At 37.0% G+C, this 57,671-nt stretch carries 52 protein-coding genes, 1 tRNA gene and 1 pseudogene (2 of these 54 running past the window's edge); 43 read left to right on the top strand and 11 right to left on the bottom strand.

Annotation, left to right across the window (positions count from 1 at the left end; translation table 11 throughout):
• From ribA to CRS_RS03075, 3 genes are all read left to right on the top strand, one after another.
• On the top strand, positions 1–244 hold the end of the coding sequence (ribA, locus tag CRS_RS03065) for a GTP cyclohydrolase II (RefSeq protein ID WP_142722607.1). 347 nt of this gene lie to the left of the window's left edge; 244 of the gene's 591 nt are visible here — the last part of the coding sequence; its start codon lies beyond the left edge, outside the window; the stop codon is at positions 242–244.
• 51 nt (positions 245–295) lie between these two features.
• Positions 296–1,729 carry an SDR family oxidoreductase gene (locus CRS_RS03070; protein WP_142722608.1) on the top strand — a complete coding sequence of 478 codons (1,434 nt, stop codon included), beginning with the start codon at positions 296–298 and terminating at the stop codon, positions 1,727–1,729.
• Between the two features lie 91 nt (positions 1,730–1,820).
• Positions 1,821–2,120 carry a hypothetical protein gene (locus tag CRS_RS03075; RefSeq protein WP_142722609.1) on the top strand — a complete coding sequence of 100 codons (300 nt, stop codon included), beginning with the start codon at positions 1,821–1,823 and terminating at the stop codon, positions 2,118–2,120.
• A gap of 128 nt (positions 2,121–2,248) precedes the next feature.
• On the opposite strand, the gene CRS_RS03080 is transcribed toward CRS_RS03075, so the two are convergent.
• Entirely contained in the window at positions 2,249–2,866 is a 618-nt protein-coding gene (locus CRS_RS03080; protein ID WP_228451159.1) for a Crp/Fnr family transcriptional regulator, read from the bottom strand.
• Between the two features lie 198 nt (positions 2,867–3,064).
• On the opposite strand from CRS_RS03080, the gene CRS_RS03085 reads away from it, so the two are divergent.
• The 6 genes from CRS_RS03085 to CRS_RS03110 are packed head-to-tail and all read left to right on the top strand — an operon-like array spanning position 3,065 to position 10,347.
• A complete protein-coding gene (locus tag CRS_RS03085; RefSeq protein ID WP_142722610.1) occupies positions 3,065–4,540 on the top strand; it encodes a response regulator in 1,476 nt (491 codons plus the stop codon).
• A gap of 5 nt (positions 4,541–4,545) precedes the next feature.
• Positions 4,546–8,154 (top strand): response regulator, encoded by a 3,609-nt coding sequence (locus CRS_RS03090; protein ID WP_142722611.1) that lies wholly within the window; start codon positions 4,546–4,548, stop codon positions 8,152–8,154.
• A gap of 15 nt (positions 8,155–8,169) precedes the next feature.
• Positions 8,170–8,535 (top strand): response regulator, encoded by a 366-nt coding sequence (locus tag CRS_RS03095; protein WP_172616985.1) that lies wholly within the window; start codon positions 8,170–8,172, stop codon positions 8,533–8,535.
• Positions 8,536–9,366 carry a protein-glutamate O-methyltransferase CheR gene (locus tag CRS_RS03100; protein WP_142722613.1) on the top strand — a complete coding sequence of 277 codons (831 nt, stop codon included), beginning with the start codon at positions 8,536–8,538 and terminating at the stop codon, positions 9,364–9,366.
• An 11-nt stretch (positions 9,367–9,377) separates the two neighbouring features.
• Positions 9,378–9,956, top strand: coding sequence for a chemotaxis protein CheB (locus CRS_RS03105; protein ID WP_142722614.1), 579 nt, complete (start codon positions 9,378–9,380; stop codon positions 9,954–9,956).
• 19 nt (positions 9,957–9,975) lie between these two features.
• Positions 9,976–10,347 carry a PleD family two-component system response regulator gene (locus tag CRS_RS03110; RefSeq protein WP_142722615.1) on the top strand — a complete coding sequence of 124 codons (372 nt, stop codon included), beginning with the start codon at positions 9,976–9,978 and terminating at the stop codon, positions 10,345–10,347.
• A 41-nt stretch (positions 10,348–10,388) separates the two neighbouring features.
• Here CRS_RS03110 and CRS_RS03115 read toward each other — a convergent pair whose 3' ends face one another.
• Entirely contained in the window at positions 10,389–10,676 is a 288-nt protein-coding gene (locus CRS_RS03115; protein ID WP_142722616.1) for a hypothetical protein, read from the bottom strand.
• Positions 10,677–10,831: 155 nt separating this feature from the next.
• Here CRS_RS03115 and CRS_RS03120 point away from each other — a divergent pair, with 155 nt between their 5' ends.
• From CRS_RS03120 to CRS_RS03185, 14 genes and pseudogenes are all read left to right on the top strand, one after another.
• On the top strand, positions 10,832–11,512 hold the full coding sequence (locus CRS_RS03120) for a MarR family winged helix-turn-helix transcriptional regulator (protein ID WP_142722617.1): 681 nt from the start codon (positions 10,832–10,834) through the stop codon (positions 11,510–11,512).
• Between the two features lie 95 nt (positions 11,513–11,607).
• A complete protein-coding gene (locus CRS_RS03125) occupies positions 11,608–11,994 on the top strand; it encodes a hypothetical protein (protein ID WP_172616986.1) in 387 nt (128 codons plus the stop codon).
• A gap of 136 nt (positions 11,995–12,130) precedes the next feature.
• Positions 12,131–16,478, top strand: a pseudogene (locus tag CRS_RS03130) (CusA/CzcA family heavy metal efflux RND transporter).
• Between the two features lie 2 nt (positions 16,479–16,480).
• Positions 16,481–17,635, top strand: coding sequence for an efflux RND transporter periplasmic adaptor subunit (locus CRS_RS03135; RefSeq protein ID WP_142722619.1), 1,155 nt, complete (start codon positions 16,481–16,483; stop codon positions 17,633–17,635).
• Positions 17,636–17,677: 42 nt separating this feature from the next.
• A complete protein-coding gene (locus CRS_RS03140) occupies positions 17,678–18,142 on the top strand; it encodes a heme-binding domain-containing protein (protein ID WP_142722620.1) in 465 nt (154 codons plus the stop codon).
• Between the two features lie 68 nt (positions 18,143–18,210).
• Positions 18,211–20,718, top strand: coding sequence for a cation-translocating P-type ATPase (locus CRS_RS03145; RefSeq protein WP_142722621.1), 2,508 nt, complete (start codon positions 18,211–18,213; stop codon positions 20,716–20,718).
• A 50-nt stretch (positions 20,719–20,768) separates the two neighbouring features.
• The gene (locus tag CRS_RS03150; protein WP_142722622.1) at positions 20,769–21,158 is read left to right on the top strand and encodes a hypothetical protein; all 390 of its coding nucleotides are present in this window, start codon (positions 20,769–20,771) and stop codon (positions 21,156–21,158) included.
• 111 nt (positions 21,159–21,269) lie between these two features.
• On the top strand, positions 21,270–21,713 hold the full coding sequence (locus CRS_RS03155) for a thioredoxin family protein (RefSeq protein WP_142722623.1): 444 nt from the start codon (positions 21,270–21,272) through the stop codon (positions 21,711–21,713).
• Between the two features lie 6 nt (positions 21,714–21,719).
• On the top strand, positions 21,720–22,646 hold the full coding sequence (locus tag CRS_RS03160; RefSeq protein WP_142722624.1) for an FAD:protein FMN transferase: 927 nt from the start codon (positions 21,720–21,722) through the stop codon (positions 22,644–22,646).
• Positions 22,643–22,873, top strand: a complete 231-nt coding sequence (locus CRS_RS03165; protein WP_142722625.1) for a DUF4266 domain-containing protein — start codon at positions 22,643–22,645, stop codon at positions 22,871–22,873. Before CRS_RS03160 ends, CRS_RS03165 begins: the two co-directional genes overlap by 4 nt.
• 33 nt (positions 22,874–22,906) lie before the next feature.
• Complete coding sequence (locus CRS_RS03170; protein ID WP_142722626.1) at positions 22,907–24,097, top strand: DUF3570 domain-containing protein; 1,191 nt, start codon at positions 22,907–22,909, stop codon at positions 24,095–24,097.
• A 152-nt stretch (positions 24,098–24,249) separates the two neighbouring features.
• Positions 24,250–24,323: transfer RNA gene (locus tag CRS_RS03175), tRNA-Ala, on the top strand.
• A 73-nt stretch (positions 24,324–24,396) separates the two neighbouring features.
• Positions 24,397–25,053, top strand: a complete 657-nt coding sequence (locus CRS_RS03180) for a phage portal protein (RefSeq protein ID WP_142722627.1) — start codon at positions 24,397–24,399, stop codon at positions 25,051–25,053.
• 301 nt (positions 25,054–25,354) lie between these two features.
• Complete coding sequence (locus CRS_RS03185; protein ID WP_142722628.1) at positions 25,355–26,077, top strand: hypothetical protein; 723 nt, start codon at positions 25,355–25,357, stop codon at positions 26,075–26,077.
• 39 nt (positions 26,078–26,116) lie between these two features.
• Here CRS_RS03185 and CRS_RS03190 read toward each other — a convergent pair whose 3' ends face one another.
• Both CRS_RS03190 and CRS_RS03195 read right to left on the bottom strand, forming a co-directional pair.
• Positions 26,117–26,371 carry a hypothetical protein gene (locus CRS_RS03190; protein WP_142722629.1) on the bottom strand — a complete coding sequence of 85 codons (255 nt, stop codon included), beginning with the start codon at positions 26,369–26,371 and terminating at the stop codon, positions 26,117–26,119.
• Between the two features lie 98 nt (positions 26,372–26,469).
• The gene (locus CRS_RS03195) at positions 26,470–26,676 is read right to left on the bottom strand and encodes a hypothetical protein (protein WP_142722630.1); all 207 of its coding nucleotides are present in this window, start codon (positions 26,674–26,676) and stop codon (positions 26,470–26,472) included.
• Positions 26,677–26,784: 108 nt separating this feature from the next.
• On the opposite strand from CRS_RS03195, the gene CRS_RS03200 reads away from it, so the two are divergent.
• The 3 genes from CRS_RS03200 (at position 26,785) to CRS_RS03210 (ending at position 29,018) form a co-directional block, all read left to right on the top strand.
• Positions 26,785–27,309 carry a hypothetical protein gene (locus CRS_RS03200; protein ID WP_142722631.1) on the top strand — a complete coding sequence of 175 codons (525 nt, stop codon included), beginning with the start codon at positions 26,785–26,787 and terminating at the stop codon, positions 27,307–27,309.
• A gap of 7 nt (positions 27,310–27,316) precedes the next feature.
• A complete protein-coding gene (locus CRS_RS03205; protein ID WP_142722632.1) occupies positions 27,317–27,859 on the top strand; it encodes a DUF4468 domain-containing protein in 543 nt (180 codons plus the stop codon).
• 325 nt (positions 27,860–28,184) lie between these two features.
• A complete protein-coding gene (locus CRS_RS03210; protein ID WP_142722633.1) occupies positions 28,185–29,018 on the top strand; it encodes a hypothetical protein in 834 nt (277 codons plus the stop codon).
• 101 nt (positions 29,019–29,119) lie between these two features.
• On the opposite strand, the gene CRS_RS03215 is transcribed toward CRS_RS03210, so the two are convergent.
• Entirely contained in the window at positions 29,120–29,896 is a 777-nt protein-coding gene (locus CRS_RS03215) for a DUF1828 domain-containing protein (RefSeq protein ID WP_142722634.1), read from the bottom strand.
• Entirely contained in the window at positions 29,893–30,393 is a 501-nt protein-coding gene (locus CRS_RS03220; RefSeq protein ID WP_142722635.1) for a hypothetical protein, read from the bottom strand. Before CRS_RS03220 ends, CRS_RS03215 begins: the two co-directional genes overlap by 4 nt.
• A gap of 531 nt (positions 30,394–30,924) precedes the next feature.
• Between CRS_RS03220 and CRS_RS03225 the strand changes: the two genes are divergently transcribed.
• The 10 genes from CRS_RS03225 (at position 30,925) to CRS_RS03270 (ending at position 41,537) form a co-directional block, all read left to right on the top strand.
• A complete protein-coding gene (locus CRS_RS03225) occupies positions 30,925–31,467 on the top strand; it encodes a peptidoglycan-binding protein LysM (protein WP_142722636.1) in 543 nt (180 codons plus the stop codon).
• Positions 31,468–31,671: 204 nt separating this feature from the next.
• Entirely contained in the window at positions 31,672–32,217 is a 546-nt protein-coding gene (locus CRS_RS03230) for a peptidoglycan-binding protein LysM (protein WP_142722637.1), read from the top strand.
• Positions 32,218–32,547: 330 nt separating this feature from the next.
• Positions 32,548–33,093, top strand: a complete 546-nt coding sequence (locus CRS_RS03235; RefSeq protein WP_142722638.1) for a peptidoglycan-binding protein LysM — start codon at positions 32,548–32,550, stop codon at positions 33,091–33,093.
• A gap of 65 nt (positions 33,094–33,158) precedes the next feature.
• Positions 33,159–33,704: a peptidoglycan-binding protein LysM gene (locus CRS_RS03240; RefSeq protein WP_142722639.1), complete on the top strand. Its 546-nt coding sequence runs from the start codon at positions 33,159–33,161 to the stop codon at positions 33,702–33,704.
• 197 nt (positions 33,705–33,901) lie between these two features.
• Positions 33,902–34,447, top strand: coding sequence for a peptidoglycan-binding protein LysM (locus tag CRS_RS03245; RefSeq protein ID WP_142722637.1), 546 nt, complete (start codon positions 33,902–33,904; stop codon positions 34,445–34,447).
• 80 nt (positions 34,448–34,527) lie between these two features.
• On the top strand, positions 34,528–35,328 hold the full coding sequence (locus CRS_RS03250) for an Fn3-like domain-containing protein (protein ID WP_228451160.1): 801 nt from the start codon (positions 34,528–34,530) through the stop codon (positions 35,326–35,328).
• 9 nt (positions 35,329–35,337) lie between these two features.
• Positions 35,338–38,142 (top strand): hypothetical protein, encoded by a 2,805-nt coding sequence (locus tag CRS_RS03255; RefSeq protein WP_228451161.1) that lies wholly within the window; start codon positions 35,338–35,340, stop codon positions 38,140–38,142.
• 10 nt (positions 38,143–38,152) lie between these two features.
• A complete protein-coding gene (locus CRS_RS03260; protein ID WP_142722640.1) occupies positions 38,153–39,586 on the top strand; it encodes a hypothetical protein in 1,434 nt (477 codons plus the stop codon).
• A gap of 572 nt (positions 39,587–40,158) precedes the next feature.
• Positions 40,159–40,893, top strand: coding sequence for a sensor histidine kinase KdpD (locus tag CRS_RS03265; protein WP_142722641.1), 735 nt, complete (start codon positions 40,159–40,161; stop codon positions 40,891–40,893).
• The gene (locus tag CRS_RS03270) at positions 40,893–41,537 is read left to right on the top strand and encodes a response regulator transcription factor (protein ID WP_142722642.1); all 645 of its coding nucleotides are present in this window, start codon (positions 40,893–40,895) and stop codon (positions 41,535–41,537) included. The genes CRS_RS03265 and CRS_RS03270 overlap by 1 nt, the downstream gene beginning before the upstream one ends.
• Positions 41,538–41,800: 263 nt before the next feature.
• Here the strand turns inward: CRS_RS03270 and CRS_RS03275 are convergent, their stop codons facing one another.
• Positions 41,801–43,840 carry a M13 family metallopeptidase gene (locus CRS_RS03275; protein WP_142722643.1) on the bottom strand — a complete coding sequence of 680 codons (2,040 nt, stop codon included), beginning with the start codon at positions 43,838–43,840 and terminating at the stop codon, positions 41,801–41,803.
• A 923-nt stretch (positions 43,841–44,763) separates the two neighbouring features.
• Between CRS_RS03275 and arr the strand changes: the two genes are divergently transcribed.
• Positions 44,764–45,177 (top strand): NAD(+)--rifampin ADP-ribosyltransferase, encoded by a 414-nt coding sequence (arr, locus tag CRS_RS24785; RefSeq protein WP_373995755.1) that lies wholly within the window; start codon positions 44,764–44,766, stop codon positions 45,175–45,177.
• Between the two features lie 2 nt (positions 45,178–45,179).
• Here the strand turns inward: arr and CRS_RS03285 are convergent, their stop codons facing one another.
• Positions 45,180–46,550: a S41 family peptidase gene (locus CRS_RS03285; protein WP_142722645.1), complete on the bottom strand. Its 1,371-nt coding sequence runs from the start codon at positions 46,548–46,550 to the stop codon at positions 45,180–45,182.
• Between the two features lie 226 nt (positions 46,551–46,776).
• On the opposite strand from CRS_RS03285, the gene CRS_RS03290 reads away from it, so the two are divergent.
• The 3 genes from CRS_RS03290 (at position 46,777) to CRS_RS03300 (ending at position 52,153) form a co-directional block, all read left to right on the top strand.
• Entirely contained in the window at positions 46,777–49,803 is a 3,027-nt protein-coding gene (locus tag CRS_RS03290; RefSeq protein WP_142722646.1) for an ATP-binding protein, read from the top strand.
• Complete coding sequence (locus CRS_RS03295; protein ID WP_142722647.1) at positions 49,800–50,414, top strand: response regulator transcription factor; 615 nt, start codon at positions 49,800–49,802, stop codon at positions 50,412–50,414. Before CRS_RS03290 ends, CRS_RS03295 begins: the two co-directional genes overlap by 4 nt.
• A gap of 158 nt (positions 50,415–50,572) precedes the next feature.
• Positions 50,573–52,153: a hypothetical protein gene (locus tag CRS_RS03300; protein WP_142722648.1), complete on the top strand. Its 1,581-nt coding sequence runs from the start codon at positions 50,573–50,575 to the stop codon at positions 52,151–52,153.
• 113 nt (positions 52,154–52,266) lie between these two features.
• Here CRS_RS03300 and CRS_RS03305 read toward each other — a convergent pair whose 3' ends face one another.
• Positions 52,267–53,241 carry a helix-turn-helix transcriptional regulator gene (locus tag CRS_RS03305; protein ID WP_142722649.1) on the bottom strand — a complete coding sequence of 325 codons (975 nt, stop codon included), beginning with the start codon at positions 53,239–53,241 and terminating at the stop codon, positions 52,267–52,269.
• Positions 53,242–53,405: 164 nt separating this feature from the next.
• Between CRS_RS03305 and CRS_RS03310 the strand changes: the two genes are divergently transcribed.
• Positions 53,406–54,578, top strand: a complete 1,173-nt coding sequence (locus CRS_RS03310) for an NAD(P)/FAD-dependent oxidoreductase (protein WP_142722650.1) — start codon at positions 53,406–53,408, stop codon at positions 54,576–54,578.
• 412 nt (positions 54,579–54,990) lie between these two features.
• Here the strand turns inward: CRS_RS03310 and CRS_RS03315 are convergent, their stop codons facing one another.
• Positions 54,991–55,674 carry a hypothetical protein gene (locus CRS_RS03315; protein WP_142722651.1) on the bottom strand — a complete coding sequence of 228 codons (684 nt, stop codon included), beginning with the start codon at positions 55,672–55,674 and terminating at the stop codon, positions 54,991–54,993.
• Between the two features lie 383 nt (positions 55,675–56,057).
• Between CRS_RS03315 and CRS_RS03320 the strand changes: the two genes are divergently transcribed.
• Positions 56,058–56,426: a hypothetical protein gene (locus tag CRS_RS03320; RefSeq protein ID WP_142722652.1), complete on the top strand. Its 369-nt coding sequence runs from the start codon at positions 56,058–56,060 to the stop codon at positions 56,424–56,426.
• Between the two features lie 38 nt (positions 56,427–56,464).
• Here the strand turns inward: CRS_RS03320 and CRS_RS03325 are convergent, their stop codons facing one another.
• Positions 56,465–57,103, bottom strand: a complete 639-nt coding sequence (locus CRS_RS03325) for a hypothetical protein (RefSeq protein WP_142722653.1) — start codon at positions 57,101–57,103, stop codon at positions 56,465–56,467.
• Between the two features lie 153 nt (positions 57,104–57,256).
• Here CRS_RS03325 and CRS_RS03330 point away from each other — a divergent pair, with 153 nt between their 5' ends.
• Positions 57,257–57,671, top strand: partial view of a C40 family peptidase gene (locus CRS_RS03330; RefSeq protein ID WP_142722654.1) — the 5' portion only. It continues 158 nt past the right edge of the window; 415 of the gene's 573 nt are visible here — the first part of the coding sequence; the start codon lies at positions 57,257–57,259; the stop codon falls past the right edge of the window.

The following is a 57,671-nucleotide window of genomic DNA, read 5'->3' on the forward strand; positions in this document are numbered from 1 at the left end:
AAATCTGAAGCTGGGTTTACCTGCTGATGGAAGGAATTTTGATGCAGCAGTAGAAATGCTGAAAATTCTCAGGATCAAAGAAATTAACTTACTGACGAATAATCCGGATAAACTTAAATCTGTTGAAAAAAGCGGTATTGTCCTCAAAAGAAGAATCCCTTTGGAGATAGATTCCAATGAATTGAATGAAGGCTATCTTATCAAGAAAAAAGATTACTTTGGCCATCTTTTAGAGAAAATATAATGGGCTCTCAGCCTGCCGGAAAATTGTAATGATCTCTAAAATACAATAATTATGGAGAAAATACTGCTTACAGGAGCTACCGGATATATCGGTAAAAGGATGATCAGTGTAATTGCTGCTCAGGGATACAGAGTAGTCTGCTGCTGTCGGGATATCAGCCGTTTTACCAGGAGTACGGAAATTGATGATGAACAGATAGAGCTCATAGAGGTTGATTTTCTAAAACCGGAGACCTTAAAGAATATTCCGGAAGATATTGCAGGTGCATATTATCTGATGCATTCTATGAGCAATATGGATGATTATGAAGATTCTGAAAAGAAATGTGCTTCTAATTTTGCTCATTATATAGAAAAAACACAGTGTAAGCATATCGTTTATCTTTCCGGTCTTGTGAATGAAAAGGAATTATCAAAGCATTTGAACTCAAGGTATGAAGTTGAGAAAATTCTAATGGAATGTGCAGTGCCTGCAACAGTTCTTCGGGCCGGAATTATAATTGGCTCAGGAAGTGCTTCTTTTGAAATCATCAGAGATCTTGTTGAGAAATTACCCGTCATGGTAGCTCCCAAATGGCTCCATACCCAATGCCAGCCGATAGGTATCGCCAATGTGCTTGATTTTCTCATTTTTGTTTTGTTGAAGCCTCAGGCCTATCAGAAAAACTTTGATATTGGCTGTGATGATATATTAACCTATAAAGAAATGCTATTGCAGTTTGCAAAAGTAAGAGGCCTTAAAAGAACAATTTTTACACTGCCGGTTATGACTCCGAGGCTTTCTTCATACTGGCTCTATTTTATTACCTCTACTTCCTACAAACTGGCGAAAGCTCTCGTGGGAAGCATGAAGATAGAGGTTGTCTGCAGGCCTGAAAGTCTGGCTGAAATCAAATTGATTACCGGAGTACAGCCTTTTTCTTACGATACTGCATTGAAAAGAACACTCGCAAAGATACAGGCCAATGAAATTGTATCCAGCTGGAAAGACAGTTTTATCAGCAGCCGGAATGATTCGACATTAAAAGAATTTCAGGATGTTCCTAAATACGGATGTTTTACAGACCTCAGAAGTGAGGTGTATGACGACAGGGAAATGTGCCTGAACCGGATATTCCGGATAGGGGGTATTAATGGTTGGTACGGACAGTATCTTTGGAAAATAAGAGGTTTTCTCGATAAGCTTGTTGGCGGCCCTGGATTAAGGAGAGGCAGAAGGCATCCTATGGAGCTCAGAGAAGGAGATGCGCTGGATTTCTGGAGGGTCTTGTATGCTGACCGTAAAGAAGGAAAGCTTATTCTGCTGGCTGAAATGAAACTTCCGGGAGAAGCCTGGCTGATGTTTAAGCTTTATAAAAATAAAATCTGGCAAAAAGCGGTATTCCGGCCCAGAGGAATATGGGGCAGGCTTTATTGGTTCATGGTGCTGCCATTTCATGGATTTATATTTAAAGGAATGATTAAAAAACTTGGCGGAAGAAAATAACCTTTTGACTTTAAGAAATTTTTAACATTTTGAATAGCTTTTAGGCATGGGTATTGTTTATTTATATACCAAATTACTTAAATATTATATTATGAACAATTCAGATTACAACAAAGCGGAAAAGGCAGTTAACGAAACAGAAAACTCTTTGAAAAATGCAGCGAACGATGCAAAATGGAAAATCTCTGATCTGGCAGATAAAGCGAGGGATTATATCAATGAAAAAAGAGATAATGATCAGGAAGCGACTCAGGAAGATTGGCTTGATAGGGTAAAATCAAATTTTTCTGAGGCTTGGGAAGATATCAAAGATAAGGCAGATGAGGCTTGGGAGAAAACGAAAGATGCGGCTGAAGATGTAAAAGCTGAATGGAGAAAGAAAACAAATTAATGTTAGTTTAAAGGAATGACCGGAAATCTTAAGATTTCCGGTCATTTTATTATGTGGTATATTTATAGTCTATTTTTTTATTTGAGACATGTTCGGTTGAGTTATTTAGGTTTCCGCAATCCAGAAGATTAATATAGTATTCTCCGGCCATCAAGTTTTATCACCTCATTGGTTACCATCTTTTTCACTGTTCTGATTACCGTTTCAACCCTCAATCCAGTAAGATCAGCAATTTGCTGGCGGGTAAGCTCAATGGGAAAACAGTGCTGACAGTCCCCATCATGATAACTCTTAAGATAATCGAGTAAGCCTTTTAACCGTTGGGCAGGATCTGATGATGCCATATTACGGACCATTAAACTGTTATAATAAAGCCTTTGTGATAGACACATATTCATTTCCAGCGAAATATCGGGATTGCTTTTTAACATTTCCATGAAATTATTTTTAGGCATTCTTATGATTTCGGTGGGTTGTAAACTTACAGCATTGGTAGGATAAAGTTTCTCGATAAATAAAAGAGGATCACCAAAACTTTGATTTTTGCCTAAAATATTCAGAATAAATTCTTTTCCGTTTTCATTAAATGTATTCAGTTTCACTTTTCCACTGATAATCTGAAAGTAATACTGTGAATGCTCACCTTCCCTGAAAATAAACTCTTTAGCCCTATAAATGATATTTTCACCCCCGAATTCGTAAAGAGTTTTCTCATCGATATTCATACAACTTACTGTTTTTTTCATAGGTTTTATTTTTCTGAAAAATTAGAGAGAATTTTTTAAATCCAATAAACAATTTCAATCCTCATGCCATTGACATCTTTTCCGTAAAATGTGGTATGAAATCCCTATTGATAATCCCTTAAAAATTGCTGCTTTTTAAAATATTGTGAGTATTTTTGAGGCTAAAGTATCTGTAACTAATTATTGATTTTAACTTCTATGATTTTAATTGTTGATGACAACCAAAGTAATCTTTACTCCCTTCAAAAATTGCTTGAATCTAAGGATTTCCAGGTAGAAACAGCCAGCTCAGGTGAGGAAGCGCTTGGTAAAGCACTGAAAAATGACTACGCCTTAATCATTCTGGATGTTCAAATGCCCGATATGGATGGTTTTGAAGTGGCTGAAACACTCGCCGATTACAGTAAAACCAAAGAAGTTCCCATCATATTTTTATCCGCTGTCAATACCGATAAAAAGTTTATAACAAGAGGATATGCTTCTGGTGCCAAAGATTATGTTACCAAACCCGTAGATCCTGAAATTCTTCTTCTCAAGGTAAAAACATTCTATAATCTTCAGGAACAGAATATTGCCATGAAAAAAACACAGCAGAATCTTGAGCTGGAAGTGAAAGGAAGACGGGAATCTCAGGTAACCATGAAATCCCAGATTGATCATTTTCATTTAATGCTGGAATCACTTCCCCAGATTGCATTTACCCTGAATGAAAAAGGAACGGTTGATTTTGTGAATGGGAAATGGTACCAGTATTCTGATTCTGAACAGAGTTTTCCCGAAACCCATCCTGACGATCACGATATCAAAGAAGAATTTGAAAGATGCATGAGAAAAGGCAAAGCTCTTGAATTAGAGATCAGAATTAAGAATGTTATTTCCGGAGAGTACCGTTATCATCTGCTTCGGGTAACCCCTGTATATGATGAGAACCGTATCAAAAACTGGGTTGGAACTTTTACTGATATTGATGATCAGAAGAAAGTGGAAAAAGAAAAAGATGAGTTTTTGAGCATTGCAAGCCATGAATTAAAAACTCCTTTAACCAGTATTAAAGCTTATGTTCAGCTGCTGGAAAGAAAATTAAAGCTGGATAAAGAAAGTTCTGAAGCCGGATTTGTAACAAAAGTCCAGGGGCAGATTGAAAAGCTGAACACCCTTATTACTGATCTGCTGGATGTTTCCAAAATAGAAAACGGGAAACTGAAAATCAATAAGAAACCGGTTAATCTGGAAAGTGTAATCAGCAATGCCATTGAAACAATACTCCAGACTCATGATGAACGCAAAGTAAAAATTGAACGTCATGGCACCAAACCGGATATTCTGATTCCTTTAGATGAAATCCGTATAGAGCAGGTGTTGATTAATTTTCTTACCAATGCGATTAAATATTCACCCCATAACAATCAGGTTATTGTGACCACATTTGTAGATGAGGAAGCACAGGAGGTAAGAGTTAATGTAACAGATTTTGGAATTGGTATTCCTGATTTTAAGCAGGATGCTGTATTCAAAAAGTTTTACCGTGTAGAAGAGTCCTCACTGCAGTTCCAGGGAATGGGAATCGGATTGTTTATCTGTGCAGAAATTATCAAGCAACATCACGGGAACGTCGGTGTTTCCAGTATAGTAGATGAAGGCTCTACCTTTTATTTCACTTTACCATTAAATTAATTTTCATGCCGAAAAAAATTATAAGAAATCTCCAGTTTGGAGTCGGTTTCTCACTTTTGATTTTAATAGCCAGCTCACTGGCTTCCTATTGGAGTATTCAGAATCAGATGAATCATCGTGAGAGTCTTTCCCGAAGCAGACGGTCTGTAACAGCGGTAAAAGATGTTTTGGTAGCCTTACTGGATGCTGAAACAGGAAACCGGGGATATCAGCTGACCGGAAGAGAAGACTTTCTTGAACCGTATAAGCGCGGCTTAAGAGAATATCCCAAAGCTTTGGTACGTGCAGAATCACTAGGACTGCAGGATCAGAATCAGCTGGAAAGGCTTGCCGGCCTGAAAGCTGCGGTCAATCAGGTAATGGAAAACCTGAAACAGCTGGTTGAAAACAGACGTAAAGGTATTGTCATGACCCAGCAGCAAATTGTGACAGGTAAAGGCTATATGGATCAATGCCGGAAAATTGTCAATGATTTTGTGCAATATGAAGAAAGTCAGCTTGAGATTAAAAATAAGGACTTAAACAGGTCGTCCGATACTACTGTTCTTTTTATTATGTTCTCGGCCCTTGCAGCAGTCGTGGTAACAGTCTTCTTTTATATTAAAATGCGGGCAGATCTGATCAGGAGAGATAAGCTGGAGAGAATGCTTAAAGAAAAAGATCAGGAGATGACACGCCGTGTAAGTGCTATCCAGAAGATTGCCAACAGAGTGGCCAACGGTGATTACAGTGAAAAGGTCATTGATCATTCAGAGGATGATCTCGGAGATCTTGTAGGGTCTCTTAATCATATGACAGAATCCCTTAAAATCTCTTTCGATAAAATTAATAAAAGTGACTGGCGGCAGAAAGGTCTTGCTTTACTGAATGAATCTTTAGTGGGAAATAAATCGGTAAAAGAAGTTTCTGATAAGGCTTTAAAACAGCTTATTGAATATGGAAGCTGTATCAACGGTTCACTATACCTGTACGATGAAGGGATTTTAAAACTGAATAAAGCATTCGGACTGGAAGCCAATATGAAAAAGGTTTTTGAACCGGGAGAAGGGATGGTAGGACAGGCCTTTATCAATTCCAAAACCCGGGTTTACAACAACCTTCATGAAGATGATTTTGTAGTAACTTTTGCCAGCAGTACAATCAAGATTTATGGGATACTGCTGATCCCGATTTTTGCAGACGGACATGCTATAGGAGTTTTAGAGCTCGGTTCTACCTCCAATTTTGAAGAAGACAGGATCAGTTATTTTGAAGAATGCTGCATCAATATAGGAATTGCATTAAGTGCGGCAAAAGGCAGAGAAAAAGAGCAGCAGTTACTGGAAGAAACCCAGGCTCAGTCTGAAGAGCTGCAGGTGCAGCATTCAGAGCTGGAAAACCTCAATACAGAGCTGGAAGCACAGACCCAGAAGCTTCAGGCTTCAGAAGAAGAGCTGAAAGTGCAGCAGGAGGAGCTGATGCAGGCCAATGCAGAACTGGAGGAACGGTCAAGATTACTGGAAGAAAAAAATCATCTGATTGCTGAACGTAATAACGAAATTCAGAAAAAAGTGGAGGAACTGGCTCTGAGCACGAAATACAAATCAGAATTCCTTGCCAATATGTCCCATGAATTGCGGACTCCTCTGAATTCAATTCTTCTTTTATCACGCTTAATGGTTGAAAATCCTGATGAAAATCTTAATGAAGATCAGATAGAATCTGCAAAGGTGATCCAGAGTTCAGGAACAAGCTTATTAACACTGATTGATGAAATTCTGGACTTAGCCAAAATAGAGTCCGGTAAAATGACTCTTGAATATCAGGATGTGAGTATCGAAGAGATCATACAGGATTTAAAAAGCCTTTTTAATCCTGTATTCCAGGAAAAGAATCTTCCATTTAATATTCAGATTGATCCTGATGTACAGAAGGTTATTGAAAGTGACCGCCTCAGAATCGATCAGGTATTGAGAAACTTATTATCGAATGCTTTAAAATTTACAACAAAAGGAAGTATTGACCTGAATATCAGCAAGCCTATCGGAAAACCTGATTTTATTATGTTTTCAGTAAAAGATACCGGTGTAGGAATCGCAGAAGATAAACAGAAGATCATCTTTGAGGCATTTCAGCAGGCTGATGGATCCACGAAGAGAAAATTTGGAGGCACCGGACTGGGACTGTCAATCAGCCGTGAGATTGCCAAACTTCTTGGAGGCGAGCTTGTCCTGAAAAGTGAACTGAACAAAGGAAGTGAATTCAGTTTTATTATTCCTATATATGCCGTTACTGAAACCACTTCTTCTGAAACAGATCAGGATATTGTAGAAATCATACGTGAAGACGTGGAAGAAATCCAGAATATTCTTGATGAAGGTGAAAAAGAAACTATTCGGCCGAATACACTGGAAATTCCTGAAGATGTGGCAGATGACAGAGATGATATTAAGGATGGGGACAGGGTTATTCTTATTATAGAAGATGATATCCATTTTGCGAAAGCCCTTTTGAAATATGCCCATTTACAGAATTATAAAGGAATAGTTGCCGTAAGAGGAGATCATGGTCTGCCAGCAGCCAGGAAGTATAATCCACATGCGATCCTGCTGGACGTTCAGCTTCCGGTGAAAGATGGCTGGGAGGTAATGGATGAGTTAAAGTCGGATCCTGTCACCAGGCATATTCCTGTACATATGATGTCTGTTCTTCATCTTAAAAAAGAAAGCCTTATGAAAGGAGCTGTTGACTTCATTAATAAGCCGGTGGCGCTGGATAAAATGACAGATGTATTCAGGAAAATTGAAGACGCATTAAAAAAAGGGCCTCAGAAGGTGCTCATTGTCGAAGAAAATGCTAAACATGCCAGTGCTTTGTCCTACTTCCTGAGTAACTTTAATATTTCATTATCTGTGGTTCATAATGTAGAGGACAGTGTAAAAGCGCTGACCTCTGATGTTGTGGAATGTGTTATCCTGGATATCGGAAGTTCAAAAGGAAACGAATATCATGTTATCGAATCAATCAAAAGTTATGAGGGGCTGGAAAACCTTCCCATCATTATCTTTACAGAAAATAATCTGTCTAGGGAAGAAGAGCTGAAAATAAAACAGTATGCAGATTCTATTGTCGTAAAAACAGCACATTCATACCAAAGAATTTTAGATGAAGTAGGTTTATTCTTACATTTGGTGGAAGAAAAAAACAGTTCATCTGAAAGTACTACAGGGAGGGTATTAGGATCTTTAACGGAAGTTCTGAGCGGAAAAAAAGTTCTTATCACTGATGATGATGTCCGGAACATTTTTTCCTTAACAAAAGCGCTGGAAAAGTATAAAGTTGAAGTTATTGTTGCCATGGACGGTAAACATGCACTGCAGCAAATTCAGCAGAATCCTGATGTAGATGTTATTTTAATGGATATGATGATGCCGGAAATGGATGGCTATGAAACGATAAAGGAAATCAGGAAAATGCCGGCATTCAAAAGACTGCCTATTATAGCCGTTACCGCAAAATCCATGATTGGAGAACGTGAAAAATGTATTACGGCAGGAGCTTCAGATTATATATCGAAGCCGGTAGATATTGATCAGCTGCTGTCACTTCTTCGTGTTTGGTTGTATGAAAGTTAAACAGATATAATTCTGATGAATAAGAAAATTTTAATTGTGGATGATGATCCACGTAATATATTTGCATTGAAACTCACTCTTAAGGCCCGTGGATATGCTGTTGAAACCTGTACAATGGCCCAGGAGGCATTCGCTATCCTGAAGTCTGATCATCAGTTTTCTGTTGTGCTTATGGATATGATGATGCCGGGAATAGATGGATATGAAGCGGTAAAAATCATAAGAAGTACCCCGGAAATCAAAAATATTCCGGTCATTGCTGTGACTGCACAGGCGATGCCTGAAGACCGTCAGAAATGCATCGAAGCAGGAGCTGATGACTACGTTTCAAAACCAATTGATGTGGATCTTTTAATAACAGCTATAGAAAAATTTTCATAAATGCTGGAACCGAGTATTGTAAAAGATAAAGAAATCGAATTTCTGATCAATGATGTCTATGAGATGTATGGCTATGATTTTTCGGGCTATAGCAGGGCATCATTTAAAAGAAGAGTCAACAGGATCTGTTTGCTGGACAGGTTTACCAGTTTCGCAGAGCTCAGATATACCCTCATGAATGATCCTGAATATTTAAAACGATTTGTAGAGGAAGTTACGGTAAACGTTACTGAAATGTTCAGGGATCCTTCTTTTTTTAAAACCTTAAGAGATAAGATTCTGCCGCAGCTGGGTACTTATCCTCTGATCCGAGTATGGGTGGCAGGCTGCTCAACAGGTGAGGAGGCTTATTCCATAGCGATTCTGCTGAAGGAAGCAGGGCTTTATCATAAATCTCTGATTTATGGTACAGATCTGAATCCTTCTGTTCTGGAAACAGCAAGGGCCGGTGTTTTTCCCCTGCAGCAGATGAAACTTTATTCTGAAAATTATATGCTTTCAGGAGGGATCAGAGACTTTTCTGATTATTATACCGCCAATTATGACAGTGTGAAATTTGACGGGAGTTTACAGGAAAAACTTATTTTATCTACGCATAATCTGGTGTCAGACAGTTCTTTTAACAGCTTTCAGCTGATTATCTGCAGGAATGTTCTGATTTATTTTGATAGAGAACTGCAGGAAAGGGTATTCAAACTTTTTGACAGCAGTCTGGAAAATTTGGGTTTTCTGGCTTTAGGGGCTAAAGAAACACTTAGGTTTTCTACCATAGATAAGAATTATCATCAGGTTGAAGATCAGAAAATTTATAAAAAGATTGATCATCACTAATAGTTACTGCTATGAAATCACAGACAGACATAGAATTAATTGTTATTGGGGGGTCAGCAGGAAGCCTGCAGGTCATCATTGAAATGATCAAAAGCCTGAATGATTCCCTGGAGATTCCCATTTTACTGGTCCTTCACCGGAAGGCCCAGTCAGGTGATATTCTGCGGACTTTGCTGGAGCAGTTTACAAAAATACCGGTGATAGAAGTTGAAGATAAAACAGAAGTTAACCATCGGGCAGTATATGTTGTCCCCGCAGATTATCATTTGCTTTTTGAGAATAAGAGAAATATGTCATTGGACAGTTCCGAAAAGATGAATTATTCCCGGCCTTCAATAGATGTCACTTTCAGGTCAGCAGCAGAGGTCTACGGCGAAAATATGATCGGTGTGCTTTTGTCAGGAGCCAATGCAGATGGAGTGGAAGGCCTGAGTTATATAAAAAAATATAATGGAAAGGTCTGGATTCAGGACCCCGAAACAGCAGAAGTGGAATATATGCCCAAACATGCAATAGAAGAAATTGATTATGATTTAATTATCAGGCCGGATAATCTGGCAGATTATATCAATCAATTGCAATATTTGTAAATAGAATAAACTGAATAATATGAGTAAAAAGAAAATTTTAATTTTTGATGATGATACGGCTATTTTAGAAGTGATCACCATCATATTTGAAGAAAACGGCTATGATGTCAAAATATCAGAAACATCACATGATATTCTTGAAAAAGTGTCAGCGTATCAGCCGGATGTTATTTTAATGGATAACTGGATTCCGAAAATCGGTGGGGTGGAAGCAACAAGACTTCTTAAAAGCAGTGAAGAATTCAAGCACATTCCTGTTATTTATGTTACAGCAAATAATGATATCGTTGCTTTAGCATCAGAAGCCCAAGCGGATGATTATGTTTCAAAGCCTTTTAATCTGGATGATCTTGAAATGATGGTGGAAAAGCATATAAAAGAACAGGTATAAAAATTAAGCCAGTAAAAATCTCTCAGAATGTTGAGAGATTTTTATTTGTTTTCTAATGCCATCATGATCTGCCTTTTTGTCAGGCATAAAGTGTTCACATTATAAAGCAGAGAACGAAGTAAGAGATAAAGTTGGGGATTACCCATAATAGCATCTGAAAATGTATTGACCAGTATCAATTTTTTTGAAACTATATTCTGTGCAATAATATATTCATTGCTGACATCCACATCAATATTTAATTCTTTCTTTATGATTAAATTAAAATATTGATCAATAAGGTACTTATCATCAACAGGATCTGATAATTCAATTTTTGTTTCATCCATATCGTTTATTGTTAAACTTTAATATGCAAATTTTATACCGTCTGAACAAAAGATATCTTTTAAACAGCTGATTTATACAGTGCTTTCATTAGCAATGTTAATACTTGTTCCAGGTTACAATAAAAGAAGTATATTTGTATACTATTTTATTTGAAATGAATTTTACACTTATCAAAGACTTTATGACGCTCCTTGAGCAATTTGAGTCGGAAAATCAAACTTCTCCGGATACTTATCCTGTTACTGTTGAAGGTTTTAAGTCCTGGATCTCTGATAAGGAGAACGCAGGATCTGCGGATCCTCTTGAAGAGCCATACTGGGAAGGAAAGGAAAACGGAAGAACCCCGGAAAGTGCTATAAGTACATTGCTTGTTCACCTCAACCGGTATGCAAAAACATATTCCAAATCTGCCATCTCAGATTCGGAATTTTCCACCCAGGAAGATTTTATTTATCTGATCAATCTGAAAGCTTTTGGAGAGATGACGAAAATGGCTCTGATCAAAAAAAACATTCATGATAAACCGGTAGGTATGCTTATTATTGCAAGACTGCTGCGCCAGGGACTGGTGGAGCAGACAGAATCTGAGATAGACAAACGAAGCAAGCTCATCCGTATTTCAGAAAAGGGACTGGTTGTTCTTGAAAGACAAATGGAAAAAATTCGTCAGGCAACGAATATTGTTGCCGGAAACCTTACCCATAAGGAAAAGATGGATCTTATCCGTATTCTTAATAAGCTGGATCGTTTTCATTATCCTATTTTCTCACGGAATATTCATTCTGATGAGCTTATCAATACCGTGTATGACGAGTATTCATTCAAAATGTCATAATATATGATATAAATTTCCGCCGAATACAGCTTTATTTACTCTGGTATAGGTTATTTAAAATCATTCTTAATGGAAAAATTTATAATTTTGACAGAGTGAAAAAGCTGATTTCCATATTATTGTTATCATTGTATTTGGTTTCTACTACCGAACTGTATCAGCTTTTGAAAATGCCGCTTCTCATTGAGCACTATATTCAGCATAAAAGCCTGAATCCTGAAATGTCACTTGCCGCATTTCTGAAAACCCATTATGATCATCCTGTAAAAGACAGTGACCACGATCAGGACCAGAGACTGCCGTTTGTTTCACATGCAAGTCTGCTGTCTGTGGCTTTTACCATCAATCCTTCTTTAGATTTTCATTGTATAGAGAAGGTATTTAATCCTATTGAGACCAAGAAGACTTTTTATAAAAGTGCTCTTTACAACAAGGAAATTCTCAACTCTATCTGGCAGCCGCCAAGATCTCATCAGTCTTAATCTGTTTTCTCAGTCAGTTTTTTGGCTGGGAAGGTATTCTGTTTCTCAGAGTGTCTGTACGTAATGCAGATGCATTCCGTCTATGCTTCAGAATACCGGAATTTTATCACGAAAATTAAGATTAATCAATCATTATATGCTTACAAAAATCATTGAGTTTTCTGTAAAGAATAAACTCATAATTGCATTGTTGGTATTGGGACTCATTGGTGTGGGATCTTATCAGGTAACCCAGCTGCCAATAGATGCAGTACCGGATATTACCAACAATCAGGTACAGGTTATTACCACTGCGCCATCTTTTGGTGCGACAGATATAGAACGGCTTGTAACTTTTCCCATAGAACAGGCCAACAATAATATTTCAGGATTGAAGGAAATCAGGAGTTTCTCCAGATTTGGACTTTCTTTGGTTACGATTGTCTTTGAAGATGATGTTGATATTTACTGGGCAAGGCAGCAGGTTGCCGAAAGACTTCAGCAGATACAGTCTCTTATCCCACAGGGAATTGGAAATCCACAGCTTGGACCTATTTCCACAGGGCTTGGCGAAATTTTCCAGTATGTGGTAAGACCCGAAAAGGGATACGAAAAAAAGTACAATATCACAGAACTCCGTACTATTCAGGACTGGATTGTAAGAAGACAGCTTTTGGGTGTAAAGGGAGTGGCGGAAGTAAGCAGCTTTGGAGGGAAACTGAAACAGTATGAAATTGCTGTAAATCCGGACAGGCTTAATGCCTATGGAATAACAATCAATGACGTATTTGATGCATTGCAGGCCAACAATCAGAATACAGGAGGTGCCTATATCGAAAAAGGACCTACTGTTCTTTACATCAGGAGTGAAGGATTAGTAGGAAGTATTGAAGAAATAAACAATATTTCTATTGCAACCAAAACAAATGCTGTTCCTCTGTTTATACGGGATATTGCTGAAGTGAAAACCGGCTTTGCCACCCGTTATGGAGCCATGACTTTTAATGATCAGGGAGAAGTTTCAGGAGCTGTAGTAATGATGCTCAAAGGCGAGAACAGTAATCAGGTCATAAAAAATGTAAAGGAAAAAATTGCCCAGGTTCAGAAAACCCTTCCGAAAGGAGTGGTGATAGAGCCTTTTCTGGACAGAACCAAAATGGTGAACAATGCCATCGGAACAGTAGAAAAAAACCTTACAGAAGGAGCATTGATCGTAGTCTTCGTACTGGTTTTATTTCTTGGAAATATAAGAGCAGGGTTGCTGGTTGCCTCCGTTATTCCTTTGGCGATGCTTTTTGCAATATGTATGATGAACCTCTTTGGAGTCAGTGGAAATCTGATGAGCCTTGGAGCTCTGGATTTCGGACTGATTATCGATGGAGCAGTGATTATTGTGGAATCTGTTTTACACCAGTTCAGTCACAATTCAAAATTTAAAAAGATATTCTCTGTCGGAAAATCCGAAATGGACACTGTAGTTATAGAATCTGCAGGGAAAATGATGAACAGCGCTGTTTTCGGACAGATTATCATTCTGATTGTCTATCTCCCGATCCTTACCCTGCAGGGAATCGAAGGAAAAATGTTTAAACCGATGGCTCAGACCGTAGCTTTTGCACTCCTCGGCGCATTTTTGCTTTCACTGACCTATATTCCGATGATGAGTGCGGTACTGCTGAGAAAAAGAAGCGACAAACCAACATTATCAGACAAAATGATGAAAAAGGTAGAGAAGATCTATCTGACAGTTTTGCTCAAACTTCTCAGAATACCCAGAATAGTTTTTGGTGTGGTGGCAATCTTATTTATAACCGCTGTTTTCATTTTATCCAGAATGGGAGGCGAATTTATTCCTTCCCTTGAAGAAGGAGACTTTGCAGTAGATACAAGAGTTTTGCCCGGAAGCAGTCTGACAACAACTATTGAAAGTACCCAGAAAGCAGCACATATTCTCAAATCCAGGTTTCCGGAAGTGGAAAAGGTCGTTACAAAAATAGGAAGCGGGGAAGTTCCTACAGACCCGATGCCGATGGATGCGTCTGATATGATGGTTATTTTAAAAGATAAAAAAGAATGGACCTCAGCATCCACTTTTCCGGAATTAGCGGATAAGATGGGTAAACAGCTGCAGGAGGTACCTGGAATTACGGCCAGCTTTCAATATCCTGTACAGATGCGGTTTAATGAACTGATGACCGGAGCAAGGCAGGATGTGGTAATCAAAATTTTTGGAGAAGACCTTGATGTGCTTTCCCAAAATGCGCAGAAGCTTGGAAAAATTATAGAAACAGTAGAAGGGACCCAGAATCTTTACATCGAACCTGTTTCGGGAATGCCACAGGTAATCATAGAATACAACCGCCCCCTGATTGCCCAGTATCATTTATCTGTTTCGGACATCAACCGGGTGGTCAATACTGCATTTGCAGGACAAAGTACAGGATTGGTCTTTGAAGGAGAAAAACGCTTTGACATGGTGGTACGCCTGGATACCAAAGACCGGAAAAATGTTACCGATATTAAGAACCTTTTAGTTCCCACACCTTTTGGAAATCAGATTCCGCTGTCTCAGCTTGCTAAAGTGGAAGTGAAGAATGGTCCCAATCAGATTCAGAGGGAAAACGCTCAAAGAAGAATTGTAGTAGGCTTTAATATAAAAGGCAGAGATGTTCAGAGTATTGTAGAAGAACTTCAGCATAAGGTAGATCAGAAGATGAAACTTCCTACGGGGTATTATATGACGTATGGAGGCTCGTTCGAAAACCTTAATAACGCCAAACAGCGCCTTATGATAGCAGTTCCTATTGCTCTGGCTCTTATTTTCGTTATGCTTTTCCTGGCTTTTAATTCTGTGAAAGAAAGCTTGCTGATCTATACTGCGATTCCTCTTTCGATTATTGGCGGTGTATTTCTGATGGCGCTCAGGGGAATGCCTTTCAGCATCAGTGCGGGTGTAGGATTTATTGCGCTCTTCGGGGTAGCGGTGCTCAATGGAATCGTGTTGATCTCAGAGTTCAACCGTCTTCAGAAGAGAGAAATTAAAAATATCGTAAGAATCATTATCGATGGTGGAGAATCGAGGCTTCGTCCGGTGCTGATGACAGCATTTGTTGCTTCACTTGGATTTATTCCGATGGCAGTCAGCAACGGAGCTGGAGCTGAAGTACAGCGGCCTTTGGCAACGGTGGTTATAGGAGGTTTGATGGTTGCAACTTTTCTTACCCTGTTTGTTTTGCCATTATTGTATGTAACTATTGAAAAAGGATTTAAAAATGAAAGAAATAAAAAATAAAAAAGGAATATCCGTTCTGATCTTTATCTTATGCTTCGGTTTTGAAGGGCTGGTAAGCTCCCAGACTCCCGTTACGCTACAGGAAGCTGTTGATATTGCTCTGAAAAATAACAGAAATCTCAAAAATGAAAAACTAAAGTCAGAATATACAAAAGCTCTTATCAGGTCATCGTCTGATATTCCTCAAACGGGAGTAACAGTAGATTATGGGCAGATCAACAGCGCACTGACAGATATGAAATTCGGAATTTCACAGAATATAGCATTTCCGACAGTGTATAAAAAGCAGAAGAATGTATACACGGAAGAATGGAAAAAGTCCCTGCTGAATGTTTCTCTTAAAGAATATGAGCTGAAGAAAGCCGTTAGTCTTACCTTTTACAATATCCTGTACGCGAAACAAAAAGAAAAGCTACTTCAGGAAACATTAAAGCTGTACACTGATTTTCTCGATAAGGCCAATATCCGTCTGAAAGCAGGTGAGAGTAATATTCTGGAAAAAACAACAGCATCCAATCAAAAATCGGCTATTGAAATTCAGCTGAAGCAATTACGCCAGGAGCTTTCAGTACTGGGATATCAGCTTCAGTGGCTTTTAAATGCAGAAACAAATTTCATTCCGGAAGATCAGAGAATTTATCAGGGAAGTCTTAAAGAGGAGCTCAGCTTACATCCTGCTATTAAAGTATTGCAGCAGCAGAAAAACATTTCTGAACAGCAGATTGCCCTTGAAAAGGCAAAAATGCTTCCCGGACTTCAGCTGGCCTACAACCTCAACAGCTTCAAAGGGATGGGCGCAGATGATAAAGTGTACAAGGGTGCACCACAGTTTCACTCTGTACAGCTTGGAGTTTCAGTTTCTGTTTTTTCCGGAGGACAGAAAGCCAGAATTCAGGCCGCAAAAATTGCTGAATCTGTTGTGGAAAGTGATATTGCCAATATGGAATTCAACCTGCAGAACCAATACAGAAAGGCATCCGGAATTTATCAGGCTAACCTTGACATTGTTTCACAATATGAAAACTCAGAATTGAAAAATGCCGATATCATCACTGAAACAGCTAAAAAACAGTTTCTTGAAGGAGAAATCAACTATCTGGAATTTGTCATCCTGATCAATCAGGCGGTTACTTTAAAAAACAGCTACACCGATGCAGTATGGAAGCTGAATCAGAGTGCTATAGAGCTGGAATACCTTACTTTAAATCCATAACAATGAAACGTACATTTAAAATCATATCATATTCCCTGTCAATAATTGGATTGCTCATGTTTTATGAGTGTAAAGATCATGGAAAAACAGAGCCGGCGCCGGCAACAGTATCTTCAAAAGATGAAAATGTAGTAATGCTTACCGATGCGCAACTGAAAAATGCACCTATAGTAACAACGGTACTCTCCCTGCAGAAAATCTCCTCCGTTTTAAAGCTGAACGGAATGATAGATGTACCGCCACAAAATCTGGTTTCTGTCAGTATTCCTTTAGGCGGATACCTGAAATCAAGCAGCCTGCTTCCGGGAAAGCCGGTGTCAAAAGGGCAGGTGATTGCAGTGATAGAAAATCCGCAGTTTATTCAGCTTCAGCAGGATTATTTAATGGCAAAATCTAAAAATCATTTTGCTCAATTGGATTATAACCGTCAGAAAACGCTCAACCAAAGTCAGGCCACCAGCGATAAGGTAATGCAGCAGGCCCAGTCTGAAATGAACAGCCAGAAAATCCTGATGAACTCTCTGGCTCAGCAGCTCCGTCTTATCAATATCAATCCTGAATCTCTGAATTCCGGGAGTATTCAGAAAAGCGTACCGGTTTACAGCAGCATCAATGGCTTTGTTAGCAAGGTGAACGTGAATGTCGGTAAATATGTGAATCCTTCTGATGTCCTTTTTGAACTCATTAATCCGGATGATATACATCTTAACCTTAAAGTATATGAAAAAGATCTGGCAAATCTGAAGAAAGGGCAGAGGTTTGCCGCCTATACCAATACCGAACCTGATAAAAAATACTATGGTGAAATCCTGCTGATCAGCAAAGATGTGACCCCCGGCGGATGGGCTGAAGTACATTGTCATTTTGAAAAATATGACCAGAGCCTTGTACCCGGAATGTATATGAATGCCGAAATTGAGACCAGTACCTCTTTTTCCAATGCTGTTCCTGAAGAGAGTATTGTCAGTTTTGAAGGAAAAGACTTTGTCTTCGTAGAAGAAAAAAAACAAACCTACCGACTGACTCCTGTTACATTAGGCGAAACAGAAAACGGATTTGTTCAGATTATAAATGCAGACGATTTTAAAAATAAAAAAATAGTCATCAAAAATGCATATACACTTCTTATGAAACTTAAGAACACTGCAGATGAATAAAAATTATAGTAAAATAAAAGAACTTATAAATAAATACAAATTATGAAAACATCTTCTTTAATAAAAACAGGAGCAGGTTTTGTAGTCCTGTTACTGATTGTAATTCAGTTTTTTGATACTGATAAAAATATAGCGGTGGTTCCTTCGGAAAATGCTATTGAAAAACATTACCGGGTTCCGGATCATGTGCAGGGAATATTAAAAACAAGCTGTTATGACTGTCACTCCAACACTACTGCTTATCCGTGGTACAATAACATACAGCCTGTGAAATGGTGGCTGGCAGATCATGTGAACTCGGGAAAGCGGCATTTCAATTTTGATGAATTTTACAGTTATTCAAAAGAGAAAAAATTAAAGAAACTTGATGAAGTGGCAGAAACGGTCAGAGAGGGTGAAATGCCTCTTACATCTTATACGGTTGTTCACCAGAATGCAAAGCTGAATGATACTCAAAAGTCAGAAATTGAACAATGGGTAAAAGAGGTTAAAAAGCAGATTGAATAGAAAAAACAGAAAACATTACTCTGATATAATAAAACAATCAGTAAATTTAATATCCATATCCATTTCCTATGAATTACAATATACCGGAAGACTTAAAAGGACTTACAGACGCTGAAGTAGCCGATTCAAGAAAAAAGTACGGATATAACCGCCTCGAAGCAGTTAAGAAAGAATCATGGGCAGATCTTCTGCTCAACATCCTGAAAGAGCCGATGCTGATTCTTCTTATATGTGTTTCCTTCATTTATGTTCTTACAGGGGATTATGGAGAGGCTTTATTCATGTTTGCAGCTATTGTTGGAGTTACCGCAATTTCTTTTTATCAGGATAACCGGAGCAAAAAGGCGCTGGAAGAACTTGAAAAGCTCAATGAACCATTGAGTAAGGTGATCAGGGATTCAAAGATTATAGATATTCCCACTTTTGAAATAGCAGTCGGAGATCTGTGCATCACCGAAGAGGGAAACCTCATCAATGCTGATGGAAGAATTGTTCACAGCAACGATTTTTCTGTCAACGAATCTTCCCTTACGGGCGAGAGTTTTTCTGTTTTTAAGGACAGCAGATCTGAAGATAATAAAGTCTATAGCGGAACAATTACGGTTTCCGGACTTGCGGTTTTTGAGGTTGAAAATATTGGAAAAGAAACAAGAGTAGGGAAAATAGGACAGTCTATACTCAATATAAAAACAGAAATATCTCCTTTACAGCTTCAGATCAGGAACTTTGTAAAGGGAATGGCTGTTATCGGAGTCATCATTTTCCTGGGAGTATGCATTTTCAGTTTTGTTAAAACGGGAGATTTTGTGACCAGTTTATTGAGCGGACTTACATTGGCAATGTCTGTTCTTCCTGAAGAAATTCCCGTAGCCTTCACAACGTTTATGGCTTTGGGTGCCTGGAAGCTGATGCGGGAAGGAATCATTATTAAACGAAGCAGTATTGTAGAAACGCTGGGAAGCGTTTCTGTGATCTGTACAGATAAGACAGGAACGATTACGGAAAACTCCATGCAGCTGAAGCATCTTTATGACTTCCGTTCCGACAGGATTTATGAAGAGTCAGAGTTTGGAATGAAAGAACTGTATGAGCTCATTGATTATGCCATGTGGAGTAGTGAACCTGTACCTTTTGATCCCATGGAAATTACATTGCATAAGATCTATGAGCAGAACCGAAAGCCTGATCAGAGGAAAGACTATCAAATGTTTCATGAATACCCGCTGGAAGGTAAACCGCCGATGATGACCCATCTTTTTGAAAACGAACAGAAAGACCGGATTATTGCGGCTAAAGGAGCTCCGGAAGCCATTATCGGTGTATCCAATCTTTCAGAAGAAGAAAAAAGTAAAATAAGAACGTTAATAAAGAATTTCGGAGAACAGGGATACAGAGTTCTCGGTGTTGCCAGATCTCATTTTGAAGGAAATGATTTTCCAGACAAGCAGCAGGATTTTAAATTTGACTTTTTAGGATTGACTGTATTCTATGATCCTCCTAAAAAAGGAATAAAAGAAGTATTTAAACATATCTACGATGCCGGTATTCAGGTAAAAGTCATTACCGGAGATAATGCGGATACTACCAGGGCCATTGCATTGCAGGCAGGAATAAAAAACAGTACCCCACCTGTTAATGGAAATGAAATTGCAGCATGTTCAGAAGCAGATCTTATCAAGCTTTCTGAAGATACTACTTTATTTACAAGAATGTTTCCGGAAGCAAAGCTGGAAGTGGTTTCGGCCTTGAAAGCACAAGGTCACGTTGTAGCAATGCTGGGAGACGGTGTGAATGACGGGCCGGCCTTAAAGGCAGCTCATATTGGAGTGGCAATGGGAAATAAAGGAACTGAAATTGCCAAATCAGCTGCTGCACTGGTCATCACCAATGATGATCTGGATAAGCTCGTAATTGGTGTTGCTGCAGGACGACGGATTTATGCGAATATAAAAAAAGCGGTCCAGTATATTATTTCCATTCATATCCCTATTATACTCACCGTTTCTTTGCCTTTGTTTCTGGGCTGGGTATTTCCCCATATATTCACTCCAGTACATGTGATTTTTCTTGAACTGGTAATGGGGCCTACATGTTCCATTGTTTACGAGAATGAGCCAATGGAAAAAAATGCGATGCAAAGACCTCCAAGAGCATTGACAGATACTTTTCTGAACTGGAAAGAGCTTACCATAAGCATTATTCAGGGACTCGTCATTACAGCAGGAATATTATGGCTGTATAAGTACTCTGTTAACCACGGAAATGGTGAAGCTAAAACCAGAGCATTGGTGTTCACTACGCTTATATTTTCCAATATATTGCTGAGTCTGGTGAACCGCTCTTTCTATTACAGCATGCTGGAGAGTTTTAAGAACCGAAACGTTCTGCTTGCAGGCATTTCAGTATTGGTTGTACTTCTGATGCTGATCATTCTCTATACAGCACCTGTTTCGGGATTTTTCAGCGTAACGGCTCTTAGCATAAAAGAACTTGGATTGACGCTGCTCACGGCCTCGGTTTCTGTATTATGGTTTGAAATTTATAAACTTATAAAAAGGCTTTGCTTTAGGAAATAATTAACATGGAAAAATAATCATTCATCGTAAAAAAAATATAATTTTGGTTTGTGAAAAAGTTGATTTCCATATTGTTGCTGTCTCTTTACTTGGTTTCTACAACCGAAGTGTATCAGCTGTTGAAGATTCCGACTTTGGTAGAGCATTATTGGGAACATAAAAAACTCAATCCGGAAATGTCTCTCACTGCATTTCTGAAAACACACTATGATCATCCCGTTAAAGATGGTGATTACGGTAAAGATCAGAAATTACCCTTTATTATTCACACGGCACCCCTGGCATTGATTTTTATTATTGGAGATCCTTTTCATTTTGAAATGAGGAACGATCATTTTAAACAGATAAAATCCCGTAAGATGCCCTCAAAGAATGATAATTTCTGTTACAAAGGCTTTCTTAGAAATGCATGGGAGCCCCCAAAATATCTGTTCTCCTGATATTTTAAATAAAAACCGGCTGCCAGCCACTGGCAGTCAGTATATACTGGATACCATGAGTTGGTGTACAGCGTTCAACTTATTCTATTAATCATTATCCATTTTAAAATAATGAAAACACTGTTTTTAACCCTGATCACGGGTATATTTTCTATTGGTATTATGGCCCAGAACCGCCTTGAAAATGCCAAAAAAGAGGCTGCTGCCAAAAACGAACTTATATTACTTAATTTTTCCGGCTCTGACTGGTGTATTCCCTGCATAAAGCTTCATAAGAATATTATCGAAACAGAAGATTTTAAAAAACTGGAAACAGAAAATATTATGGTTTATATCAATGCTGATTTTCCAAGAAATAAAAAGAATCAGCTTTCTGCTGATTTGAAAATGGAAAATGGAGCGCTTGCTGATCTGTATAACCCAAAAGGGCTGTTTCCTTATACTCTTTTGCTTGATCAGAATGGGAAAGTCCTGAAAACCTGGGAAGGGCTGCCTTCCGAAAGCGCATTGGCTTTCAGTAAAGAAATAAGGGATATACAACAGCAAAGAAAATAAGAAAAGATGCTTAGAGAATTCAGAAAGCCTATGAGGCTGATGGGAAATGCTTTTGAGATCACGGTGGTAGATAATCATGAAAATATGGCTTATCAGCATATAGAAGCTGCAGTGGCCGAAATTCAGAGAATCGAAAAACTGCTCACTACTTTCAGTGAAAACAGCCAGACCAGCCTGATCAATCATCATGCAGGAATACAGCCGGTAAAAGTAGACCGGGAAGTATTTGATCTGATTGAAAGAAGCCTTCGCATCAGCCGGATTACTGACGGATATTTCGATATTTCCTACGGAGGAATAGATAAAGGTTTTTGGAATTTTGACCGCGATATGAAGCAGCTTCCTGATCCAAAGCTTATAAAAGATCATTTAAAACTGGTGAATTATGAGAATATCCTTCTCAATCCCGAAGATCAGACTGTTTTTCTTAAAGAGAAAGGAATGAGAATCGGTTTTGGAGGTATTGGAAAAGGCTATGCTGCTGAAATGGCAAAAAGGCTGCTTCAGAAAAGAGGTGTACCATCAGGAATTGTAAATGCTTCCGGTGATCTTACTACCTGGGGAATGCAGAGCAACGGAAAACCGTGGACGGTAGGAATTGCAGATCCTGACCACGCAAAACAGCCGTTTTCTTACATGAATATCACGGATATGGCTGTAGCAACCTCCGGAAATTATGAAAAATTTGTCATCATCGATGGCAAAAAGTATTCTCACACCATCAATCCCAAAACCGGAATGCCTGTCTCAGGAGTCAAAAGCGTTACTATTTTCTGTCCGAATGCAGAAATAGCTGATGCCATGGCGACTCCTGTCGGTATTATGGGAATAAAAGCAGCGTTGGATCTGGTCAATCAGATCCATCAGCTGGAATGTATCATTATAGATGATGACAATACCGTCTATTCATCTCAAAACATTAATCTACAATGAAAAATACGATAAAAAAAATAGGAATCGGCCTGGTGACGGCTATTATTATCATGCTTATCCACTCCTGTACCGCTCTGAAAGAATATGACAAAGCAAAACTCAATGATGCAGAAATGGCATTGGGCAACAGGACTATAGAAAAAACTGAACTTAGTTTCCAATCTTACAGAGAAGGGGCCTCGGGGGCTAATTCCGGAAAAGTAGGAGGGGGATGCGGATGCAATTAGAGTGCATTACAATATATAATTTAAAAATCAGAAATGAAAAAAATTGTAATAAGCATATGGGCCCTCTTTGGGTTCGTAAGCGCTAAGGCACAGCAAAATACCGATACAGCGCCGTCCAAAAAACTGAGTTTTGATGAAGCCAATCTTGTATCCAGCTATTACCGTCAGGATGGGAATAATTCTGCGGTGACCGGGGGAACAGGATCGGAGAAGCTTACTGATCTTTCCAATACGATAGATGTTACCATGGTAAAATATGACCGCAAGCAGCGGAAAAATAAATTCAATCTTAGCGTTGGTGTAGATCATTATACTTCAGCTTCATCAGATATGATCGACCTTAAAGCCAATTCTTCGGCCTCTCATGCAGATACAAGAATATATCCGTCACTTCAATGGAGCCGAGAGAATGAAAGTAAAGGAAGTACCATCTTCGGAGGGCTCTCATTTTCTACAGAATTTGACTATCAGTCTTACGGGATCAATATTGGATTTGCCCAGAAAACAGCCAACCGGATGGGGGAGTTTACCGCTAAGTTTCAGACCTATCTTGATCAGGTAAAACTGGTAACTCCAATAGAACTGCGCACAGGAACCCCAACAGGCAGAGAGCATGAAAACTATGGAACAAGCGGAAGAAATACCTTTGCATTGTCTTTAGCGTATTCCCAGATTATCAATCAGAATTTTCAGGTTGAATTTCTGACGGATGCTGTACAACAGACAGGCTTTCTAAGTCTGCCTTTTCACAGGGTCTATTTCACAGATGGTTCTGTACATCAGGAAGCCCTTCCGGATAAGAGATTCAAGCTTCCGTTGGGAGTGCGGGCCAATTATTTTCTGGGAGACCGGTTTATCTTCAGGACCTATTACCGCTATTATACAGACAGCTGGGGCGTCAGATCCAATACCTTCAATATCGAGACTCCGGTAAAAATATCTCCTTTTGTTTCGGTAAGTCCGTTTTATAGGTATTATTCGCAGAAAGGAACAAAATATTTTGCGCCTTATGAACAGCATACTGCTTTTGATGATTATTATACAAGCAATTATGACCTGTCTACCTTTAACAGTAATTTTTACGGGGCAGGGATCAGGCTGAGCCCTAAAAATGGGTTGTTTGGAATAGAACGTCTGAATATGCTGGAAATCAGATATGGACACTATACCAAATCTGTAGGAATGAGTTCAGATATCATATCTCTGAACCTGAGATTTAAATAAGACGTAATCTGTAATATAAACCGTTTTAATCATCAGATTAAAGCGGTTTATTATTCTGCAGAAGCAAATAACAACAATTTTTCTCTAATATAGCGACAAAAAATTTGCATATATGATTTAAATACTTACTTTTGTACCGCTTAATAAAAAAAGGGGGATTGGCGCAGTTGGCTAGCGCGTTTGACTGGCAGTCAAAAGGTCACGGGTTCGAATCCCGTATTCTCCACAACGGCAAACCACGCCCAATAAAAGGTTTGCCGTATTTTTTCACTCTTATAATTGTATTAATCGTGTACTAAATTGCCAGCGATACTGGTGAGGTAAATAAGAAGTTCTCTGCACCAATCTTGGCACTTACTGGTGAAGTGACCGGAAGCTTTTCCAAAGACAAAACAGGAAAAGTACTGCAGCTTAATGGAGATAAAGCAAGTGCCAACTTCGTTCAACCTCCCAATGCCAGTGAATCACTTTCTAATGAAAAGAAAGACCTAGAAAGCATCATCTACAAAATGACAAACTCTGTGAACATTTCTCCGGAAGCTTTAGAAGGATTAGGAAACATGCTGGCCACTGAAAATGCAGCTTTCCTATTCATGCTGCCGCATCTGAAGGTAATGGATAAAATGAGCGTATATGTGCCGGCCCTGAAGCGTAGAATGTCCATTGTTAAATCTTTCTTCCAGTTAATGAATACGGGTTTCCGCAATAGCGATCTGGACGCAGAACCGGTCATTACTCCTTACATCATAAACAACGAAGCTAAGTTCTATGAAATGCTAATGGCGGTCAACGGGAATCAGCCACTCTTCAGCCAGAAAGCAACAATGGAGAAAGCCGGAATCAAGGACGTGGATAAGATGCAAGAGGAAATTAAGAAAGAAACACCAGTTCCAGCAAAAGAAATTGTAAAAATACTGTATAACTATTTGGGGTTCAATAATAAATCATTATATTAGAGATAGTACCATATAAAAGTGGGAATAATATTTATGCTAATTAGCAGAACCGTAAAGAATGGAAGTAAGACTGAACATTATTTAGATGTTCTAGTGATGTATGGGGAAATCTATGGTTTTTTACAATTGGGATCAGAAGATGAATGGGATGATGACAATAAATTCCTTTATGAGTGTTGTGATCGTCTTAAGTTGATGTATGGAAGTAGGTTCAAAAAATTTACTCTAAAGCATTCAAGAATTTAAATTTACAGCCTTCTCTTTGAGAGGGCTTTTTGTTATATTTGTGGAAAACTAAGCAATGGAAACACTTAATGAAATTTCTGAAATCTATGCTAAATATCCATGGATTTGTAATGTAGTAATCATGGCATTAATTACTCTTACATCAGCTTTAATAATTGAGAAGATGAAACGTAGAAATGCGTTAAAAGACAATAAAAGACTTGTCGAAGAAACAGAAAATATAAAGGCGAACTTTGGAGTACGACTGGAAGAGCTAAAGAGAGAGCACGAGTTGGATATATCGAAAAGAAAGTACCAGTATGAAAGCAAAAAAGCTGCTTATGTAAATTTTTTTCAGAAACTTGATCAATTAAATTCAGAGATCGGTCTGAGGAGTGCAGTAAAGATGCAGGAAATGACACAAAAATTCACAGAAAGCTGTCTTAATGCGACAACAGAAGAAGAATATAATAAGGGAATCCTTGAATATCAATTATCTACTCAATCTATATTGTCTGAGTCACATAAAGATATAAACAAGCTTAAGCATGAGACATCAGAGATTAAATTACATGCTACTGATCAGATAATTGAAGAACTTAATAAGTATGAATTAGCATATGAGAGAATAATGAATGAAAGCAACTTATTAATTCAGCGAATGCCATCAATAATTAATTCTGGAGACTCAAATCTAATGACCTTAAATCAACAGAATTTAATAAGAGAAGCCGCCGCAGCCGAAAAGATAAAACAACAACTTATCAAAAATATGAGACAAGATTTGAAGGAAATATAATTATAGCCCCTATTACAGAGGCTATATTTGTTAAATGATTTAGGCATCGATGTGCTCTAAATGTAAATAAATAACAACTTCTCCTTTTTCAGTATGCCATGATCTCCTTTTAATGTGTACAAATTCGCTTTTTCCTTCTTTAGCACAGTAAGTTATGTAAATAGGTTTCTGCTCTTCATTCATAAAGTCTTTAATGTCAACAAAATCTCCAACTAAAGGAGCGGCGGGAAAATCAATTGCATCGATAGCAATATCTAGTTTATGAATTTCTGTTGATAATAATGCTACTTTCATATTATTAGTTTTAATTAATATTTTATTATTTCAAAATTAAATCTTTTTATGATAAATTACCTTTAAGTGCGAAGAAAAGGTTTTGAAGATCGGGATGGTTATTTTGCCATTCCTCTGATTGCATTGCCAAGCGAAACAATTGATTCTTTAGATTCTACTATAACTGTAGTTGACGTTCCTTGCCCGTAATCTGCAGCAACTGGGCTTATTCTAATGATTGAATGGTCTTTCTGTAAACCGAAATGCTTGCAGATAATTTCCATCAGTTCCTTTTCGTTTAGTTCTACAATATGCTTTAATCCCATAATTAATATATTTCATTGCAAAACATTTTAACCATGCAATCCGTATTTATAAGGGTTTCCGTAAAAAAGCGTATTTAGAATATTTCTATATTTGTTGAAAAATAATGCATGAAAAAAACGTTAATTGCAGCATTGATGGTCGCAATTGTTCCTTTTAATGCTCAATCCAAGAAAAGGGCAGTAAAATATACATTTGAAAAACATTTTATAGAAATCCTTAAATCACCCAATGTGGTTCCTTATGAGGTTTCAATGTTTGATAGCTATTTTTCACTAGGAAAGCAATATGAGAAACCGACTTTACTTAATGAGAAACCTGAGGTTAAGTATAATGAAAAAATAGGTGTCTATACTTATGTTTTCAAGCTTGATGATGTAAATTATAGCTTGTATTTAAAAGAAAATAGAATAGTCGAAAAAATGATTACTGTCTTTGATATTACTCATTTTGTTGCATTAATGAAGAAATACAATATAGAAAATAGTGAATTTGTTTCGGGGAAAGGGTTTAAGGTAAATGAGAATTACATTTTAGTATCTAAAGCAAGGTTTGATCAATATGATAGCTTTTCTTTTGACATTAGAGGCCCTGAGTTCTTCAATTTAAGAGATTTGTTAAATAGTGAAAAATAAGATAACCATGGGAAAATTAATTATACTGATAACAACTTTTGGGGGAATGCTGGTCTTTTCTCAGGAATTAAAGTATGAAGAGGTGGTTAAGTTAGATTCGACAATTACAAAGGACGAATTATTTAATAGAGCTAGAAGCTGGATTGGAAGAACATTTAATAAAAATACAAGCTCTATTGATATTGAAGACAAAAAAGAAGGAGAAATAACTGCAAGCGGAATAATAGATTATAGGAATAAAAAAAGGTACTATGGTTCCGGGTGTGTAGAAGGGCCTATAAGACTAAGTCTGAGTATTTTTCTTAAAGATGGAAAATACAAATATTCATTCCATTCATTTACTCATAAAGGATCAGGTGGCTATGGATGCAGAAGAACAGATTATGGACTAATTACAAATTCTGAAAAAGCACCTCAACCAAGTTGGGGCGAACCTAACGAAAAGGCTTGGAAAGATATCAAAGATTTTATTTATGAAAACGTAATGCTCAATGTAAATGATCTTAAGAATGCGATGAACAGACCTCACGCAACAAGTAACGACTGGTAATCAAAGTAAACAAGTAGAAAACAACCCAAGTGATATTAAGGTCTCTTTTGTGGAGGCTTTGCTAAAATCAATAAAAAATCAATAATTATGTTTGTACAAATTTTCAGAAGTAATAATGTGTATTTAATGGTAAACGTGAATCATATCGTATCAATAGAACCAGCAATAGGAGGAGGCAATGGATGTACTATTATATTAAGCACAGGAACATCTTTTTACTCAATAGAGAATTATAATGCAATTTTACATAATATAAGCCGTCTTAAATAATATTAGTAAGTTCTCTTCGGAGGTGTTTTATTATCTTTGTTGAAAACTAGAACTCATGGAAATTTCTATTGATAATTTAAAAGATGCCATAAAGTGGCTTGTTTTAATATGTGGAGGTTTAAGTGTCATAGTACCAGCAATCATTGTGTTTGCCTCGCAAAAGTGGTCAGACTGGAAGAACGAGCGATGGAGATTTAGTACTGAAACCAAGTTAAAACATTTGGAGAATAAACTATCCGAAAAATCTTCTTTATTAAACAATTTAATAGATGCCCAAAAGACAAATTACAATGTAAGCCAAGAAAAGCGGATCAATTCTATAGATGAAATATGGTGTGAACTTGGAAAGCTTAAGGAAAGTGTTCCCTCTATCGCTGAGATTATTTACAATGATGTAACTGATGATGAAATTGCATACTTAAATGGAAATGATATGCCAGAATATCTGCAACCGTTGTATACATCATTGAAGGAGGTGGAAGATTTGCAAGGTTTTTTTGAAGCATCAGTTCATTTTAATACAAAATTATTTTCAGTACGACCTTTTATTGGTGAAGATGTTTATTTGTCATTAAATGTGTATAACTCATTCCTAGGGCGAAAAATGGTACATTTAAAGGATTCTATAGACGAAAATTTTTTCAAACACTGGAAATATGATGCAGTACTAGTAAAAATGCTAAAAACATTTTTTCCACTTCAAGATATATCAGAAAGTTTAAAGTCTGAATTACATGTGGACCATGCTATATGTTTCTTGTTTGAGGACAAAGTGCTTCAAGAAATAAATGATTTGCTAACGGGCAGAATTGCATCAAACAATTCATTGGAACATATTAAAATGTTACAAATTGCAGTTGCCGACATTAATCAAAGAATAAATACCTAATCAAATGCTTTCCCTAATACTTCTAATACTTGGTAGGAGAGTAGAGAACAAGAAAGCCCCGGATATCGGGGCTTTAAAAGGTAATGCAATGATAGTTTTATTTATGCAGCAAGCTTTCTTTTATTTTCAGTACTATCTTTTTCTGACCATAATATATAATCTGCCTCCTTTGATCTTAAAGCTTCTAAGTGCTCAGGTTTTACAGGTTTATTAAGGTCATTAATTATGGCTATAGCTTTAACTGTTTTTTTTGCTATTCGTTCTCTTGTTGGTTTAATGTCATCCCATGAAAAAAGAAAACTTCCTAGATTAGAATTGTTTATTCTACTAAATGATTTAAGCACAATTTCTTCAGTTTTTTTTGCTATTTGAAAGTCAAAATTAAATTCTAATCCGGTTTGACCTTTGGAAATAAAATCGGGTGTATAAATTACATCGATTTCATTGAGATAATTTCTTACATCTTCCTTAAAGAAGGTACTAACATTGTTCTTTGATAGCAAATTAAAATCATTTATCTCCTGAATTGCCGATATTAAATTATGTTTTGCTTGAGCGAATTTGTCTAAATCTGTCTCAATTGTTAGTTCTCCATTACTACACTTAATCCCATAATTTGTCAAAATATTCTCAAAAAGTAATTTACGTGTTTTAACTACATTTACTCCTTGTAAGTCTAGATTACTTAAAGTTTCACCATCATCTGAAAACTTGACTTTGTTACCACTGTTTTTTACATAAATGTCAATACCATCGTTAAATACACCAACAAATGGTGTATTAATCACATGCCAGCCTGTTTGTTCATCTGCGTGAACAAAGGTCCTATCTTTCAACCATTGATAGTAGTCGTGTATTTGTTTGTCTATTTGGTTCAAAATAAGGAAGGTTTTATGTTAATTCTAGTCTGCAGATTAATTTTATCTCCAAATTTATACAATAATTCTATAAGGTCTTCATTTTGATTGATTGATTTTACCGCAAAATCATAATCAGACAATGGTACTGCCCATACAAGGGGTTTGTAACCTTCAACGTATATGTGGATATGACTTTCGTCAGGTCTGAAATATTTATTTCGATACTTCTTTAAAAATTCAGGTAATGACGGAATTTCGTGATCTGGATTGATGTGTGTCCCCTTAAAGTCTATTCTTAGTAGGCCAACATTAAAAGTCGTCTCTTGATGATGTATGGATGTTTTTAGTAGAATTTTACCGTTTGATGTTAATTCTATAAAAAATTCTTGCTCCGGTTCATCAGGAGAAATAAGTTCAATCCTGTTTTTTTTATGTCCTAAATCTACGACAAAATCTGAGTCTTTCAATAATTTAGGTAGGCCAATTAAATACCTGGCCTCTTCGTTGGTTAGCATTGCATTAGTTTTTCTCGAATATACAAATATTAAAAATTAAGTTAGTATGGTTTTCCGTAAAGGTAAAAAGGGAATATTTAAAGTCCCTTTTGCTATTTTTATGCGGTGAAATTCCGTAACAAAAAAGTAACAAAATCAGTAACAATCTCTTATCTTTACACCGGAATATTTATAAAAAACAGCGTTTAAACGCTAATTATACGCATAAATTAGTTGAATTTCTGACTGGCAGTCAAAAGGTCACGGGTTCGAATCCCGTATTCTCCACTTGGTGTGCTTGATAAAAAGTTCAAAATACACTAAATACTTATGAATCCTGCAAAATTTAATTTTTGTAGGATTTTTTTTGGTAGTGATAAGTTGCATGTTTTTCAAAAAAAATCGTAAAGTTTGTGGTAAAATCGTGGTAACTTTATGATGATAATACACGCAATGATGAAAAAAGTCTTGGTAATGTCAGATAATGTTATTAGCTTTATAATGAGTTCCTGAATGACAATATTTTATTACACCTCATTAAATTTATTAATCATGAAAAACCAAATCTTTATCGCTGCACTGTCTCTGGGAGCAATCGCCTTGGGAACCAAATGGGTTAAGGCACAACATTCAGAGCAGTTGAGTACAACAGTCAATATTATTTTATCGGATGTTATTGCAATGGATATTGGCTCTGTTGCTTCAGAAGGTGCTGTAGATTTTAACTATGGGAGCACAAAAGATTATAATTCTTCTAAAAATATAACCATTCCCAATAGTTTAGTCATTATTTCCTCCAAAAATTTTGATGTAAAAGTAAAATCTGAAGGTGCACACTTTGTAAGTGGCGCAAATGTAATTCCTGTAGATATATTACAGGTAAAAGCAATACCGGGTGGAAGTCTTATGGGGACCCTGAATGAGGTCACTTTATCTACTACGGACCAGGTGCTGGTGAGTAATGCAAGTTTAGGTTCCAAACAGTCTTTAAATATTGCCTATTCTATTTCAGCGGAAAAAGCATCCAGGGTACTTCTTGGAAAACCGCAGGGAACTTACACTCAAAAAATAACTTATACTGCAACTGCTTTATAATATAAAGAAAAGCAATTTTATATAAGCCCTCAATACTTAGAAAGTATTGAGGGCTTTTCTTTTTAAATCAGATGAACCGACCGTGTAGTGATTTTACTACATGAACTTCCTTTTTCCACTACAAAGCAACTTTTATCGCTACTATAAATTTGCAGTATACAAAAGAGAACAATTAAATAAAAATAACAATAAAATATTACCATCATGAAAAAACAAATCGTAATCACAGCCTTAACTTTTGGAGCAATCATATTTGGAACTAATAATGTTCAAGCTCAAAATACCACTGCAACCACAACGGTAAACATCACCCTGAACGATGTCATCTCTATTGATGCAGGAAGTACTGCAATTGGTAATACCGTTGACTTTAACTATGTTACTGCAGCAGATTATAATTCTGATCAAACAGTTACTAAAGCCAACTCTTTAAAAGTTACTTCTACAAAGAACTTTAATGTGAAAGTAAAAGCAGGGGGTGCTAATTTCATGAATGGAACCAACCTGATTCCTGTGAATGTTTTAACAATTAAACCTTCTACTGCTGCCGGAAGTATGGGAGGAACAAAGACCGCTGTAGTGTTATCTGCAACAGATCAGACTTTGGTGTCTAATGCTCCGCTTGGAAGTGCATTAACACTGAATTTAGATTACACTATTCCAGCAGCGAAATCATCATCATCTGATATTTTAGGTAAACCGGCCGGAACGTATACGCAGACAGTAACTTATACTGCAACAGCTTTATAAATAAATTTTCATATTAATATTTTGTGATTTGGTGTTTCGAAGGCTTCCTACGGGAGGCCTTTGATTTTGTATGTATTGATATGGTTATAGAGAAATTCAAAATCCGGGAATAAGTATCTGTCAGCTGTAAGGTAGAATCAGAAATTTATATCTGCCCTCAGTACCTAGAATTACTGAGGGCTTTTCTTTTTAAATCAAATGAACCGGCCGTGTAGTGATTTTACTACATGAACTTCCTTTTTCCACTACAAAGAAACTTTTATCACCGCTGTAGATTTGTAGTGTTCAAAAGGAACAATTAAATAAAAATAACAATTAAATATTACAGCCATGACAAAGCAAATCTTAATCTCAGCCTTAACTTTTGGAGCAATCATATTAGGAACTAATAATGTTCAAGCTCAAAATACCACTGCAACTACAACGGTAAACATTACCCTGAACGATGTCATCTCTATTGATGCAGGAAGTACTGCAATAGGTAATACAGTTGACTTTAACTATGTTACTGCAGCAGATTATAATTCTGATCAAACAGTTACTAAAGCCAACTCTTTAAAAGTTACTTCTACAAAGAACTTTAATGTAAAGGTAAAAGCAGGGGGTGCTAATTTCATGAATGGAACGAACCTGATTCCTGTGAATGTTTTAACAATCAAACCTTCTACCGCTGCCGGAAGTATGGGAGGAACAAAAACTGCTGTAGTATTATCTGCAACAGATCAGACTTTGGTGTCTAATGCTCCGCTTGGAAGTGCATTAACACTGAATTTAGATTACACTATTCCAGCCGCAAAATCCTCATCATCTGATATTTTGGGTAAGCCAGCCGGAACTTATACGCAGACAGTAACTTATACCGCGACGGCTTTGTAGTAGCTGTAGATTTGTAATGTTCAAAAGATAACATTAAACAAGAATAACAATTAAATATTACAGCCATGACAAAGCAAATCTTAATCTCAGCCTTAACTTTTGGAGCAATCATAGTAGGAACCAATAATGTTCAAGCTCAAAATACCACTGCAACCACAAACGTAAATATTACCCTGAATGATGTAATATCTATCGACGCAGGAAGTACTGCAATTGGTGGTACAGTTGCCTTTAACTATGTTACAGCCGCAGACTATAATTCTGATCAAACGGTTACTAAAGCCAACTCTTTAAAAGTTACTTCCACAAAGAATTTTAATGTGAAAGTAAAAGCAGGTGGTCCGAATTTCATTAATGGTTCAAACTCAATCCCTGTAGATGTTTTGACAATCAAAGCTGCAGAAGCTCCTGGAAGTATGGGAGGAACAAAGACGGCTGTAGTGTTATCTGCAACAGATCAAACTTTGGTATCCAATGCTCCACTTGGAAGCGCATTAACACTGAATTTAGACTACACTATTCCAGCAGCGAGATCATCATCATCTGATATTTTAGGAAAGCCGGCCGGAACTTATACACAAACAGTAACCTATACTGCCACTTCTTTATAATAAAAAAACACATCAATATATCTGCCCTCAGTACTTCCAGGTACTGAGGGTTTTTTATGTAAAGCCAATGAGCAATCCTGTAGTGATTTTACTACATGAACTTCCTTTTTCCATTACAAAGAAACTTTTATTGCTGCTGTAGATTTGTAGTGTTCAAAAGAAACAATTAAACAAGAATAACAAAAAATATTACCATCATGAAAAAACAAATCGTAATCACAGCCTTAACTTTTGGAGCAATCATATTTGGAACTAATAATGTTCAAGCTCAAAACACCACTGCAACCACAACGGTAAACATCACCCTGAACGATGTCATCTCTATTGATGCAGGAAGTACTGCAATAGGTAATACAGTTGACTTTAACTACGTTACTGCAGCAGACTATAATTCTGATCAAACGGTTACTAAAGCCAACTCTTTAAAAGTTACTTCTACAAAGAACTTTAATGTAAAGGTAAAAGCAGGGGGTGCTAATTTTATGAATGGAACGAACCTGATTCCTGTGAATGTTTTAACAATCAAACCTTCTACTGCTGCCGGAAGTATGGGTGGAACAAAGACCGCTGTAGTATTATCTGCAACAGATCAGACTTTGGTATCCAATGCTCCGCTAGGAAGCGCATTAACACTGAATCTGGATTACACTATTCCAGCCGCAAAATCCTCATCATCTGATATTTTGGGTAAACCAGCCGGAACTTATACGCAAACAGTAACTTATACCGCGACGGCTTTATAATAAAAATTTTAGTTTGTAAAGGTTCATTTTGCGATGTTTTCAGTAGTTTTGAGAATCTTTATTATTAAACTATTTACACCATGCACAAGTTTATTCACCTTTTCATTTTCTTTATTCTCACAGGATCTTCTTCACTTCTGGCACAAAGCATCTCTATGTCGCCTACACGCTTGTTTTTTACAGGTAATCCGGGAGAAAAAGTAACAAAGACAGTCACGCTTCAAAACAGCTCAGATAAGGATTATGTTTTTAATCTCAACTATAAAGACTGGTTTAGAGAAGAAGACGGAAATAAGGTTTATCTTGAGGCAGGCAGTTCAAAAACTTCCAATGCTTCCTGGGTATCCACCTTAGAAAATACTGTAACTGTTCCTGCAAAAAGTACAAAGGAGATTGCAGTAACCATGCAGATTCCTGCAAATGCATCACCATCTGCCGTTACAAACAGCATGCTGTTTTTCACTCAGCTTCCTCAGCAGGCAGATAAGGCACGTGTTCAGAATGGAATTGGTATTATCACCTTATTTGAAGTGGGACTTCATATCTTTTACACTCCACCGGGGAACCATGTGAAAAGTCTGGATATTACCAATATTGCAGAGGTGAGTAATCAGAATGCAGCGAACAGAAAAGTCGCAGTAAGCATCCATAATGATGGAAATACGATCAATGATGCCACTGTTGAGTTTGAACTTACCAACACAGACAGTGGTAAAGAAATAAAATTACCCGCAATTTCAATCTCTATGTTTCCGGATACCAATCAGGTTGTTCAATTTTCTTTACCAGAGAATATTTCAGGAAACTTCCTGGGTGTGGCTATTGTTAAAATGGCAGAATCCAATGATTTACGTGTAGGAGAAAAAAACTTTAAATTTTAAAATTAAGCCTTGAAACCACAGAATGGAATATCGATATCAGTGCCAAGAAGAACAATCTTATTTTTTGTATTTGTTCTTCTGCACTTTTCGTTGGCCTTTGCGCAGGAAAATAAGAATATCAACATCCATTTTGAAAATGACAGTGTAGCTGTTGAAAAAGGTTCTACATTTACTAATTTCCTGGTCGTTGAGAATAAAAGTTCTGAAGAGATTACCATTCAGAATATCATACCTCAGGAAAACTATCCGGGATTGCTTTTCTATCCCAAAAATGAATTATCCTTAGGCGCGGGTCAGTCTAAAACTCTTCCGGTAAAACTGATTGCCAATGTGGATTTTATGAAACTGAAATCCAATAAGATCCAATTCCGGGTTTCTTACGTTACCCCAACCGTAACCAGAACTGAAAGCACCTCGTTCTTCGTTGCTAAAGGAGACAACAAAAACATTGCAATTTATACAGCTACATACGAAAATTTCATTAACCCCGCTTTACCACAGTCCTCAATTCTGCTTACCGTAGAAAACCAGGGTTACAGTAAACGAACTGTTAAGATTGATTTGCAATCCATTCCGGATGGTTTGGAAGTAATGCCAAAACAACAGACTGTATCTCTGGAAGGTTTAGAAAAACAAACGTTGGAAATCAAAATTGCGGTCAGAAAACAGAATACAATTTATCCGGAATTTAATATTAATGCGATCGTCACAGACCTGCTGGATAATAAAATTGTGGGTAGCAACACGCTTTACTTGGTCGTTTTATCACATAACAGACAAATTGCCCGTGGAAACGAAGCGGTGAGCGGAAGTAATTTTGCTGAATTGAGCTATAATGAAAACAGCTCAGGTTTCAATTATCTTCAATTGAGAGGAAATACAGCGTTCCGGATAACTGATAACCTGAAATCACGCTTCAATATTGGTGCAGATTACTATCATGAGGACGGCCGCTATAACCTATATGATACCTGGCTGGAACTGGAGAGAAAAAATACAGTATTACGGGTGGGTAATGTTAATAGCAGCGATTACGATTACCCGGTTTTCGGAAGAGGTGGGAAAATTTCTACCAGATTCGGAAATAATAATCAGGTTGAAATTCTTGCGCTTGAAAATAATTATAATCTGTATGGTACATATTTCCAGCAGACAGAAGGGTCTACCTTGGCGGGTGCAAAATATGGTTTTGGCAATGCTAAATCTTTCAATGGGAAAGTATCCTATATATTTGAACATGATCCACGGTTTAATGTAGATACACAGATAGCGAACGCGGTTACATCATTGTTAATTAACGATAAAAACGCAATCCGCACGGAGTTGGGCGTAAGTCATGAAAAAGGACTTTTGAATCATGATGAAAACGCCGGAGCTTCAATGGGAGCCAATTACGAAGGGAAAATAGGGAAATGGGATTTACAGTCTGTTAATTCCTTTGCCACCAAAAGTTATGCAGGGATCAAACGGGGATCGTTTTTCTCAAATCAGCGTATTGGCCGTCAATTTTCTGCCTCTCAGCGTGCTTTTATACAATACCAGAATTCGCAGGTAAATCCTGAGTTCCTGAGTTATCAGGGTGCGCCTGTCCAATCTGGAAATACTGCTGATTTTCGTTATTATTTCAACAGTACAGAAGCTTTGGGGTTAGGGTATCAGTTTTCTTTAAAGAAATGGAATTTTCTGCTGTCTCCAAAAGTTGAAAAACAAAAAACAGCTAATTTTTATACCTCACAGGAACTTTTTTCTTACCGGTTGGAAGCCAATATCAGCACTACTTTAGGTGCCCACGGATTGAACCTGACGGCGGAATATTCTTATTCTAAAGAGAATAATAATCCGGACTGGTTCAACAGTCTGAAAACCACTTTATCTTACAGGTATAAGTCATTCTCTCTCAACGGAACAGCCCAATGGAATGCAACCAGTGTCTTTGATTTAAATTCTTATTATGATGTAAGCCGTAATTTTGCCAATTACAATGTATACGCTTCTTATAATTTCCAGATGTTTAATCATAATCTTACTGGATCTTTTTCAGCAGGAACCTTCTATTCGGAGCTTTATAAAAATTTAAACAGCAATATCACCGGTAATCTGGAGTATAAGATTTCACCTTCCTGGTCCACCACAGGTTATTTTAATCTTTCCGGCTATAAATCTACAGCTGAATATTCAACAAGTGGCAGTTATTACCAGTTCAGAGTGGGAATTAAAAAATATTTTACCCCGGCTACTGCTTTCGGAAATCATAAAGTGGCGTTCCAGTTCTTTGAAGATAAAAATTCTGATGGGCTTCTGGAGTCTGGCGAACCGGTACTTGCTAATGAAATTATAAAACTGGACAATTATGTAGCGATGACGGATAAGAATGGGAAAGTGGTTTTTCAGAATGTGCCTGAAGGTACTTACACTCTGAAGGTGAATGAAAGTGCAGGCGCCCGGTTGATGATGGATCCTGTCATTATGGTCCATAACAATATTAACCGCAAAGTGGGCTTGGTAAAAAACATCAGGGTAAGCGGAAAATTAACAGAGATCAAGCAAGCCTATGATGTTTTGGAAACGGATGTGACAGGAATAGTGGTGTATGCAAAAAGTGAAGATGGCACAATCTATACTGCCGTGGTTAACCAGAAAAATGAGTTTGAATTTTTCCTGAAAGCCGGAAAGTATAACCTCTATATTGAAAATGACAAATACAGCTATATACAGCCGAGCCAAACTATTCAGGTAACAAAAGAAGGTTACTCAAAAACCGTGGTTTTTGAATATAAGAAGAAAGACACCACCATTAAGGTGAAAAAGTTTTAAATTTAAAAGTATGAAAAAGATGAGGGTTTTTCTAATAGGAATTTTTACCGTGTTCTGCGGGTCTGCATTCATGAAAGCTCAGGATGTGTACCTGTCTGTTCCTGAAAATAATATTTTTAACAGGAGCGAATTTACCTCAGTACCTACAAGGGTAATGACGAATGCCAACAGAACAAACTGGGATTATGCCTTTTTGGGATTACTGCCTACAGCTCCTACATTTACCTCTGTTTCCGGATCAACTTTTACTCATTCTTCTTCCTCATCTACTTTACCCGGATCCACTCTTCTGTGGCAGTTGGAAAGTATGGGCGGGCAGCTGCCATCTACCGGACTTTCCGGGTATTTGCCAGGTTTTCAATCATTCAGTACAAGCGCTATAAAATGGTTTGAACCGCCATCCATCAGTATCGGGGGAGGATTCAACCGCGGAAATATCAATTTTACATTTAAAATTCCTGCCGCACAATTTACTGCCAATGCCTTCCGGGCCGGGAATTATTCTATGGACATTACTCAGAATTATAATGATTTCACTCCCCGTAATTTTAAAACAATTTTAGTGATTCCTTCATCGATACGATGGATTACAAGCTCTTTAACAAAATACATAGAAATATCTTCTTTGAATGACTACCGCAATGCAAGCATGAAGGTGTGGGATTTAGGGAATACAGAAATTGCGAATACGGTTGATTTTAATTTTTTAGCCAAAGCTGCTTCCGCAAACATTCAGTTCACCTCCTCCAAAGGCGTTGCAGGAACCAGAAATATAGCAAGTATTAAACTGGGTAGCAATGGATCTGCACTCACAACCAAAGCATTATCTGCCGATTTTCAGAATTTTTCTGCTGCTAATTTCAGTGTTACAGCAGGAAACAGAAACAGCTTCATTCCGCAGCTTTATGTATCTGCAGAAGATTTTAAAAACTTTTTTTTTGAAGCCGGAACTTATACTTTTGAATTGAACTTCAATGCCGGAAGTACAGATAACTCTATTAACAGTTTGCAGAATACGGCTGTTCAGTTGAAGGTGCTTCCTCTGTCGGAGATTACCATTCCAAGTTCCGGACGCACTGTCAACTTCAATTTTAATACTGCAGCCCAATACACCGATGGACAGTCACAAATGATTCCCAACCAGATTATGCTGTCCAACAATGAAAATTTTGAGCTCTATGTAAAATCGGACGAAAATTATTTCAAGAAAGGCGGCCTGCAGACCGACATCAATTCGAACATTTTACAAATTGGAGTGGATGGAGGTTCTGTAAATGTACCCTTATCCAAAACTCCTCAAAAAATACTTTTTAACGGAGCTCCGGTTCTGGACCGTGGACTGAACATAAGATATACCATACCACCTGCGGGCGCCCAAAGTTTGGTAGGAAAGGAGAATACCACTTACTCTGTCAATGTGTATTATAGCTTTACGGCAATTTAACGATGCCTTCTGAAATAACTTTTACTTTCTTTTTATGGCTGTGGCTCAGTCATAGCAAATTGCTGAACCTACAGAACTTTCCAAAAGATTTCTGACGTATTTCTATATACAAACGTTTCTTCCTGGATGATTTTTGTTCTATCAACCTCAATATTGGCAGTACCTGTAGAGGTTTTTTGGGTAGTTTATCTATCAGGTATTGCTGTTTTAGCTTGTTATTTTTTATTCTACATCATTCGGATTTTTACGATCAATACTCTCTTGATATTGTCCCAAGTTTCACCTTTTATCCATTTTCCGTAAGGCAAGTAACGGGTTTTCAGGGTGAAAGCCTGTCGGAATATTATGCCGTACAAAGTCATTTTCAGTTGAAAAAAGTAGGAGAATTGTTATTTCAGGTAAATTCTATTTGATTTTTCTTTTTACTAATATGATATTTTTTATAACTTGGCAGTTCCCGGAAGAAAGGTTTGAACGATATGTTTTTATTCAAAATTGAACAACATAACCCTTTCTGCCTTTTTTCAAAAAAATAATTTCAAACAGCTTCTAAAACCTTTGAAACGGATTTTATGAATGATTTTATCAACGAACTACAATTAAAAATTGAAAGACTGGAAAATGAGATCAATTTCAAGAACGGACTGATTTCGATATTGTCTCATGACTCAAAAGAACTGTTTGGAACTTTTCTGTGGCTTATAGAAGAGCTGGAGCAGAAGACCATAAGTGAGGAAGATTTTTTTAAGCTGTTGCCTCAGATAAAAAAAGATGCCCGGAAGAATCTGCAAACTATCCAGGACAGCGTTGCATGGCTGAAAACGCAATACGGGGAATTTAAGATTAAACCCGTTACCATTATGGTGATGGATCTTTTTCACTATTTAGAAGAAAAATACGCTGCTAAATTAAAAGAAAAAAACATTCAATTTTATTTTAAAGGAGATCACAATGCGTTTCTCACAAGTGATCGCCTGTTGCTTGAATATGTTTTGGACAAGATTTTTAACAATGCGGTAAAATATTCTTTTCCGGGGCAGGAAGTTTGTTTACAGGTAGTTACGGAGGGTGACCAAGTTGTGCTTTCTGTAATTGATTCCGGAACAGGAATAAATGAAAAGTACTTACCTGTGATCTACACGTATGGTAACCCTGTATTTCTGGGAACTGCAGGCGAAAAAGGAGTGGGATTAAGTTTGAAAATTGTAAAAAATTTTATATCCTTGCTGCATGGAAACATCCAAATCATTTCCGATGAAGATAAAGGCACTACGGTTTCCCTTTTTTTACATAAATTAATAGAATAATGGGTTTAAAAGCAAACATTCGTATTGTAGTAGCAGATGATCATGGTATCGTCCGGATGGGTTTGATACAAACAATCAAACGATTAATACCCGATGCCATCATTTCAGAAGTAGAGGATTATAAATCGCTGTACAAATTAATTCTGAATGAAAAACCGGATCTGGCCATTATGGATGTTAATATGCCTAATGGTACTGTTCAGGAAGCAATAGATTATATTAAAATTCACCAGCCTGAATTAAAAATTTTAATATTTTCTTCACAGGATGAAGAGTTATATGGGATGCGTTATCTAAAAATGGGTGCTGGTGGCTATCTGAGCAAGCTAAGCTCCACTGAAGCCATTGAGACTGCTTTAACGTCGATGCTCAATAAGGGGCGATATGTCAGTGATAATATAAAGGAAGCTATTTTTTTAGAATCATTAACTGGCGCAACAAAAAATTCTCCCCTTGAAGCATTATCAGACCGTGAATTACAAATTGCCGATAAGCTTGCAGAAGGTCTTCCCCTCAAAGAAATTTCTAACCTGCTGAATCTCCATTCATCAACGATCAGCACTTACAAAAACAGGTTGTTTGAGAAGCTTAAAATACGATCCATACCTGAATTGGTAGAGATTCTCAGGCTGTATAATCAGTAAATATTCTGTCACAATCAAATTTTTTGTGATAGAATAAAATGATGTAACTGCCCGTTTTTCTGTCTCCTATCTGCTTCTTTGTATAGAGCCACAGCCAGATGGACGTGATTACGCATCAATTAGTATCCGAAACTGAAATTTTCGGAGTTGTTGATATGTATTTTGATATAGAGCTTCTTCGGGATGCGGCAGCATATACAAACAGATATTAAAAATGAATTTAAGTTCGTTCGGTTTGTGATCATTCAGTCGGAATAAATTGGTTACCAGATTTCTATCCCTTTGCGATTCAAATTAGCTGAATCTTTTTTATCACAATTCCACGCTTGTTTAAATTCCTTCATTTGTGCCAGTGGACCGTTTATTCTAAATCTGAAAGGCACATGGGGATTGGTTAGCAGTTCATTACGTAAAGCTTCAGAACTGATGTTGCCATGCCACATTTGAGCCCATCCTAAAAAGAAGCGTTGTTGCCAGGTAAAACCGTTAATGGGGGAAGGAATCTTTTTTTTATCATAACTTTTTTCAAGTGCATGATAGGCAAGGGTAAGTCCACCGAGATCTGCTATATTTTCGCTTATCGTGAGATGTCCGTTAATATGTAAACCCGGCTGACCCTCCATTTGGTTAAAATAATTAATGTATTGTTTGGTGAGGTTTTCAAAATTATGTCTGTCTATTGATGTCCACCAGTTATTTAAATTACCTGACGCATCGAATTTCGAACCTCTGTCATCAAAAGCATGGGTTATTTCATGTCCTATTGCTGCGATTATGGCACCATAATTTATAGCATCGTCCGCTTTATGATTGTAAAAAGGTGGCTGCAGGATACCAGCAGGGAAGCAAGCACTGTTAGTATATTGATCGTAAAAGGCATCAACGGTCTGCGGTGTTGCATGCCATTCGCCTTTATCTACGGGCTTATCAATTTTCCTGATGTTTTCGTTATGATGAAAAACTGCTACAGCAATTACATTGTCTACCAAACGTGATGGCTGTATGGAGATCCCGAAATAGTCGGGCCATTTGTCCGGGTATCCGATCTTGAAAGTCATTGTGCTTAATTTTTTATGTGCGGAAGCTTTGGTGCTGTTACTCATCCATCTTAACCTGTCTATGCGCTGATGATAAACCTGGCGCACATTTTCAATCATTTCACCTATCTTTTGTTTATCCTGTTCAGGGAAATATCTTTGAACAAAAAGCTTACCCAAAGGCATGCCCAGTGCCTGTTCTAACTCTTTAATTGCCGTGTCTGCGCGACTTTTCTGTTCTTTTTTTCCAGCCATTACTGTTCCGAAAAAAGCAAAATGACGATTGCTGTATTGCTGTGGCAGGTAAGGTGCAAAATGAGATAAAAGCTGCCACCGGGTATATAATTTCAATACAGTTAACGGCGTCTTATACAGAAGAGCTGTTAAATTGCTCATATAAGCCCGGTCTTCAATAATAACAGTTTGGGTATTAATTCCCTGCGCTTTTAAAAACCCGTTCCAATTAAATTTTGGTGCTATGCGGCTGAGCTCTGGGACAGACATCTTATTATAGGTTTTTATCTGATCACGCAACATCAGACTGGAGAGCTGCAGACGGGCCACGTTTTGCTCCAATTCGTAAATTTTGGAACCGGGGGAGACTTCTTTTAGACCTGCAATTTTATACATAATATCAATGTGTCGGATCATTCTGTCTTTTAAATCAACATTTTTAGTTTCTTTTAGGGTATAATAGCTTTTATCACCCAAAGTGAGTCCGCCTTGCCCTAACGAAAGAATATTCATCTGATTGTTATGAGCATCGGCTTCTACCTTATAACTGATGAAAGTAGGTACGTCAAGCTTTTCAAGTTCCCCGGAGATGTTTACCCAATCGGTGTAATCTTTAATATGGTCAATTCGCTCAAAATACCTGTCAAGCGGAGAAATCCCTAACTTTTCTATGGTAGCAGTGTCCATGTATGATCTGTAAAAATCAGCTATCTGCTGAGATTCTGAACCTGATTTGAGATCAGGTAATTTACTTATGCTGTCTACAATATTTTTCAGTTTTATTTTGTTGTCCCGATCAAGAATTTCGAAAGCACCCCATCTGCTTTCTGTAGCAGGGAGCGGATTTTTCTTCTTCCAGTTACCATTGGCAAAGCCGTCAAAATCAGTACAGGGATTTTTAGTAGAATCAATATTGCTGCTATCAAAACCTGAATTATTGAAGACCGAATGAATGTCCGATTTCTTTTCAGTTTTGCAGGAAAATAGTATTGTTATAATAATTAAAAATGCTGTTAACTTATGGTTTTTCATACTAGTGAATATATAATTACTCAAGCATTTAGCTAAACGATTAAGATCGTTAGGAATTTTTTCTTAATATTTGCTTACCGTTTAATGATGTACTGTTTCAATTGTTTTACCTATCCAGATAATTGACTGAATTGTTAAAATTAAAAAAAATATTTGAGCCATTGATAGAATTTTGTAAAGTAAGCTGTGCTTACCGTCAATAAAAACCAACATTTACAATGCTTTTTAATTCTAGAAAAATGAATTTCAAATAAAATATTTATCAACATACAAATGCAAATGACATACATGATGATATTTATATAATTAGAAAGCGAAATCTGTATTTAGTGACGAACAAAAATATTTGAAAAGTAAGTATTGATTTATAGGCTTTGATTATGGCTAAAAATATCACAGATAAAAATCAATTACATGGTTAAGAAACCCTTATAACTAAGACACTGGAAATTGGTTTTTTATGACAGGAACTGATATTAAGTGTAATAATAAATCAGGGGAGAGTTTTATTTTAAACTAAAGAATTTCAATAAAATAATGCCAGTTGCAGCATATTCATGTAAATTTGTCAGTTTGAATCAAAAAAATAGAATATGGAATTTTCACCTTTTAATCCTGTCATCAAGCTTTGCCTGCAGGGAATGAGTTTTGAAGAAAAAGAAATGCCTGAAGAAGCGGGTAGTCTGTTTTTACAGGCCTGGGAAAGCGCAACGGATGATCATGAGAAATTTCTGGCAGCCCATTATGTGGCGCGTCATCAGAAAACAGTTGCTGATCAGTTACAATGGCTTGAAACAGCACTGGAATTTGCTCTAAAAATAAATGATGACACGGTTAAAAGTGCACTGCCTGCTCTTTATATGAATATTTCCAAATGCTATGAAGACCTGGGAGATCCGGAAAAATCAAAAAAGAATGCTGACCTGTCGTTGTTTCTTAAAAATCATCCGTCTGATAAAGGTCCTTTCTATCATGGTACAAAAGCAGATCTGCAGACTGGAGAACTTTTGACAGCAGGTGGAAATTCCAATTATCAGTCTGATCTGAAAATGAATCATATCTACTTTACAGCATTGGCAAACGGAGCTGGCCTTGCTGCCGCATTGGCGAAAGGAGAGGGGGCAGAACGGGTGTATATGGTCGAACCAACAGGAAGTTTTGAAAACGATCCGAATGTCACAGATAAGAAGTTTCCCGGAAATCCTACCCGCTCTTACCGCTCTGAAATGCCTTTGAAAATTATCGGAGAGGTTAAAGAATGGACAAAACCCAATCCTGAAGACCTTCAGAGATTCCGTGAAAAACTGGAAGACAGCAAAGGAGAGATTATCAATTAGTTTTATTTACCTCCGGACTTATTGAGTATGTATTCCAATGCCGGATCAATTCCATTGATTTTATCCTTTAGGGAAGGAGTGATAAGAACATCAGGAACAACAGGAGTATAGCTGCCGGCATTACAGTCAGCACCGATGCTCATAGAAGAAGTACTGCGCATCTGAATTTTGCTGTTAGGAAGATTAAACATAAAAGCTTCGCCAAAATCATTGGTATATTCTCCTGTTGGCTCACCTATAAGTTCGGCCAGTTTATACTGTTTCATTCCGTCTGCCACAAGGTTCGCACTCGAAAAAGTAAATGGACCGGTCAGCAGATATACTTTTCCTTTAAAAATCGTATCGTTTTTAAATTTATTGTCATCAGGTTTGCAGTCTCCGATTTCCCACACCGTTCCGTTTTTCATTTTGAGGTACTCACCTTCGGTATTTTTATCTGAGAGAAGTTTATCTTTATAAATCTGGCTTATTTTCCAGTATTTTCGGCCTTGTAAAGAATACTTTCTGTCTGTAATATAGCTCAGCAGCAGGTCTCCGAGAAGTGAATTTCCGCCACTGTTATTCCTGAGGTCAATGGCCAGCTCTTTGATGTTTTCTTTTCTGATTGTTGCAAATGTCTGGCTGAGAAATGTATCAAAATCATCTGTACTTCCGGACATACTTCTGAAATCCAGGTAGGCCAGCTGATGATTGATCATTTTAAACTCATAAGGTTTACTGATTCCGGGCATAGATAAAGTCAGAAAATCTCTGAGCTTTATGCCTTCTTTGATCGTCATATCCATCTTTTTACGGTCAGATGATTTATATCTTATAGAAAATGGAGGTGTGATATCTTCAAGATACAGAAAATAACTGAACAGTTTGAGTGATATAACATCTCTGAACTGACTGGTTCCTCCAATACTTTTTTTCATTTTCTTAAACAAAGGAGTAATATCTTTTCCGTTAATACTGATGATTTCTGCACCTGGAGGTATTGCCCCCGTATTTACCGTTGAGTAAAGCTTATCATGGTCTGAAATCAGTATCAGTGGGAAGAAAATAGGTTTAGAAAAATCCTCTTTCATGAAAGACTGTGAAATTCCCGGATTGGAATGGGCATCCTGTAAAAGGGCACTTACTTTATACATGACCAGAGTCATTTCCTTTAATGACAATTGTTCTGGCAGTTGATTTTTAATTTTGTCAACCTCTGTAATATATTGCTTCTGCGATATAAACAGAAAAGGGTTATAATGAGAATCTGAAACAATCTTACCATAATAGTCAATATCATCCTTAGCCTGCTGCCTGTTTACTGTATTTTGAGAAAAATAGAATGTTACTGACTGGAGTAATACAATAACTGTAATTATTTTCTTTGCAACCATAATAAGAATTAATGAGATTGTTATCAAAAATACTCATTAAAAAAATGCTAACATGATATTTGATGAAAATATATCCAGATAAGCTTTTCTATGGAAAAGATTTGTTTTATAAAACCGGAGAAATTTTTATCCCTGAAATATTAATAAATACCCGTTTTTATAAGAATAAATGTATGTTTAACAAATAATTTATCTAAATAAATTATCTTTACACTATTGGTAAAAAATGATTGGTTTGTTTAGAAATATTCTTGCAGTTGGTTTTCTGTTTGCTTTTCTTTCGATGTATTCTCAGCAGTATACTGTTCAGCTTTTCAATACGGATAATGGACTTCCTCAGAATAGTGTAAAAGATATAATAAAAGATAAATACGGCTTTATCTGGCTGACGACTGAAAACGGAGTTGTAAGATATGACGGACTCAATTTTCTGGTGCACAAAAATTTTCCTTTGAATAGCCAACGGTTTACCTATTTTTGTGGCGATCCCGGAAAAGACAGTATTCTTACAGCAGTAGATTATGGTAAAACAGTATTAATACATCGGAAAGCTCCTAAAGTCATCAACAATATAAAAAGGTGGCCAACAGTTATTGTTAGGAATAATAGCAATTATCATCTGTGTGTTTCAAACTACAGCTATAGTCCGTCTCCGGGAGTCAGTTTCTTTATGGACTTCCAAAAAGGAAGATATTTAATAACACAACATTCCTTTGTTTATGAAGACTTTCGTTCGAAATTACAAATTAAGCTTGATGTAAAACCAATTTACAAAAATGACGCCAATGCTTTCGTTGTAGATGGCTTTCTGTTTTATATTGACCGAGATGCCAGAAAAGTAAAAAAAATTGAAGAGGGAAAGATTACTGCTTCGTATGATCTGCCCATTGTAACGGATGTCAGAAGCAAGATATTCTGGAACAGAACAAATGGACAGGGATTTGTCCTGAATAATGACACTCTTTACAGATGTATCTATATCAACGGAATACTTCATATAGCTAAGCTGATTCATCTGGGGGGTATAAGTGAAAGCAATCTGATGAGTATTTATTATGATGAAAAATATAAAAAACTCTATCTGGGAAGCAGTACAGAAGGACTGAAGATTGTAAGTCTGACCGATTTTGTTGTATCAAAAAACAAAACCCCGAAATCACCTTCGGTGTTCTATGCCATTCAGCCTTATAATGATTCATGTGTCATCACCCCTGCAGGTGAAATCTATAGCCGAAACGGATTGGTAAAAAGTAAAAACTTTGGAAAAAATATATCGTATTTTTTAAATTTTGATCAATACAGAAATATTGCCGCCAGAAGGGAACAAACCCTGTTCATCTATAATAAACGGTCAGACTTCACAGATTTTCAGAGCATTTCTACAGGAGAAGATACCGTGAAAGATTTTTTCTTTGCCCATGGGAAATACTATGTGCTGGCTGTGAAACAGAAAAAAGGAAAGACGGAGTTCACAGGCACACTGAGCATTTATGAAGACTGGCCTTATAAGTCTTTAAAGAAACAATATTTCTTTGCAAACGAGCCCACCAAAATTGCTTTAACAGAGAATGGAGATATCTTAGTGGGTACCATAAAAGAATTATTCAGAATATCCACGAGGCTTAATAAAATATATAATATTACCGGAAAAAATGAATTGTCGGTCAGGGATATTGTGCCTACTGCTGATGGAAAGATATGGATAACCACACTTGGGAAAGGTTTTTATCTTTTAGAAAATAACCGTCTTATAAAGCTGCCCGGAGATTCTGAAGGTAATCTTTTGTCACCCCATACTTTGCTGGAAGATCATAACGGATACTTCTGGATTCCCACCAATAACGGTTTATACAAAATTAAGGAAAGTATGCTTTTGAAATACGTACAGAAGAAGATTTTTAAACTGATCTATTACAGATATTCAAAAGAAGCGGGCTTCAATACCAATGAATTTAATGGCGGGAGCAATATAAATGGGAATAAACTTAAAAACGGAGATTTTGTTTTTCCATCCTTAAATGGGCTTGTATTTTTTAATCCCTTAAAAATTAAAAGTTATTATCCCACAGACATGTATATCGAAAGAGCCATGGTAAATGATAAGGAAAAAATATTTGAAAATACCTTAATGCTCAGCCAGGAAAACAGAAGGGTTGAGATCTTTATTGATGTTCCTTATTATGCCAACCCTGATAATATTGTCATTGAAACAAAGCTGGATGATGAAGGAGCCGGGAAATGGCTGCCAATAGGAAAAGACAGAAAACTTTTACTCAGTAATCTCGGTTATGGCACTCATTTTCTTACCGTAAGAATGCTTGCTTCCGATCAGCAGGAATATGTTTTTAAAAAGATTAGGATCATCATTCCGCCTTTCTTTTATCAGACTCTTTGGTTTAAATTAATTACAGGTCTTGTTTTGCTTATTTTACTTTATCTGTCTGTAAAATGGCGGATCAGCTTTCATAAAAAGAAAAACCGTGAGCTGGAAGCGGTTATCCGATTAAGAACCAAGGCGTTGTCGCAAACAGTAGAAGACCTGGAGATGACACAAATAAAACTGGGAAAAGAAATTGAACAGCAGAAAAAACTTATCGGTACCATTACCCATGACATTACCACACCATTGAAGTTTATTGCTTTAACCAGTAAAGAAGCACTGGATTACGATGAAACGAATACGTACCGTACAGAAAGAATTCTGAATTCTATTTACAAATCATCCAACCAGCTGTATAATTTTACCAAAACACTGAAAGAATATGCTGATATATACAACGAATACCGGACTGATGAAACAGAGCTGTACTCATTGTATGAGCTGGTGGAAGAAAAGAAAATTCTTTTTGATGAGATTGCAGCGAATCATAATACAGCAATTGTCAACAAAACAGATGAAAAACTCATGATTCGGATTGGGAAAAATATTCTTGCTGTTATTATTCATAATCTGATGGATAATGCTGTAAAATATACCAGAAACGGAACGATCACGATCAGTGGGGCAGATGAGAATGGAGTGGTGATGCTGGAAATAGCAGATACGGGAATTGGTATGGATAACCAGAAGATCGAATATTATATGAAGCTTCAGGAAAATATTGAAAATGAGAAGCTGTTATTGCAAAAATACGGCATGGGACTTCACCTGGTATTGCAGTTGCTGCAAATGATTGAAAGTAAAATTATGATCAAGAAAAATGAAACGAAAGGAACTTCTTTCCAGTTAATTTTAAAAAAATCGAAAAAATGAGTAAAAAGATCCTGATAGCAGATGATCATGACATTGTATTAACGGGTACTGCTATCATTTTAGAATCACGTATTCCTGATGTTTTAATTGATACGGCGGCCGACTATCCCGAAGCGCTGGATAAAATTTCCAGGCAAAAATATGACCTTCTGATTCTGGATATCAATATGCCGGAAAGCAGGAATAAAAAAATGATCTCAGAAATAAAAGTACTTGATTCTGCTTTGAAAATACTTGTTTTTTCAGCATATGAAGAAGAAATTGCCATACAGTATATCAAAGAAGGGGCAGATGGATACATTAACAAGCTCAGTAAAGTAGATACCATTTCCGAAGCTGTCATGAAGATGTTTTCAGAAGGAAATTATTATCCTAATGGCTTTGTTAATAAGCTTTTGCAGCCTTCCAATCTTGATGCTATAAAAAGCTTGTCAGAAAGAGAATATGAGATTTTCATGCTAATGGTAAAAGGAAATGGGAATCTTGAAATTTCAAATGAAATGGATATCCAGATGTCTACGATCAGTACGTATAAAAAAAGAATCCATAAAAAGCTGAAAACAAATAATCTGGCAGATCTCATTAAGCTGTATGAAGCTTATATGTCGTAATTTTCTATGATTAAAAAGCTAATTTTTGAGTGTAGAAAATTTTCTACAAATTGCTTAGTTTTTTTCTACGCTTGGTGATGTTTCCTGTAGAATTTATTCTAATACTTTTACATTATGTTAAACAATAGTGTTTATTAATGTAAATAAAATAAGGATAAATGTTTAAAACTTCTACAAAATTAATTCTTGCGATGCTGGCTTTTAGTCCGGCTGTTGCTTTTGCCCAGGCAGGAAATGTTGGGGTCAACACAGTGAATCCCGGTTCTACAATGGATATTAACGGATCATTGGCAGCTAATTATAAAGCGGTTACTACAGCCACTTATAATTTAGCACTATCAGATTTCCACGTTTCATACAATGGAAGTTCAGATGCCGTATTCGGTTTACCGCCTTCCATCAGTGGGGTTGGAAACTTCAAAGGGAGGATTTACAGAATTAAAAACAACACAAACTTTAAGATCACCGTCAATGCCGCTACTCCGGAAACCATTAATGGCAGTGCCAGTATTTCAATACCGGCCAATCAGAGTGTGGAGCTTGTAAGTACCGGACTTACCGGTACAAATGCTACATGGGAGCTTCTTTCAACGGGAACAACATCTACAGGAGACTATATTATTGTGAAACCAAACGCTGCTCAAACAGTATCTACAGGATCAGATGTGACATTTGGATCTGTCATTGCTTCTAATAATATTACTTATAGCGCAGGTGTTTTCAATCTGAAAGCAGGTAAAACCTATGTGCTCCGTTGTCAGCTGCATGCTACAGATTTTTCGCTGGCAGGAGGATTTTTCGTATATGAATGGGTAGATGCTTCCAATAATTCTGTTCTTCCTTCCAGTACAACAGGAGTTGTGGATGCCATAAACAATTATCCGGCAACATCGCTTGGCGGCCAGCCGGAAGCCTATGCTATTTACAGACCTACAGTTGATACCTCTGTAAAAGTAAGATTGGGAGGAGCCGGAACTGCTCAGCTGAATCCGGGAATAGGATTTATGACGGTTACCGAGCTTGCCGGAGGTAATGGAAATGGCGGAACAACAATCATTAATAACAATATCACGGCAAGTAACGGTCTTACTTTATCCGGTACAGATGTAAAACTTGGTGGAACCCTTTCTCAGGCAACAGATATTGCAACGGCAGGTAATAATTTAAGTATTAATGGCACAGGAAAAGTCCTGGTAGGAACCAATACTGTACCGGCAGGAGCAGCCAGTGCAAAGATTGTTATTGATAACGGAACTACCAATGGGGCTCTTCAGATCAAAGACGGTACCCAGCAGCTGGGTTATGTGCTGACCAGTGATGCTAATGGCTTGGCAACGTGGTCATCTACTGTTACTACAGCCTTTGCCAATAACTGGACACCTTATACCGGAACATTGGTAAATCCTTATACGGCAACAACAGGGGGTAGCGGACTGAATACAGGAATTCAGGTAACCATCCCGGCAAAGGGCTGGTATTTTTTCCGATGTGGGATTGCCATCAATTCTGACTGTAATGATTACTTTTTCTATATCAACGGCATTGGTGATGTCTGGAGAAGTTACTGTGGGTCAGTCACGGCTGCATTCATGTTTCCAAGAGATCAGAACAGGGTGTTATATTTTGCTGTACCAGGAACTTATACTGTCTTGGCTGGAAAAACAAATGGAGTAGTACCAACATCCTTTAATGGAGGTAATCCTTCTTTTTATCTGGATTTTGTAAAGTTCCAAAACTAAGGCGTAGTCTGAAAATGATAAGACTATAAAAAGATTCTAAAAACATACTATGAAAATGGAGCTGTAAAGTTGATTCTTTACAGCTTTTTTGTTCGGTCTGTTTTAAAACATATTTAATATCTTGCCTGATTCGGGGGAACGCCAAACTTTTTCTTGAATGCACTGCTGAAATGCTGCAAGGAACAGTAACCCAGTTCCATGGCTATTTCTGTAGCCTGTTTTTTACCAACAAGCAAATCATTCTTTGCCATCTCTAAACGCAAATCCGAGAGATAAGAGAAAGCGGTCTGATTAAAAATCTCTTTAAACCCACGTTTCAGCTTATATTCGTTGATGCCTGCAATCTTTGCCAGTTCCGGAAGGGTTGGGGGTGATCCTATATTTTTCACCAGATAATCACGGGCAAAGATAATTCGCTCCTTATCGTAATCATGTTTTAGATACTCCGGTTTTTGATTTTCAACCGTATTAAATGCTTCTGCCTGCAAAACAAGCAATTCAATGGTTTTTGAAAAAAGAAACAGCCGCTTTGATCCACTCGAAAATTCACAGTTTAAAATTGAGTTGATACAGGTATGTAAAGGTAAATCGATATTTAAATTTGAGGCTGAAAAAGCAACGGGTGTTCCTGAAGCTATCTTGTCAGCAAACTGTTTAAGAGATTCGTTGCCATCTTTTGATATCGCAAGAAAAGCATCTTTTGAAAACTGAATCATAAATGATTTAATTTGGGGCTCATCCCATTTCATTTTACCCTCAGCACTGGTACCATAAAATAAATTATGCTGATTCCTATTCAGCTCAAAAGAACCGTTCATTCCATGTTGCTGTATGGAAGTTTTTCCCTGTATATTAAAATGCATGGTGACAAGTTCCATATCTCCTTTCCAGTCAAATTCTGTGCATCTTTGAAGATCCGTCTCCGAATATAATATTCTGATACCGTCAAAAAGCCATTGCTTGGTTGTTAACTGTCCAAAGGGAATAGCTGTTTTAAAGACATCTTCTTTAAAACCGAAGGCATTAAGGTCATTTTCATTAAAGTCTACAGTAAATGCCGTTTCGTTATTTTTAAATTCAAATCCCATTACTCCCTGATTTGCTAGTTTAACTCCCTTTTTTGCAAGTTCCTTTTTCCTTAGTGTGATACTTTTACAGCATCATATTATCAGAATTAAAGATATAAAAATTCAGGAGACGAATAGTCTGCCCAACAAAAATGTATACATACTTTGATGTAAATAAGAAAGCAATGAATAAAAAAGTAATCATAATTGGAGCGGGAGTTGCCGGGCCAATCCTGGCTTTGCAGCTGAAAAAAATAGGTTTTCAATCTGAAATATTTGAATCGAGATCTGAAAATAATACAAACGAGGGTGTCTTTTTAGGCATTACTCCTAACGGATTAAATGTATTGAAAGAGTTTATAGATCTTGAAAAGCTTAAAGAAGATTACACTCCGGGTTCAATGAAATTTTTTAATGCCAGAGGAAAACAGATAGCAGAGCTGGGGACTGCTTATCAAAAACAGCAGTACGGAGTAGAGACCCTGCAGTTAAAAAGGGCAAACCTCAACAAATATGCCCGGTTCGCTGCAGCTGAAGCCGGTATAAAAATAGAATATGGTAAAAGATTTATCAGTTATAGTGAATCAGATGATAACGTGACAGCATATTTTGCAGATGGAACTTCCGCTACCGGTGATATCATAATAGGTTGTGACGGGATGTTTTCTGAGGTCAGAAAACAAATGTTTCCGGAAACATCTGTTATCAGATACACAAAGCTTATTTCTACCGGAGGATATGCTAAGGTTGCTGAACTTTCGGAACCGCTTGATTCAATAAGGATGATCTTTGGAGAGAGGGGCTTTTTTGCCTACTCAGTTTCTGACAAAGGTGAAGTGTGGTGGTTTAATAATTATTTCAGAGAACAGGAACCGCAACCTCAGGAAATGGAAAAGACCGTGAAGGCTGAAATTAAGAACCATTTGGCAGAAATACATAAGAATGATGATCCTTTGCTTTCCAGCATTATCAGGAACAGCTACGAAATTATTGCTTACCCTATTTATGATCTGCCCAGCCTTTCATATTGGTACAAGGGGAGGGTTTGCCTCATTGGTGATGCTGCGCACGGTATTTCTCCGCATATTGGGCAGGGAGCATCACTGGCACTGGAAGATACAGCTGTTATGGCTGAACAGTTAAAATTAAATAATGAATATGAGGCTGCTTTTCAGGCCTTTCAATCCAGGCGGCAGTCCAGGGTTGAAAAAATAATAAAAAGCGCAAGAAAAGTTGGCAATACCAAAACAAAAACAAACCCAATAGCTGCATGGTTTCGTGATCTTTTTATCGGGTTCTTTATCCATAAGCAAATGCGGCAGCTCGACTGGATATACGGCTGGACTCTCAGAAAATAAAAAGTAAAGCAATTGATATTGAGGTTGTTTAAACTTTTATATTCATTATCTTAACCACTTAAGTTTTTCAGAATCAAACCTTATGGATAATAAGTATATCTAAGTTTTGTAAAAATCTTTAATTTTCATCTTAAGTGAACTTTTCTGCAGTATCATTTTAAACTTACTTAAGTGACTCAAGTGTTTTAAAATGAAACCTTTTGTGATTGGGTAAAGTTTAAACAACTTTGTGAATTAATGAATATATGCGATTATGACTGTACTCATAAAAGACTGAGGAATGTTTTACTAGATTTGAAATAAGTTTTTCATTCATCCAATAGTTTTTAGCCTCCGGACCGGGGGCTTTTATTTAACAAAAACAGCCACAATGTAACTATTGTGGCTGCCTTTTGAAATCAGATATCGGCTATTATAAAGATCTGGAGCGGGCAATATTAATAAGGTACACAAGGTGGGCGTACATGCTTCGCTTTACAGACTCTACTTTTATATCTCCTGTAGTCTGGTTAATTGTTGTTACCAGATCAGTGTTACATTGGCCGCCAAAGCTGCCACTTCCCAAATAGTTTACAGTATTGGAGCTTGGATATGAAATTCTGGGATAATCAGGGGCTATCTGATTGGCAGCCGGAGCGGTATTAGAAAATCCTTTATTGTCAATATATTTTGCTGTCCATGTTCCTAGAAACTGTCCGTTACCGGTATTGATGCCTTGCCCCACCACAATTTGGGTATCCACAGGATTCGTAAATCCGGCGCAAGAGGTATAATGATTTAAGGATACTGTGCAGGAAGATGCATTATCAGTAGGTTGAAAGCATTTTCCTTCGTAAATAGTCTGTCTTTGTTCAGCAGAAGACATCGATGTGTTGAGCAGTGCTTTAGGAGCAAAAATTTCTTCAGGCGAAATTAAGACCAAAACTCCTTCAGCATCAGCTGCAACAATTTTTTTTTCAGCATTGGAAAGCCCTCTTACCCTTACCTGACCATTGACATCCAACGTTTGAGTTGGAGTGGAGGTATTAATCCCCACCTGTGCTATCGAACTGCTGTAAACAGCAAGTGCTGCCAAAAAGAATGTTTTTGTTTTCATGTTATTTTTTGAAAAGGTTAATTTTTTTCACTAAGGTAAGAAATAACTTTAAAAGGAGAATGAAAATACCTTAAAATCTGGTAAAAACTAACTATAAACAAATATTGAAAGAATTACTATCTGTTTTTGATGATATTTTTTTGAATAACTCAAAATGTACGGAGCTGTTATTTGTTTGAAAAATATTCGTATTTTAGCCGAAATATGATGATTTTTAATAAACATATTGGAGACTAATTAAAATTCAGATAATTTGAATGAAAAAATTAGTAGATTTGCACGGAACAAAAAAATAATAAATATTAAGCAATATTCTCTGTGACTGAATTTTATAGGAAAGAACATGAGAATAACAGGATTTAGGTTATAAAACTACTGAAACTATGAAGAAACTTTTTTTACTTTTTTTAATGGCATTTTTATTGATCGGTTGCAGCTCTGATGATGATACTATTTATGACTATGTAGGAACATGGTCCGGTTCTTATGAAGGGAGTGACAAAGGAGTTTGGAACTTTGTGGTAGATGAGAGTGGTAAAGTGGTAGGAACAATGCATTCCGATATTAATGATGAAAACTATAATATTTCCGGTAATTTAAGTGAAACAGGAGATCTGAATGCAACAGTAGGACTTCCTTCGAAAGGAGAATTCAAGGGAACATTATCCAGAGATAAAAAAGGAAATGGAAACTGGACCAACTCACTTCCTACTCCTGCGAAATCAGGAACCTGGAAAGGAGAAAAGAAATAAAAAAGAAAGTCTGCAGTAGATTCTGCAGACTTTTTTATTTAAACAAATCCCATACGGGTAATCTCATTATTTTCATTCCTGAACACCATAAAATAGATCAGAAAATCATCATCAGAGAAATACTTTTTAAAAGACTTTGTCTGTTGCTGGTTCCAGATGATGATTTCTTCATGACTTTCTATACTGTAATTTTCAGAATCTAATTTTAAGGTTAATATAGTTCCTCCATCCAAAGTACAATCATCATTCTTATATAGTATCTGTTTCTGAATGCTGATACAATCAGAAATATTATTGACCGAACCCAGCTGAAATGTTCTCAGAAGACTCTTTCCTTCTTCAGTCTTTAAACCATTTTCAACCGTTCTTTTTCCTCTTTCAGAAACCCCGTCCAAATCTTTGATGGCGGTCATCACCTTTGCAAACTTCTGATAGAGCAGAGGATCACCTGCTTCCTTGATATACACTTCAAGTTTCTTTCGGATAATCTTACCGATTTTTGAACAGTGTCCGAATTCCGAACTGTTTTGCCGTACTTTCTCATACGATGGGCTCTTTTTAAAAGCGGTTTTATTGAAGCCACTTTTTTTCCGAACCACATTTTTCCCGTTCAGATTATAAAATACCAGGTCGCCCACAGCTCCTGTGATCTTGATCAGACTTTCATATGTTGCCATATCTTTAAAATAGAATCAAATATACCAATAAATAAATGAAAAAAAAATTTTAACATATATTTATAATATAGTTGTAGTATAGTTATAGTATAATTTAAATATAAAATGTATATTTGTAATGTGTTTTGTTAATTAATTATAAATCAGAAGAGTATGGGAACGGAATTATTTCAACAAAAAATAAAAATAAAGCAGATTGCTGTTATACTTGCAGCCTCTGTTTTTGTGGTTTCCTGCGGATCCTCTAAAAGTGCTTCCGCCAGCAAAAAATCGAATACGAAGACGGTGGCGAAAGCTGAAAATCTCAGAAAGCTGGATTCAAAATTTAATGGCAATATTTCCAGATCAATCAATGATATTCTGAAAGATGCTGAAAAGTACATAGGAACACCCTACAAATTCGGAGGCAATACTCCGTCAGGGTTTGACTGTTCCGGATTTACCGTAAAAGTATTTGAAGAAAACAACTTTAATCTTCCAAGAAGATCCTCTGATCAGGCTGAAGCCGGAAAGAATATTGATATCAAGGACGTAAAACCCGGTGATCTGCTGTTTTTTGCAACAGCAG

Source organism: Chryseobacterium sp. ON_d1, from assembly GCF_006829085.1.
Lineage (GTDB): Bacteria > Bacteroidota > Bacteroidia > Flavobacteriales > Weeksellaceae > Chryseobacterium.

Bases quoted from the DNA above. Each gene is read 5' to 3' on its own strand.
- CRS_RS03120 (WP_142722617.1), top strand. From the start codon at position 10,832: ATGAATTTTACACTTATCAAAGACTTTATGACGCTCCTTGAGCAATTT.
- CRS_RS03240 (WP_142722639.1), top strand. From the start codon at position 33,159: ATGACAAAGCAAATCTTAATCTCAGCCTTAACTTTTGGAGCAATCATA.
- CRS_RS03285 (WP_142722645.1), bottom strand. From the start codon at position 46,550: ATGGTTGCAAAGAAAATAATTACAGTTATTGTATTACTCCAGTCAGTA.
- CRS_RS03300 (WP_142722648.1), top strand. From the start codon at position 50,573: ATGTTTAAAACTTCTACAAAATTAATTCTTGCGATGCTGGCTTTTAGT.
- CRS_RS03275 (WP_142722643.1), bottom strand. From the start codon at position 43,840: ATGAAAAACCATAAGTTAACAGCATTTTTAATTATTATAACAATACTA.
- CRS_RS03290 (WP_142722646.1), top strand. From the start codon at position 46,777: ATGATTGGTTTGTTTAGAAATATTCTTGCAGTTGGTTTTCTGTTTGCT.
- CRS_RS03080 (WP_228451159.1), bottom strand. From the start codon at position 2,866: ATGAAAAAAACAGTAAGTTGTATGAATATCGATGAGAAAACTCTTTAC.
- CRS_RS03140 (WP_142722620.1), top strand. From the start codon at position 17,678: ATGAAAACATCTTCTTTAATAAAAACAGGAGCAGGTTTTGTAGTCCTG.
- CRS_RS03235 (WP_142722638.1), top strand. From the start codon at position 32,548: ATGACAAAGCAAATCTTAATCTCAGCCTTAACTTTTGGAGCAATCATA.
- CRS_RS03190 (WP_142722629.1), bottom strand. From the start codon at position 26,371: ATGAAAGTAGCATTATTATCAACAGAAATTCATAAACTAGATATTGCT.
- CRS_RS03200 (WP_142722631.1), top strand. From the start codon at position 26,785: ATGAAAAAAACGTTAATTGCAGCATTGATGGTCGCAATTGTTCCTTTT.
- CRS_RS03245 (WP_142722637.1), top strand. From the start codon at position 33,902: ATGAAAAAACAAATCGTAATCACAGCCTTAACTTTTGGAGCAATCATA.
- CRS_RS03090 (WP_142722611.1), top strand. From the start codon at position 4,546: ATGCCGAAAAAAATTATAAGAAATCTCCAGTTTGGAGTCGGTTTCTCA.
- CRS_RS03145 (WP_142722621.1), top strand. From the start codon at position 18,211: ATGAATTACAATATACCGGAAGACTTAAAAGGACTTACAGACGCTGAA.
- CRS_RS03265 (WP_142722641.1), top strand. From the start codon at position 40,159: ATGAATGATTTTATCAACGAACTACAATTAAAAATTGAAAGACTGGAA.
- CRS_RS03325 (WP_142722653.1), bottom strand. From the start codon at position 57,103: ATGGCAACATATGAAAGTCTGATCAAGATCACAGGAGCTGTGGGCGAC.
- CRS_RS03135 (WP_142722619.1), top strand. From the start codon at position 16,481: ATGAAACGTACATTTAAAATCATATCATATTCCCTGTCAATAATTGGA.
- CRS_RS03225 (WP_142722636.1), top strand. From the start codon at position 30,925: ATGAAAAACCAAATCTTTATCGCTGCACTGTCTCTGGGAGCAATCGCC.
- CRS_RS03155 (WP_142722623.1), top strand. From the start codon at position 21,270: ATGAAAACACTGTTTTTAACCCTGATCACGGGTATATTTTCTATTGGT.
- CRS_RS03305 (WP_142722649.1), bottom strand. From the start codon at position 53,241: ATGGGATTTGAATTTAAAAATAACGAAACGGCATTTACTGTAGACTTT.
- CRS_RS03220 (WP_142722635.1), bottom strand. From the start codon at position 30,393: ATGCTAACCAACGAAGAGGCCAGGTATTTAATTGGCCTACCTAAATTA.
- CRS_RS03320 (WP_142722652.1), top strand. From the start codon at position 56,058: ATGAAGAAACTTTTTTTACTTTTTTTAATGGCATTTTTATTGATCGGT.
- CRS_RS03260 (WP_142722640.1), top strand. From the start codon at position 38,153: ATGAAAAAGATGAGGGTTTTTCTAATAGGAATTTTTACCGTGTTCTGC.
- CRS_RS03115 (WP_142722616.1), bottom strand. From the start codon at position 10,676: ATGGATGAAACAAAAATTGAATTATCAGATCCTGTTGATGATAAGTAC.
- CRS_RS03165 (WP_142722625.1), top strand. From the start codon at position 22,643: ATGAAAAATACGATAAAAAAAATAGGAATCGGCCTGGTGACGGCTATT.
- CRS_RS03105 (WP_142722614.1), top strand. From the start codon at position 9,378: ATGAAATCACAGACAGACATAGAATTAATTGTTATTGGGGGGTCAGCA.
- CRS_RS03160 (WP_142722624.1), top strand. From the start codon at position 21,720: ATGCTTAGAGAATTCAGAAAGCCTATGAGGCTGATGGGAAATGCTTTT.
- CRS_RS03310 (WP_142722650.1), top strand. From the start codon at position 53,406: ATGAATAAAAAAGTAATCATAATTGGAGCGGGAGTTGCCGGGCCAATC.
- CRS_RS03250 (WP_228451160.1), top strand. From the start codon at position 34,528: ATGCACAAGTTTATTCACCTTTTCATTTTCTTTATTCTCACAGGATCT.
- CRS_RS03270 (WP_142722642.1), top strand. From the start codon at position 40,893: ATGGGTTTAAAAGCAAACATTCGTATTGTAGTAGCAGATGATCATGGT.
- CRS_RS03195 (WP_142722630.1), bottom strand. From the start codon at position 26,676: ATGGGATTAAAGCATATTGTAGAACTAAACGAAAAGGAACTGATGGAA.
- CRS_RS03315 (WP_142722651.1), bottom strand. From the start codon at position 55,674: ATGAAAACAAAAACATTCTTTTTGGCAGCACTTGCTGTTTACAGCAGT.
- CRS_RS03230 (WP_142722637.1), top strand. From the start codon at position 31,672: ATGAAAAAACAAATCGTAATCACAGCCTTAACTTTTGGAGCAATCATA.
- CRS_RS03170 (WP_142722626.1), top strand. From the start codon at position 22,907: ATGAAAAAAATTGTAATAAGCATATGGGCCCTCTTTGGGTTCGTAAGC.
- CRS_RS03100 (WP_142722613.1), top strand. From the start codon at position 8,536: ATGCTGGAACCGAGTATTGTAAAAGATAAAGAAATCGAATTTCTGATC.
- CRS_RS03205 (WP_142722632.1), top strand. From the start codon at position 27,317: ATGGGAAAATTAATTATACTGATAACAACTTTTGGGGGAATGCTGGTC.
- CRS_RS03110 (WP_142722615.1), top strand. From the start codon at position 9,976: ATGAGTAAAAAGAAAATTTTAATTTTTGATGATGATACGGCTATTTTA.
- CRS_RS03210 (WP_142722633.1), top strand. From the start codon at position 28,185: ATGGAAATTTCTATTGATAATTTAAAAGATGCCATAAAGTGGCTTGTT.
- CRS_RS03185 (WP_142722628.1), top strand. From the start codon at position 25,355: ATGGAAACACTTAATGAAATTTCTGAAATCTATGCTAAATATCCATGG.
- CRS_RS03075 (WP_142722609.1), top strand. From the start codon at position 1,821: ATGAACAATTCAGATTACAACAAAGCGGAAAAGGCAGTTAACGAAACA.
- CRS_RS03095 (WP_172616985.1), top strand. From the start codon at position 8,170: ATGAATAAGAAAATTTTAATTGTGGATGATGATCCACGTAATATATTT.
- CRS_RS03085 (WP_142722610.1), top strand. From the start codon at position 3,065: ATGATTTTAATTGTTGATGACAACCAAAGTAATCTTTACTCCCTTCAA.
- CRS_RS03295 (WP_142722647.1), top strand. From the start codon at position 49,800: ATGAGTAAAAAGATCCTGATAGCAGATGATCATGACATTGTATTAACG.
- CRS_RS03070 (WP_142722608.1), top strand. From the start codon at position 296: ATGGAGAAAATACTGCTTACAGGAGCTACCGGATATATCGGTAAAAGG.